The sequence below is a fragment of the Pseudaeromonas sp. HNCC25DJ182 genome (genome assembly GCF_055413365.1).
In genome coordinates, this window is sequence record NZ_JBVAYG010000001.1 from 288358 (window position 1) to 345768 (window position 57411).

Below are 57411 nucleotides of genomic sequence, written 5' to 3' on the forward strand. Positions count from 1 at the left end.
CTGTGTCCCAATGCGACCCCCTGACCATGGACAGCGGCCTGGATCACCATGCTGGAGTGGCTGAAGATTGGCCCTTGGCTAACATTGGGGATTTCTACCCCAACCTCTTTTAGCCAATTATGCCAATCACGCCGTGAGCCATCATGAAGCAGGGTTTGCCACTCCAGATCGGCCGGTTGTCGTAATGGACGCCCGCTCGCTAACAGCAGCGGCGAGCAGACTGGCATCAAAAACTCGGTATGCAACTTATAGCAACGCAGACCGGGCCAGTGACCGCGCCCATAGTAAATAGCCACATCCACGTCATCACTGAGCGAGCCCTCATCCATATCCACCGCTTTAATCCGGACATCGATTTCTGGATGTCGCTCACTGAACCGGACCAGGCGCGGAACCAGCCACTGGATGGCAAAACTCGGCTGCAGGGTGACCGTCAGGGAACCTTTGGCACTACGCGCAACGAGTTTGTCCGTGGCATCGACAATGGCACCAAAAATATCCTTGATATCCAGAAAATAGCTCTGTCCCTCTTCGGTCAGCAACAGGGTTCTATTTCGACGCCGGAACAGCTTGATGCCCAAAAAATCCTCCAGACCCTTGATCTGGTGGCTGATGGCCGCTTGGGTCACGAACAGCTCTTCGGCTGCACGAGTAAAGCTCAGATGGCGAGCAGCAGCTTCAAATGCCTTGAGCGCATTGAGTGGCGGGAGACGACGGGACATGGGCTCTTCGCATAACTTTTCCTAATGCGCGGAATTATAGGGTGCCCCATTGCCCCACTCCAGATAAATCGGGAAACGGCCAGGAATAAACCACACAAGGACCCGGATCGGGGCCATATAACCCCGAACATTGTCCCAAAACCCTGTAATGAACTGCAGATTCGAACAAGGACGCTGCATCATGATGCGAGCCGGTCGGGTGATCACCTTGAGTAACGTACGGATCCTGTCTTCACAAGAAGCAACGGGCCCGCGACAAGAATGGGGAAAATGAGCAGCAGAGTGGTGTAAGGCGCAGCTAATCGCCGCATAAACAGAGCAACTGTTTCGTCACTCTTGCACCAATCATCGAGATGAACTCTCTAAGGAGCGCCCGGGATGCCGTGAGCAACCCGGGCCATGAAACGAGTCGATCAGCGAGCAGCCAAGACCTGCAGCAAACTCATTGCCACTGCTTCGGACGAAGCTGGATTCTGCCCCGTGATCAAGGTGCCATCAGTCACCACAAACGGCAGCCAATCCGCGCCTTTTAAATACTCGCCGCCATTAGCCTTGAGCATATCTTCGACCAGAAATGGCACCACATCCGTCAGCTCGACCGCCGCCTCTTCGGTGTTGGTAAAACCGGTCACGCGTTTGCCGGACACCAACGGTTGTCCATCAGCAGCCTGGGTATGACGGAAGACTCCGGGAGCATGGCAAACCGCGGCCACAGGTTTTTGCGCCGAGGAAAACTGTTCAATCAAGGCAATCGACAGCGGATCTTCGGCCAGATCCCACAGCGGACCATGCCCCCCCGGATAGAAAACAGCGTCATAATCGGCGGAGTTAACCTCAGCCAGGCGCCGCGTACTCGCGAGCAATGCCTGTCCTTCAGCATCCTGTTTAAATCTATGGGTCGCCTCGGTCTGGAACGCAGGATCATCGCTCTTTGGATCCAGGGGCGGTTGTCCGCCGAGTGGGGAAGCCAAGGTAACCGTCGCACCAGCATCCTTGAAAACATAATAGGGGGCCGCAAACTCTTCTAACCAGAACCCTGTTTTCAAGCCGGTATTCCCCAAATCCTCATGCGAGGTCAAGACCATCAGAATATTCATCAATTTATTCCTCTATATCGAATGCAGAATTGTCCAGACCCCGGTCTCGCGCTGACGGTTGGCTCTGGCCTACAACAGACAAGCTCAACTTACCTGCCCCATGACCGAGACTTTACTCACCATTAGACCGGTCGTCTAGTGGTGTTTGCAAAAATAACCGTCCTGCCAGCGAAACAAGCATCTCGGCCGTTATCTGAGGAGAGCTTAGTGATGCAGATCACGCTTCAGCGTGTCTCAATTGAGTTTTTTTGCTATACGTTTTCAAAGCTTTGAAAACGAATTCATAATAAAAACAATGGCTTTCACACAAATTTAACTTGATTGGTCAAATATGTCTCACTAGGATGATTTGTGAGGGCAGTCACAAAACAGTGAAACCTCAAACACTCACTCAAGGAGCAATACCATGAAAAATATTCTGAAGAACGTCTCTGAGCTGCTGAATGGTAAGTCCGACACAACACGTCTGGCACCGGCAACTCGCCAATACTTCTTCCGTTACGAGCGTTAATAAATCGCCAGCACCAGTCCATCTGCGACATGAGGATATGACCATGAAAAACATCATCAAGAACGTCACCGAGCGGTTAAACAGCAAGTCTGATGCACCACGTCTGGCGCCAGCCACCCGTCAATACCATTTCGGGTATGTTCGCTAACGAGTCACCAGGCCTCATCCAGTGCATCACTCGGATGAGAGATAACTGATACAGGGTCGCCCAACGAGGTGACAACACCCAACAATTCCGCACCATATTTTCCCGATCAGGGTCAAACGCTGACCCACAGTTCATCCATCACCCAACCTGCCCTGGCACCAAGATCACACCAGTGCCAAATAACACCAAGGCCGCATTTCAACACCAACAATTTATTGGTTACCGGATCGGACCCAATGCCATGCAATCCCATCGATAGAGCAAAATACGACTTCGACTCCACTCATCGCCCCTCAGATGCACGCTGCCAGTAGCCGTTCATCCTTCCTTGGTCGTGGTAAGGCCCAAGCTTACCGGCTCCGAATCATATAGCCGCCCATCGCGTGACACAGATCACAATATTTAATGTGTCGATTGGATCTCAATGAATGCGTTTTCAAGTGCTATGAAAACGAATTCATAATAAAAACAATGAGATTAACAAAAAATTAACTTGATCCTGTGTCCAGAGATCCATAGGATTATTCGTGAGCTGGATCACATATTTATCGAGCTCATATTTAACCCGAACCAAGGAGTTTCAGATGAAAAATATCTTCAAGAATGTAACCGGACTGCTCAGCAGCAAAGAAAATGATGATCGCTATTCCACTCCGGCGACCCGTCAGTACTTCTTCCGCTACGAGCGTTAATACCCCTCCCTCCATCCCATGCGGATGTCCAGGGAGTTCCCTCCCACATAACAATCCCAATACCGGAAAATGCAGTACGAAACACCCAGTACTTGAGCAACAAAAAAGCCCCGGCATGCCGGGGCTTCTTTTGATGGCTATCGGGTAACCGATGTAACTTAGCCGCGGGTATCCAGCTCGGCAAAGCCCTTGACCAGCTCGTCAATCGCCTTCATCTGCTGCAAGAAGGGTTCTAGCTTGGCCAATGGCAAGGCACTCGGGCCATCGCAACGGGCAGCATCCGGATTCGGGTGCGATTCAATAAACAAGCCCCCCAGTCCGACGGCCATACCGGCGCGCGCCAGTTCGACGACCTGCTCACGGCGGCCACCGGATGCCGCACCCAGTGGATCCCGGCACTGCAAGGCATGAGTCACATCAAAGATCACTGGAGAACCCTGGCTAGCCTGCTTCATCACCCCAAAGCCCAGCATGTCCACCACCAGGTTGTCGTAGCCGAAATTGACGCCCCGTTCGCACAGGATCACCCGGTCATTGCCACACTCGGCGAACTTCTCGACAATATTCTTGATCTGACCCGGACTCAGGAACTGGGGCTTTTTGACATTGATAGCATTGCCAGTCCGCGCCAGAGCCTCGACCAGATCGGTTTGCCGCGCCAGAAATGCCGGCAACTGCAGTACATCCACCACTTCGGAGACGGGTTTTGCCTGCCAGGTTTCATGCACATCGGTGATCAGGGATACACCAAAGGTCTGCTTCAGCTCTTGAAAGATTTTCAACCCTTCTTCAAGCCCTGGCCCACGGTAGGAGTGCACGGAAGAACGGTTGGCTTTGTCCCAGCTCGCCTTGAAGATCAGCGGGATGCCCAGTTTTTCAGTCACCTTGACGTAGGTTTCGCACATGGACATAGCCAGGTCACGAGACTCCAGCACATTCATGCCACCAAACAGCACGAAGGGTTTGTCGTTGGCGATCTCGATCCCATTCACATTCACGACTTTTTGCATCATCTTGCTCCGACTAAGGTCCGACTACTGCCCGACTCATGGCTAATGTAAGGTGGGCGCCCGGGTGTTGAGGCGCGCCAGCTGTTCTTTGAGCAACTCCGCCACCGGATCGGAGGGGCATTGCTCGATAAAAAAAGAAAGGTCATCCGCGGCCAGAGCATCACACTCCAGCTGTTCATACAGCAGGCCACGATCACGGATTTCATAAGGGTCATCCGGATCAAGACAGAGCAACAGTTCACTGCAACGCAGTGCCAGCAGTGGTTGTTCCGCCTGCACCGTCGAGCCCTTGGCCACATTAAGTAATCTGCCCATGATCTCGCGCTGATCCGCTGCTTGCAGATGCTTGCCCTGCAACCGGGCCAGATCCCCCAAGCTACCGCGCAAGCGTAATTCGAGCTGGTTGCGATCCAGAAATTCGCCGCTGCAGGGATCCAGAATTTGCGCTTGCTTACCCGAGCCCAAACGCACCATGAAATGCCCGGGGAAACAGATGCCTGCCACCGGGATCGCCAGAGCCTGCGCCAGATGGATCAACAAAATCCCCAGCGTCACCGGGATTCCAGTCCGTTTGAGTAACACCTGTTCTAACAGGCAGTTTTCGGGCTGGAAGAAGTGCTCCCAATCACCATGGAAGCCCTGCTCCTGAAAAAATGCCAACCGTAACTGCTCGATCCGCTCAGCCTCTGAAGTCGCGTCGACCCGTGGCAACACCGCCTGCCGCAATTCCGCCAATGCCCGCAACCCAGCGAGCAAGATCGGCTGATCTTGCAGATCTTCAGACACCATCAACGCCAGTAGCGCCAGATCCAGCTGTTCAAAATCAGTTTCCGGGGTCAGATTTTTCAAGCGACGCCCTCCCACTGTCCCAGAGTCACCCGCTCCTGATCACCATAATCACGAACCGTGGCAACCGAGCTAAAGCCACGCTGCAGCAACAGATCCCGTACTGCTTGTCCCTGCTGCCATCCGTGCTCCAGAAGTAGCCAACCACCGGACAACAAATGTTCCGGTGCCTGCGTCACTATATGCTGCAGATCGGCAAGCCCTGCACTCGCAGCAACCAGTGCTGAACGAGGTTCAAAGCGGACATCGCCCTGCTCCAGATGAGGGTCTTGCTCATCGATATAGGGGGGGTTGGAGACAATCAGCGTGAAACGCTCCTCCAGGACTGGTTCAAACCAGCTGCCGCAGCGCACCTCGATAGTGAGTGCTAACCGGGTGGCATTGTCGCGCGCCAGCTCGCAGGCAGCGGCGATACGGTCGACCGCCCACACCTCCACGCCAGGACGTTCGGACTTCAAGGCCAGGGCAATGGCACCCGTGCCGGTGCCCAGATCCAGCACTCGCACGCCAGTGGCATCCACGGGCACGCGGGCCAGGGCCTGTTCCACCAACACTTCGGTATCGGGTCGCGGGATCAGGGTAGCCGCGGAGACCTGTAACGGCAGTGACCAGAATTCGCGCTCGCCCAGCAGATGGGCGATGGGCTCACCGGTTTCCCGTCGTTCCGCCAGCCTCAACAACCGCTCACACTGCTCGTCGGTGAGCGTGCGCTCCGGCCAAGTCCGCAGCCAGGTCCGGGAACAGGCCAGCACGGCACAGAGCAGGCAATCGGCGTCAGCAGCAGGCGAGTCGCTCGCCGCAAACCGCTCGATCAGCACCTGACGCGCCTCGGCGATCTGCATCAGTAGTTGTCCGACAAGGCGGCCAACTGATCAGCCTGGTATTCGTGCAATATCGGTTGCACCAAAGTATCCAGATCCCCTTCCATCACCTCGTTGAGGCGATAAACGGTCAGATTGATCCGGTGATCGGTAACCCGACCCTGAGGATAGTTGTAGGTGCGGATCCGATCCGAGCGATCGCCGGTACTCAACAGGCTGCGACGGGTATTCGCCTCTTCGGCGCGACGTTTATCTTCTTCCAGCTGCACCAGGCGAGCGGTCAGCACCGCCATCGCCTTGGCGCGGTTCTTGTGCTGGGAGCGCTCATCCTGACACTCCACCACTAAACCGGAGGGTAAGTGCGTCAAACGCACTGCGGAATCCGTTTTGTTGATGTGCTGACCACCGGCACCGGAAGCGCGGAAGGTGTCAACCCGCAGATCAGCCGGATTGATCTCCGGCGCCTGAGACTCGGGAACCTCGGGTAACACCATCACGGTACAGGCCGAGGTATGAATACGGCCTTGGGATTCGGTTTCCGGCACTCGCTGCACCCGATGTCCACCGGACTCGAATTTCATGATGCCATAGACACCCTGACCATCGACCTTGACAATGACTTCCTTGAAACCGCCATGCTCACCCTCATTGGCATTGACGATCTCGGTACGCCAGCCTTTGCGCTCGGCAAAACGGGAGTAGAGGCGAAACAGGTCACCGGCGAAGATAGCCGCTTCATCACCACCGGTTCCGGCGCGAATTTCCAGATAGCAATTGTTGTCGTCCTTGGGATCTTTCGGCAGCAACAGAATTTGTAGCTCCTGCTCGATCTGCTCCACTGCCGCTTTCGCGTCGGCGAGCTCCTCCTGGGCCATGGCGCGCATCTCGGCATCATCCCCATCCAGCATCTCGAGAACCGCCTGTAAGTCAGCACTCACCTGCTGGAAACGCAGGAAACCACTGACAACATCCGCCAGCTGGGAATATTCCTTGTTCAGGTTGCGAAAGCGTTCCTGATCGCTGATTACACTCGGCTCCCCCATCAGGGCCTGCACTTCTTCATAACGTTCCAGCAAGCCTTCAAGCTTTCTGATCACCGATTCTTTCATACTATTTCCGCTAAAGAGGCCTGGGCAACGGGTGCCCGAAACCGAAAGTCATGGGTTGTCGATGCCGAGACTCTGGCTAAGAATTGCCAGCGTTTCCCGATCACCACTCTCACCGGCCTGGCGTAGAGCCTCGGTCGGCGAATGAATAAGTTTATTGGTCAGCCGATGAGCCAGCTCGGCTATGACCTGCTGTGCATCCTGGCCTTGAGTCAGTAACTGTTGAGCGCGTAGCAGTTCATCCTGCTGGAGCTGCTGTGCCTGTTGGCGGTAGGAGCGGATCAGCTCGATAGTTGGCAGCCCCTGATACCAGGCCATAAAACTGGCTTTTTCGTCTCCGATCAGCAGTTCCGCCTGACGAGCGGCCTGCTGACGGGCGGACTGGTTCTCCGCCACTATGCCTTGCAAGTCATCGACCGTATAAAGATAGGCATCCGCCAGAGTGCCGACTTCCTCTTCAATATCACGCGGCACCGCCAAATCGATCAGCAACATCGGCTTGTGACGACGCTGTTTGAGCACCCGCTCCATCAAACCTTTACCCAACAGAGGTAAAGGGCTTGCCGTGGAGGTCACCACCATATCCACCGAAGGTAATACCGTCGGGATCTCGTCCAGTGTGATCACATCGGCTTGCCATTCGCTGGCCAACGTCTGGGCGCGCGCCAGGGTGCGGTTGGCCACCGTCATATGGCTGATCTGTTGAGCTTGTAAATGGCGCCCGGCCAACTCGATCGTTTCACCGGCGCCAATCAATAGCACCCGCGTCTTACTGAGATCGGCAAAGATCTGCTTAGCCAGGGTAATCGCCACAAAAGCAACCGATACGCCGTTGGCACCAATCTCGGTCTCTGAGCGCACCCGCTTGGCGACAGAAAAGCTGCGCTGGAACAGGCGCCCTAACAGAGATTTCAAGGCACCACTCTGCCGGGCCTGTTCAAATGACTGCTTGAGTTGCCCCAGGATCTGCGGCTCTCCCAAGACGAGGGAATCCAGTCCACAAGCAACTCGCATCAGGTGACGAACGGCCTCGCCTTCTTGATGCTGATACAAACAGGTGTCCAGCTCGCTTCGATTCACCCGGCAAAACTGAGCCCACCACTGGGGCAGAGTCGCCTGGGCCGCCGCATCTATTTCTACATAGATTTCGGTCCGGTTGCAGGTCGACAATATGCACGATTCGCGTACCCCCTCCAGATGCTGTAATCCCTCCAGCGCCTGTGGCAGATTATCCGGCCCAAAGGCCAGCCGCTCTCGTAACGAAAGAGGGGCTGTCTTGTGGTTGAGACCGAGTACAAAAAGCGGCATGCAGGGAAGGACTCTGGCTAAGGGGCCCTTATTTTACGCAAAAAGGGCAAGGCTTTGAAAGCAATGGGGCTGCGCCTATACTGTTGGCCTCGCAATCCTGGAGTCAATATGTCCTCTTTTCGTCTAATCTGGCTGCTTTTTGTACTCTTGTTGAGTGGCTGCTCCACCCTCAGCGGACCGGAACACTACAATGATGCCGTCTGGCGTGGTCAGCGCGAAGCCCTGGAACAACTCACGCATTGGCGCCTGTCCGGTAAACTGGCGATCCTGACCCCTGGACAAAAGGGATCCGCTCGTCTGAATTGGCAACAGCGTGGTGAAGACTATGATCTGATCCTGACCACCCTCATCGGCACCACCTTGCTGGAATTACACCAGCATCAGGGCCAGGTCGAGATCATCGATGATCAGGGCATCCGCCACCGGGATCAGGACAGCGATGCACTCGTCTATCGCCTGACCGGCTGGCACATTCCGGTCTCGCAACTCCCGACCTGGATCAAGGGATTGCCCGGCCAGGCCGACTTCACCCTGGGCAACGATGGCCGCATCACCAACTTGCATGATCAGCAATGGCAACTGAGTTACCAAGACTACGCCCGTAACCGCCTCTGGCTGCTCCCTACCGGTCTGACACTGGAAGGGCCCGATACCCGGATCAAGCTGGTGATCCACGAATGGCAAATCGAACAATGAACCCTGTCTGCTGGCCGGCACCGGCCAAACTAAACCTGTTTTTACATATCAACGGCCGTCGTCCGGATGGCTACCACGAGCTGCAAACCCTGTTTGTGATCCTCGATCAGGGGGATGAACTGCAGATCCAGGTCGATGACAGCGATCAGATCACCCTGGTTCCCGAGGTTCCAGGCGTTCCCCAGGAGCAGAACCTGATCTACCGGGCCGCCATGCTTCTCAAAGCCTGTAGTGATCGTCCCCTCGGGGCTCACATCCACCTCGATAAAAAATTGCCGATGGGTGGCGGGTTGGGTGGAGGCTCATCCGATGCGGCAACCACGCTCGTGGCGTTGAACCAGATGTGGCAACTCGGGCTATCAGAAGACGAATTAGCACAAATGGGACGCACACTGGGCGCGGATGTGCCAGTATTTGTCCGTGGCCGCACCGCTTTTGCTGAAGGGGTGGGTGAACAGCTGATGCCGGTGGAGATCCCGTCGAAGTGGTATCTGGTGGTTCACCCGCAGGTGCACGTCTCTACCGCCTTGATTTTTCAAGACCCTGAGCTCAAACGTGACACGCCCAAGCGCAGTTGGGCTGAACTGAGAGCTGGATCATGGAAAAACGATTGCGAAGAGCTGGTGAAAAAGGCCTACCCCGAGGTTGCCAAGGCATTGAGCTGGTTGTTAGAATACGCGCCGTCAAGAATGACGGGCACCGGCGCCTGTCTCTTCGCGGAGTTTGAAGATGAAGCGTCGGCTCGTAAGCTCTTGGCAAATATGCCAAATTGGCTGCAGGGGTTTGTCGGAAGAGGGGTAACCCTATCACCGCTGCAGACGGTTTTGCAACAGGTTTGTGCAGGGAATCAAACACAAGTTTGAATCTCCAGTTGGACTCACTGGACCCCACAACCGCCTCCCCCCACAGGACGCAACCCAGAGGTTTATACCGTGCCTGACATGAAGCTGTTTACCGGTAACGCCACACCGGAACTGGCCCAGAAGATTGCAGATCGTCTCTTCATCAAACTCGGCAATGCCGCTGTCGGTCGTTTTAGCGATGGTGAGATCAGCGTACAGATCAACGAGAATGTACGGGGTGGTGACATCTTCATCATCCAATCCACCTGCGCACCAACCAATGACAACCTGATGGAACTGATTGTCATGGTCGATGCTCTGCGCCGTGCTTCAGCCGGTCGTATCACAGCAGTCATCCCCTACTTTGGTTATGCCCGTCAGGATCGTCGTGTACGCTCCTCCCGTGTGCCTATTACCGCCAAAGTGGTCGCTGACTTCCTGTCGAGCGTCGGGGTTGACCGTGTCCTGACCGTTGACCTGCACGCCGAACAGATCCAGGGCTTCTTCGATGTGCCGGTCGACAACGTATTCGGTAGTCCAGTGCTGCTCGAAGATATGCTGGCTAAAAACCTCGAAGACCCCGTGGTTGTCTCTCCAGACATCGGCGGCGTAGTGCGGGCTCGTGCCATTGCCAAGCTGCTGGACGATACCGATATCGCCATCATCGACAAGCGTCGTCCACGTGCCAACGTCTCTCAGGTCATGCATCTGATCGGTGACGTCAAGGATCGGGATTGCGTCATCGTCGACGACATGATCGATACCGGCGGCACCCTGTGCAAGGCAGCCGAAGCCCTGAAGGAACGTGGTGCCAAGCGTGTATTCGCTTATGCCACTCACGCCGTGTTCTCCGGTATAGCCGCCAAGAACATCAGCGAGTCCGTGATCGACGAAGTGATCATCACCGACTCCATTCCGCTCTCTGACGAGATGAAGGCTATCGGCAAGGTCAAAATGTTGACCCTGGCTCCTATGCTGGCAGAAGCCATTCGTCGCATCAGCAACGAAGAATCTATTTCTGCGATGTTCGAGCATTGATGGACGGTCTGTACCGTTGATCAACAAAGGCCCCGCATGCGGGGCCTTGTCATTTTTGCGACGGCGGCTCCCATCCGCCATGATGTCCCAGATCCATCATCCAGGCATCCCAGGGCGGCACCACACCGCCCCATTCCGCCACCAGAAAGTCCACCATCTTGCGCACCTTGGCAGGCAAAAAACGTCGGCTGGGAAACAAGGCCGACAGGGTCAGGGTGGGCATCCGGTACTCGGTCAAGAGCGGAACCAAACGCCCAGTGGCGATCGACTCGCCCACCATGAAACTCGGCTGCCGGGTGATCCCCATCCCCTGCTGCGCCGCCGCTAACAGGATATCGCCATTGTCCGCGCACAAGGCTCCCTTGACGTTGACCATATGCAGCTCACCCTCTTCGCAGTAGAACTGCCATTGCATGGGTTCCGGCACCCCGGTGTAGACGAGGCAACTGTGGTTGACCAGATCGGCGGGAGTCTGGGGAACACCGGCTCGGGCTAGATATTCCGGCGAGGCGCTGATGATGGTGTGAATGGTGGCCAGCCGTCGCGCCACCAAGCTACCATCCAGCTCCCGGCTGATGCGCAGCACCAGATCCAGTCCATCCTCGATCAGATCCAGTTTTCGATCCGAGGCGAGAATTTCGACATTTAATCCCGGATACATGGCACAGAAACGGGGGATCAGCGGAGCCAGATGCCGGGTCGAGAACGGGATCGAAACGCTCAATCGTAAGCAGCCGGTGGGCTGCTGGTTGTCCTGTACGAGCGAAGACTCCGCATCGCTGATATCTTCGAGAATATGCTGGATCCGCTGGTGATACTGACTCCCCGCCTCGGTGAGATGCAGCTTGCGCGTGGTTCGCTGCAACAACCGAGTCCCCAGATGCTCTTCCAGATCGTTGAGATGGCGGGAAACGGCCGTCGTGGACAACCCCATCTTGTCGGCCGCCCGTACAAAGCTGCCAAACTCCACCACCCGACTGAAGACCGTCATTGCGAGCAACTTGTCCATGACCCCTCCAATAATCCCTAATTTCGGGATAGATAATAACAAATATAGCCATTTATCCCATTTATGAATGAGACGATAATCCTTCTCAACAGCTCATAGGGAGACACAGTGAGCGACAAATCCCGGCGTTTTGCTGGCACGAAGCTGGTAAAGAGCCTGATGAGAGAGACAGATCATGAACATTCGTACCCTGATGACCACTTCCCTGGTAACCCTGCTGCTGGTGGGCGGCGCCCAAGCCAAAGAAAGCGACAACTACCTGAAAATTCAAAGTGCAGAGCAAGCCATTACCAGCGTACCGGCAACAAAAATGGTAGCGGACACGGCCAACGATAACACCAGCAATCGCTGGATCCGCCGTGAATCGGACCGCATCTAGTCAAACACATCGCGTTGACATGCAAAGGGGGGAGCCAATGGCTCCCCCCTTTTGTTGGTCGATACCACGCCCCCTAGTGGCGTAGTCCAATCCCCCGGGTCACCAGGTAATGGGCAATGCCATACAGCACCAGGATAAACCCTATGATGATACCCAGCGCCAGACTCATGGGCACGTCGCTGAGCCCCAAGAATCCGTAGCGAAACGCATTGACCATGTAAATGATCGGATTGCCGTGGGAGAGCCACTGCCAGAAGGGAGGCAACAGCTGAATGGAGTAGAACACGCCTCCCAGATAAGTCAGCGGCGTCAGCACGAAGGTCGGAATAATGCTGACATCATCGAAACTCTTGGCAAACACCGCATTAATCAATCCCCCGAGGGAGAACAGGATGGCCGTCAGCACCAGAGTGACGACAACAGCCAGCGGATCATGGACCTGCAAGGGAACGAAAAACAGCGACACCGCGGTGACAATAGCCCCGACACAGATCCCACGGGCGACCCCTCCGGCTACAAATCCCCAAATAATGAGATAGTTAGGAACGGGAGCGACCAGGATTTCCTCGATATTGCGCTGAAATTTGGCGCTATAAAATGAGGAAGCCACATTGGCGTAAGAGTTGGTAATCACCGACATCATGATGAGGCCCGGGACGATGAACTCCATATAGCTGACACCGTGCATCTGGCCAATACGGCTGCCAATCAAATTGCCGAAAATGACAAAATAGAGGCTCATGGTGATGGCAGGAGGTACCAGGGTCTGAACCCAAATCCGGGTGAAACGGGAAATCTCTTTAATCAGGATGCTCTTGAACGCAATCCAGTAGACAGCCGGGTTCATTGACGCCCCTCCTCGACCAGTTTCACAAACAACTCCTCCAGGCGATTGGCCTTGTTACGCATGCTCAATACCTTGATGTTCTGATCAGTCAGCGCGGTGAACAGCGGATTCAACCCCTGACTCTTGGCAATTTCGACCTCGATACTGGTGTCATTGACATGCTGCCAGGTAAAGCCATCCAGCTGGATCCGCGAAGCACAGCAATCCAGATCCAGAATAAAGGTCTCGACATCCAGTTTGGCCAGCAGCTCGCGCATGGTGGTATTTTCTACAATCCGGCCACGATCGATGATGCCGATATTGCGGCACAACATCTCGGCTTCTTCCAGATAGTGGGTCGTCAAGATGATGGTGACACCTTGTTCATTCAGCTGCTGCAGGAATTGCCACATAGAACGCCGGATTTCGATATCTACACCTGCGGTTGGCTCATCCAGGATCAGCAACTTGGGCTCATGCATTAAGGCGCGGGCAATCATCAGGCGTCGTTTCATGCCACCGGAAAGAGTCCGGGCCTGTTTGTCCCGTTTATCCCACAGATCCAGTTGCTTGAGATACTTTTCCGCCCGCTCGTGAGCCAGCGTCCGGGGCACGCCATAAAAGCCGGCCTGATTAACCACAATCTGCAGCACCTTCTCGAACTGGCTAAAGTTGAACTCCTGCGGCACCAGACCGATCTGTGATTTAGCCAGTTCCAGCTGGGTGTCAATGTCGTAACCGAAAACCCGAACGCTGCCGGCGCTCTTGTTGACCAGTGAGCTGATGATGCCGATGGTGGTGGACTTACCTGCGCCGTTCGGCCCGAGCAACGCATAAAAATCGCCCTGTTCGACGATTAAATCGATCCCCTTGAGCGCCTCGACGCCCCCTTTATAAGTCTTGTGAAGACCCTGTATCGTCAGCGCCTGCATCTGGCTCACGCTCCCCTGGAAATGGTGTGGTGAAAGGAATAATCGACCATTATAGCGGTCCATCCCTCAATAAAGCACAGACAAAAAAGGCGGCTTTATAGCCACCTTTCTAAGTTTGTTGCTCAACCGAAGCTCAGGTCTGTTATTTCAGCGGCACAACCTTGCCGATAAAACGCAAATTGCGATACTTCTGGGCATAGTCGATGCCGCAACCCACGACAAACTCGTCGGGAATCGCAAATCCGACCCACTCCACGGGGACTTGCACCTCGCGACGCGACGGCTTATCAAGCAAGGTACAGATCGCCAGTGATTTCGGCTCGCGCAGGCTCATGATGTCGCGCACCTTGTTCAGGGTATAGCCGGTATCGATGATATCCTCGACAATCAATACATCCTTGCCTTTGATCTCGTCATCCAGATCCTTAAGGATCCGCACTTCCCGCGAGCTGTTCATGCTGTTGCCATAACTGGAGGCAGTCATGAAATCCAAAGAGACCGGCACATCGATGTGTCGGCACAGATCCGCCAGAAACACACAAGAACCGCGCAACAGCCCCACCAGCACCAATTCGTCAGTCCCCTGGTAGCGGGCTGTGATGGCTTGTCCCAATTCAGATATCCGCTGTTGTACCTCTTGTTCAGAGATCAAAACGTCGACCCTGTGTTTCATGACTTGCTCCTGACTACTTTTGCTTCGGAATATTGTTGAAAATGGTTAAGATGGTCACGGATTTTATCACCAATCCCCAAGATTGGCTCGACAAAGTCCGGGATAAAAAGGGAGCGCACTGCCAGTTATAGGCAGGCTCTACAATAACAATTACAAGAGACACTAGTAGTTATGCAACATGCCACGGAACCACGTCGTCGCACCCGGCTCAGTCCAGATGCGCGTAGTCGACAATTGATGGATCATGCCATCGCCGTCTTTGCTCAACGGGGTATCGGTCGTGCTGGACACGCTGAAATCGCCGAACGGGCTAATGTTTCGGTCGCCACCGTATTCAACTATTTCCGCACCCGGGAAGAGTTGGTCGATGCGGTATTGGGCGAAGTTGAATCCTATCTCTACAATCTGGCACGCCAATCCCATAACCCGGATCTCAGCGCTCTGGCTTGTATCGAGCAGTTTATCGAACGCTATGTCGATGCCGCTTATGAGAAGGGTGACTACAATCTGATTGCTCTGGAGTGGGGAGCCTCCATCCGTGATGATGTCTGGCCACGATTCACGCTATTTTGTGAACGCATGCTGGAAATCACCACAGGCACTCTGCAGCGCGGCGAAAAAAATGGTGAATTCAAGCTTCATATGGACACTCAGTCGTTAGCTCAGCTGCTGAACAGCTTGTGCTTTCCGGCCAGCCAGATGATCTTCAAGACACCGCAACCACCCAAAGAGCAGGTCAAGGAGTTCATGCTGCGCGCCAGCCAGCTGGCTCTGGGGCTTCACTAACCCCAGACTCCTCTTGTGTAACAGCGCCAGAACCGGTTATTTATCCGATTCTGGCTGGTTTTCCTGCCACTGCAAACCCGAACCGACTCAAACCACGTCCGACCCAAGCCCGGCGACCCCGACTTGCCCCCAACGCTGTCCAATCGGCAACTCGATACCCAGATGATCCAGTACCCGCGCCACCATAAAATCCACCAGATCCGTCAACTCTTTTGGTTGGTGATAGAAACCGGGAGATGCCGGCATGATCACTACCCCCAGCTGGCTGAGCTTGAGCATGTTTTCCAAATGAATCGTCGAATAGGGAGTCTCCCGGGGCATCAGGATCAACTGTCCTCGCTCCTTGATCACCACATCCGCCGCCCGCTCAATCAGGTTATCCGAGGCGCCATGGGCAATGGCGCTCACAGTCCCCATAGAGCAGGGAGCGATCACCATTTGCTTTGGCGCCGCCGAGCCCGAGGCGACTGGAGAGAACCAGTCGAAACGCGAACTCAGACGCACACGCCCTTCAGGAGCCTGGAAGCGGCTCTCCAGCCAACGGGCGCAGGCATCCGCCTCGGCGGGCCACTCCTCGGATAATTCCGTAGCGATCACCACCCGGGCGGCATCAGACAGCAACAGATAGACCTGATAATCAGCGCGCAGCAAACACTCCAGCAGCCGGACTCCATAGCCAGCTCCCGAGGCTCCAGTCAGAGCCAGTGTAATCGTCTTGCGCGACAATGAGTGGCTCATAGCACCACCTGCTCATGATGGACATGGCTAGTCTGAAGGCGCTCCAGCAACTTGCCATGAATACCGCCAAAGCTGCCATTACTCATCACCAGGATCTGATCCCCCGATTTAGCCTCGGCCGCCAGATGATCCACCAGTGCCGCCAGATCATGAAACACGCGGGTCGGTACCGGAGCCTCCGCAGCAACCTTGCCAATATCCCAGCCCAGATCGCTTGGGGCAAACAGATAGGCTTTGTCGGCTCGAGCCAGACAGGCCGACAGCTCTTTTTGATGTACTCCCAACTTCATGGTATTGGAGCGCGGCTCCAGCACCGCCAGGATGCGCGCCTGACCAACTTTGGCCCGCAACCCGCCGAGCGTGGTTTCAATGGCAGTCGGATGGTGGGCAAAATCATCGTACACCTTGATACCAGCCACCTCCCCCTTGAGCTCCATGCGGCGTTTGGGCATCACAAAGCGGCTCATGGCAGCCACCGCATCGACCGGCAAAACTCCGGCATGGCGCGCCGCGGCTATGGCCATCAAGGCATTATGCACGTTGTGCTGACCCAGACCGCACCAGTTAAGCTCACCCACCCGAGCACCATCCAGCCAGACCTCGAATCGTGAGCCATCCGCCGCCAGTAATTTGGCCTGCCAATGAGCACCATCACCATCCACGCGCTCGACCTCACTCCAGCACCCCATCTTCAAGACCGCATCCAGGGTCCCACAGTGTGCCGGAGTCAGCAGGCGACCAGTCCCCGGCACGGTGCGTACCAGATGGTGAAATTGCCGCTGGATCGCCGCCAGATCTGGGAAGATATCCGCATGATCGTACTCTAGGTTGTTGAGGATCAGAGTGCGCGGCCGGTAATGGACAAACTTGGAACGCTTATCGAAGAAGGCGCAGTCGTACTCATCCGCCTCGATGACAAAAAATGGCGATTCACCCAATCGTGCCGAAACCGGGAAGTTCCCCGGTACCCCCCCGATAAGGAAACCAGGATTCAAGCCGACATCTTCCAGGATCCAGGCCAGCATGCTGGCGGTGCTGGTCTTGCCATGGGTTCCGGCAACCGCCAACACCCAGCGCTGCTGCAGCACATGATCCCGCAGCCACTCCGGGCCAGAGGTATAGGGCAGATTGCGATCCAGCACATACTCAACACAGGGGTTACCACGGCTCATGGCGTTACCGATGATGACCAGATCAGGCGCAGGTTCGAGTTGGGCCGGATCATAGCCCTGAATCAAGGTGATACCCTGCTCCTCCAGTTGCGTGCTCATCGGAGGATAGACATTGGCATCGGACCCGGTCACCCGATGCCCTAACTGCTTGGCTATGGCAGCAATCCCGCCCATGAAGGTGCCACAAATCCCCAGAACATGAATATGCATCGACTGCGTCCCCGAATGCGAAAGATAGGAGTATTGACGCCGCATTCTAGCAACGGAGCCCCCCTTTGGGCAGTGATGGGATGCGGCTGAACGAAGAATATGCCGCCGAGGTAGCCATTTAATCGCTGCTGGCTATAATACGGGCTCACTCGTTATCAACGCTTGTAGAAAGGAAATGCCATGAGCCTGAACCTGGTTCCCGCCGGCAAAGAACTGCCGGAAGATATCTATGTTGTCATCGAAATCCCGCAAAATGCTGACCCGATCAAGTACGAGATCGACAAGGAATCCGGCGCCGTATTCGTTGACCGTTTCATGGCGACTCCGATGTTCTACCCATGCAACTATGGCTACATCAACAACACCCTGTCTCTGGATGGAGATCCGGTTGATGTGCTGGTCCCGACTCCGTATCCGCTGGTTCCAGGCGCAGTCATCCGCTGCCGTCCGGTGGGCGTATTGAAGATGAGCGACGAAGCCGGTCAGGATGCCAAGCTGGTTGCCGTTCCCCACTCCAAGCTGACCAAGATGTATGATCACATTCAAGATGTGAACGACATCCCTGAACTGCTGAAGGGCCAAATCAAGCATTTCTTCGAGCGCTACAAAGAACTCGAAGCAGGCAAGTGGGTCAAGGTTGAAGGCTGGGGCGACAAGGCTGAAGCGATTGCCGAGATCGAAGCCTCCGTTGTGCGTTACAACGAAAGCAAGTAACAGACAAGATCTGCCTCTGTGAAGAGGGGATATAGAATAAACGCCACGTCTTCGCGTGGCGTTTTTTTTTACAGAATAACGAAATGAGTTACCCCAGCGGGATATGTCCCGGCTCGGCGGCCACACGTTGCAGCCACTCCTGAATAGCCGGGTAACGGGCCAAATCAAATCCACCCTCTGATGCGGCGTGGGTATAGGCATAGAGGGCAATATCCGCCACCGTATACCGCTCGGCCACCAGATAATCATGACGGCGTAGGTGTTGCTCCAGTACATCCAGCGCCAGATACCCCTTCGTCCACAGTGCAGGCAATTCAGCTTCACGCCCAGGAAAGAAACGCCGGATGGCGCGAGCCACGGCGATATAGGGTTCATGACTATATTGCTCGAAGAACATCCATTGCAGCACCTGAGCCCGGGCAAAACGATCAACCGGCCACAACGCCGAGCCTTCCGCCAGGTAACACAGGATCGCATTGGACTCTGGCAGGGTGCGGCCATCATCCAGCACCAGCAACGGCACCTTACCCGCCGGATTCAACGCCAGATACTCCGGAGTGTGGGTCGCCCCTTGTCGGGTATCTGTTTCTTGCCAGCGATACGCCAAGCCCAATTGAGTCAACAATAATTTGACCTTGTAGCAGTTCCCTGACTCCGCCATCCCATAGACCTGATACATACCACCTCCTTGTTAACAATATGGTTACAATACTGAGTTCAGATCCCCTTGCCCAGATAAAACTCAGTTTTGAAGGCCGCGTCTGGGCCAATAGTTGCCATGATGAAACGGTTGCGGCATCCGCCACTGGTAAGCCTCACTCAACAAGGCGACAATCGGCTTATGATTCGTGCCGATCGCTAAACCCGGCCCCAGGAAGCTGTATTCCATGAATAGACTCATCTCAATCCGAAATCTGTGCTGCACGGGGATCGGGCTTCTCCTGCTACTCCTCGCCGGATGCCGCGTCCAGGTCTCGGTGGGGGATCCTGTGCCTCCGGTCGATCCGGACCCGGACCATTACCACCCCCCGGTAGACACCAGCTGGCACCTGCAGTTGCAAGGAACTCCCCGCCTGGATGTTGCAGCCAGACTTTACGAACTCGATCTATTTGATACCTCGAGCCAGACCATAGCAGCGCTACACGCCCAGCAGCGCAGACTGCTTTGCTATTTCTCTGCAGGGAGCCTGGAGGAGTGGCGCGCGGATGCCGGCAGTTTCCCATCGTCAGTACAAGGCGAGCCTCTGGCGGATTGGCCCGGTGAAGTCTGGTTGGATATTCGCGACAGCAAAGTCCGTGAATTGATGCGAAAGCGCCTGCAGCTAGCTCGAAATAAAGGCTGTGACGGCGTCGATCCGGATAATGTGGATGGCTATCTGCAGAATAGCGGTTTTGCCCTCTCGGCCGCAGATCAACTGGATTACAACCGTTTCCTCGCCCGTGAAGCTCATGCTATGGGTCTTGCCATCGCGCTGAAAAATGACCTGCAGCAGATCACCTCTCTCGTCGACAGCTTCGATCTGGCAATCAATGAACAGTGCCATGCCTTTCAGGAATGCCACTACCTAGCCCCATTTATCCAGGCCGGTAAGCCGGTGTTGAATATCGAGTATGCGGATCGCTTTATGGCCGATGAGCGGAGTCAGCAGCAGCTCTGTGACGAAGCAGCAAGCCAGGGGTTGCAGACTCAAGTACTAACCCCGGCGCTTGATGGTACGGTCCGATTGCGCTGTTTTTAGCGCATCCCTGTGAACGGTATGACCATTCATCACACCGGATCCCCGGCGTGGACGGCAAATGGCTAACAAACAAAACGGCAACGCCAGTCACCGGAAGGAATAGCTGCCAGCCCACTGCATTCCATACGGTAGTGGTAATAGAAAGCCTCGCCCCAGGGGGTCAGCATCATCTCGCGGGTATATTCATGCGGCACTTCTTCAAGGGCATCCAGTTTGGCCATGGTTGGGCCATCGGCCACATAGATCTCACCCAGTACCGATTGCTGACCCGAGATGATGCCCGGGTATTCACCCAGATCAATGAGGTAAAAGTTGGGCGGGCTCCACCACTGCCCGAGATAGGCACTCTCCCTGAGCAGCCGATGATTCGACTCCCCTCGCCGCAAGGTGCCATAGACCCAAATCAGTGACATCCCTTATCTCCTCCACTTGCTTCATTCCCGTCGACCAATTGTGAAAAATCCGGACTGCCTCTAGAATCCCGTCCACTTGAGCAACCCGCTCTGTTGATTATAGGAAGTTTTTGTCATGCGCTGCTGCCTGATCCTGCTCGCGTTGCTGCCATCGCTCTGTCTTGCGCACAACCTCAAAGAAACGCAATTACTCCCCTCCGTTTCCATCGTCGACCAGGGGGAATTACAACTCCATGGCAAGAATTTTGCCTACCAAAACTGGAGCAGTGGCCAACTGAGTGGAAAAATCCGTCTGATTCAGCATATCGCCGGACGCAGCAGTGCCAAGGCGCTCAATGCACCGCTGATCGAGGCCATCAAAGCCGCTCGATTGCCCCAAGACAAGTACCAGACCACCACCATTATCAATCTGGATGATGCCCTGTTCGGAACCGGCAGTTTCGTGGTGAGCAGCGTAGAAAAGAGCAAACAGGAGTTTCCCTGGTCTTCCTTTGTGCTCGATGCTGACGGTCTCGTGCAACAAAAATGGGGATTAGCAACCGGCAGTTCGGCCATCATCCTTCTCAACCCACAAGGGCAGATCCTGTTCGTCAAGGATGGTCAGCTGACCGGTGCAGAGATGAACCAAGTCCTGGCGCTGATCCACAGCCAACTCTAAGCGCAAGCCACCAAATGACAAAACCCCGGTGTTAGGCCGGGGTCATGGATGTATCGGGTCAGCAAATAGTCAGAACACGAAATGACCTAACACGATCAAAATGGAGAGATAGGCAAGTAACAGGCACCACAACATGGGACTGGGTGTGCTCTTTTTCACGACATGGCACCTCCATGGATTACAACATCGCGTTAACAATATCACAACCATTTCTCAGGCCCCATAGCTGAGTGTCGATAGCCTCACATTTTTGCGGTGTTTTTTAGAGCAAAAACCCATCCGAGTCAGCTCAGGATGGGTTCAAGTCGCCATATGACGCTTAATTTGTACCCGGTAGCACGTAAACATTCAGCCCTGAGGCAAGATGCCACGAGCTTGCAACTGAGCCAGCAAGATGGCAACGCCCTGCTCGATACCCTGCCCGTGGTTCACCAGGTGGATATCTGCCTGCTCGGGGGCTTCATAGGGATCATCAATGCCGGTGAAATGCTTGATTTCCCCAGCCCGCGCCTTCTTGTAGAGCCCCTTGGGATCTCGTTGCTCACACTCACTCAGGGGAGTATCCACAAACACTTCGATGAACTCCCCTTCCGACAGACGTGCGCGAATCGCCGCCCGCTCGGCCCGATAGGGCGAGACAAACGCAGCCAGGACCACTAAACCGGCATCCACCATCAGCTTGGCCACCTCGCCGACCCGGCGCAGATTCTCCTGCCGATCGGCGGTCGCAAAGCCTAAGTCCGAACACAGGCCATGACGCACGTTATCCCCATCCAGCAAATAGGTATGGATACCCCGTTGCATGAGATCGGCTTCCAAGGCACCAGCCAGAGTCGATTTGCCGGAGCCGGAGAGGCCGGTAAACCATAACAGTGCCGGCTTATGGCCCTTCTGCGCCGAACGAGCCGCCTTATCGATAAAGTGCTGATGCCAGACGATGTTGTCGGTGGTCACTTGCGTTGTCATGTACACCTCTTATCAACCCCATCACGGCCCACACGGGCCGCGAAGGGGGATCCAACGGGACGTTACAGCTGGCTGATATCCAGCGCCTGCCAATGGGGGAAGTGCTTGCGCACCAGTGCGTTAAATTCCAGCTCGAACTCGCTGAAGGCCTGCTTGGTTTCCACGGTATCGGCCAAGGCCTCCACCACCATGCCTGCCCCTATGGTGACATTGCTCAGGCGGTCGATGACGATGAAGCTACCGGTATCCCGTACTTGTGTGTAGGGATCGACGCCCACGGCACTGGTCAAATCCAGTTCGACCAGACCAATCTCGTTGAGCTTAAGCTCGGAGGCCGCGTGCTGCTCCAGGGTATTCACATCGATGCGATGACGGATACTGGAGAATAACCCTTGTGTCTTTTTGGTTGCCAGCTTGATGTCGTACAAACGCCCCGTGGTGAGCGGTGATTCGGCCATCCACACTACATGGGCCAACACCCGCTTGCTGACTGCGGTCGGCGCATCGGGCGCCACCAGCAGATCGCCGCGGCTGATGTCGATCTCGTCTTTCAGGGTCACGGTAATGGCCTGACCGGCCTGGGCCTGATCCAGATCGCCATCAAAGGTGACGATGCGCTCGACCACGCTCTGTTTTCCCGAGGGCAGCACCTTCAGGGTATCACCCGGCTTCAAGATACCAGCGGCCAGGGTGCCCATATAGCCACGGAAGTTGAGATCCGGGCGGCTGACCAGTTGCACCGGCAGACGCGCAGGCAACTCATTGTTATGGGCGCCCACTTCGGCATTTTCCAGCAGGCTCAGCAGAGGCTCTCCCTGATACCAGGGGGAGCGATCGCTCAAAGTCACCAGGTTGTCGCCGTCTACAGCCGACAGCGGCACCACCTTGATATCGATAGCCGGCAGCGCGGCGGCAAAAGCCAGGTACTCGGCTTTGATGCGCTGGAAGGTCGCTTCATCGAAATCCACCAGATCCATCTTGTTGATGGCCACAATAAACTGGCGGATCCCCAGCAGGCTGGCGATAAAGCTGTGACGACGGGTCTGCTCCAGCACCCCCTTGCGGGCATCGATGAGGATGATGGCCAAGTCACAGGTGGAGGCACCGGTGGCCATGTTGCGGGTGTACTGCTCATGGCCCGGGGTATCGGCAATGATGAACTTGCGCTTGGTGGTGGAGAAGTAGCGATAGGCCACATCTATGGTGATGCCCTGCTCCCGCTCGGCCTGCAAGCCATCCACCAGCAGGGCGAAGTCCAGCTTCTCGCCCCGTGTGCCCACCTTCTGGCTATCGGAATGCAGGCTCTTGAGTTGATCCTCGTACACCTGACGGGAGTCATGCAGCAGACGGCCGATCAGGGTACTCTTGCCGTCATCCACGCTGCCGCAGGTCAGAAACCGTAGCAGACTCTTGTGCTGTTGTTGTTGCAGATACTCTTCGATGCTTCCGCTTTGTTTGATCTCTTCGGCAATGGCACTGTTCATCATCTTCTTCCTTTCAAATTCTGCTCTGGTGACTATCTATGCCTTGGGGACTAGAAGTAGCCCTGACGCTTCTTCAGCTCCATGGAGCCAGCCCCGTCATTGTCGATCACTCGCCCCTGACGCTCGGAGCTGGTGGAGACCAGCATCTCCCCGATGATCTCCGGCAAGGTGGTGGCATGGGACTCGATAGCCCCGGTCAGCGGATAGCAACCCAGAGTCCGGAAACGCACCCACTCCTGCTTGGGCACTTCGCCCTCGGCCAGCGGCATACGATCGTCATCCACCATGATGGTGACGCCATCGCGTTCCACCACAGGGCGTGGTTTGGCGAAATAAAGCGGCACGATCTCGATGTTTTCCAGGTAGATGTATTGCCAGATATCCAGCTCAGTCCAGTTAGAGAGCGGGAAGACACGGATGCTTTCGCCCTTGTTGACCTGACCGTTGTACAGACGCCACAGCTCGGGGCGCTGGTTTTTGGGATCCCAGGCGTGGTTCTTGTCACGGAAGGAGTAAACCCGCTCCTTGGCCCGGGACTTCTCTTCATCACGACGCGCGCCGCCAAAGGCGGCATCAAAACCATACTGGTTCAGCGCCTGCTTCAAGCCTTCGGTCTTCATGATGTCGGTGTGCTTGGCACTGCCGTGGACAAAGGGGTTGATCCCCATGGCCAGCCCGTCCGGATTCTTATGGACGATCAGATCCATGTCGTACTTCTTCACGGTCGCATCGCGAAACTCGATCATCTCGCGGAACTTCCAGTTGGTATCGACATGCAGCAACGGAAAGGGCAACTTGCCCGGATAGAACGCCTTGCGAGCCAGATGCAGCATCACCGAGGAGTCCTTACCGATGGAGTAGAGCATTACCGGATTTTCAAACTCGGCCGCGACCTCACGGATGATGTGAATGCTCTCGGCTTCCAGTTGCTTTAAATGGGTCAGTCTTGCTGCATCCAATGGTTGTGTCATGCCTTGCGACTCCTCTTGCATTCAATCCTGCGCAAACCGTGCGCTTAAATTCCGCGATGATGGCTCTAGGCCAGATTCACCAGATGTTCCGAACCGCTAGCCCCCAGGGCACTACCCTGCTGACCGCTAAACCAACTCAGGCTATCGGCCAGCGCCGCCACCTCACCCACCACGATGAGTGATGGACTGCGTGCGCCCTGGGCCAATTCAGCCAAATTCTGTAACTCGCCCCGGATCACCCGCTGCTCGGGGGTAGTACCCCGTTCGATCAACGCCACCGGTGTATCAGGAGACCGCCCATGGGCCAGTAATTTTTGCTGGATCACCGGCGAAGAAATCAGCCCCATATAGATCACCAGGGTCTGATTGCTGGCCGCCAGGGCTGGCCAATCGGCCTCCTGACCATCCTTCTGACAATGTCCGGTGATAAACACCGCACTCTGGGCATGAGCCCTGTGGGTCAGCGGAATACCGGCATAGGCGGTAGCCCCCGCCGCTGCTGTGATACCCGGTACCACCGAGAAGGGGATCCCCGCCGCCTTGGCGGCTTCGAGCTCTTCGGCACCGCGACCAAACATGAAGGGGTCACCACCTTTGAGGCGCACCACACGCTTGCCTGCACGTGCATGCTCCAGCAATAACTCATTGATTTCGTGTTGTGGCACGCTATGCGCCCCAGCCTTCTTGCCGACGCTGATCCGTTCGGCATCGCGGCGAATAAGGTTCAGCACCTCCGGCGATACCAGCTGGTCATAGAGCACCACCTCGGCCTGCTGGATCTGCTGCAACCCCTTGAGTGTCAACAAACCTGCATCACCGGGACCTGCCCCCACCAGCACGATTTCACCACCCTGCTGCTCGGTATGGGCTAACTCGTTCGCCAGCCAGGCGCGACCACCGGCTTCGTCACCACTTTGCAACAAGGCTGCCAGTCGGGAGGAGGCAAAAGCCCGCTCCCAGTAACGACGTCGCTCGCTGATGGAATCAAAGGCGGCTTTGACCTTGCCACGCAACTCGCCGGACAGGCGAGCAAGAGTTCCCAGATGGCTGGGCAACAGAGCTTCGAGTCGTTCGCGCAACAATCGGGCCAGTACCGGAGCAGCCCCGCCACTGGAGACCGCCACCATGATAGGAGAGCGGTCGATAATAGAAGGAAAGATAAAGCTGGAACGGGCCGGATCATCCACCACGTTGACCCACAGACCCGCGGCCTCGGCGGCGGCAGCCACTGCCGCATTCACGGCCTCGTCATCGGTGGCGGCAATCACCAACCGCTGACCCGCCAATTGTTCAGCGCTAAACTCGGCGGCCAGATGATATAGAGCAGCTGCATCAGCCAGCTCCTGTAATTCTTCATGCAAGCAGGGAGCAACGATGGTGAGCCTGGCTCCGGCATCCAGTAACAGACGAGCCTTCCGCAACGCCACATCACCGCCACCCACCAGCAAGATGGGACGCTCGGCGACCTTGGCAAACAGGGGTAAGTACTCCATCGTCTTCTCTCCTACGCATTTTCAGTGTGAATATAAGGTTCGCAGTTAAGCGCATAAAATAATAAAAACGCACTTTTTATACTTATTGGTTATTAAGAACGTCCACTTCGTCCCATCCTCGTACTGAACCAACCAGAAATGACGACAAAAAATCAGAATGATGGCTATTTTCTCTAGACAAACCACAACGTCATGAAGCGGAAAGGGAGTAGGATCGAGCCTCGATAAGCTCCCCTTTCACAGATGAGGAACAACCTATGCTGCCAGATGGCAATCTGATCGGGATCATAGTGGTGGTCGCCGCCGTGGTCATCTTCATTCAGGCCGGTGTCAAGATAGTACCACAGGGCTATAACTGGACGGTCGAGCGCTTCGGCCGCTACACCGGCACTCTGCAACCCGGGTTCAATATCCTGATCCCCTTTGTCGACAAAGTGGGGCGCCGCATCAATATGATGGAGCAGGTGATGGATATCCCGCCTCAGGAGGTGATCAGCCGCGACAACGCCAATGTCACCATAGATGCGGTGAGCTTCGTACAGGTGATTGAAGCGCACAAGGCAGCCTACGAGGTGAGCGATCTGATGCAGGCCATCCGCAACCTGACCATGACCAATATCCGGACCGTGCTCGGTGCCATGGAGCTGGATCAGATGCTCTCCCAGCGCGATACCATCAACGAAAAACTGCTGATGACCATGGATGCCGCCACCAGCCCGTGGGGTGTCAAGTTCACCCGCATTGAAATCCGCGACGTCAAACCGCCTCTGGATTTGATCGAAGCGATGAACGCCCAGATGAAGGCCGAGCGGCAGAAACGCGCCGAGATCCTCGAAGCCGAAGGGGTTCGGCAGTCCCGGATCCTCAAGGCCGAGGGCGAAAAGCAATCGCAGATCCTCAAGGCCGAAGGCGAGCGTCAGGCTGCGTTCCTCGCCGCAGAAGCCCGGGAGCGTCAGGCGGAAGCCGAAGCCAAGGCAACCGAGATGGTCTCCGAAGCGATCGCCAAAGGCAGTAGCCAGGCGATCAACTACTTCGTGGCGCAAAAATATACCGAAGCGCTGACCCGCATTGGTGACAGCCCGAATAGCAAGATCATCATGATGCCGCTGGAAGCCAGCTCCCTCATCGGTGCCATTGGCGGTATCAGCGAACTGTTCAAGTCGGCGACGAATGACAAACCGAGCCAGGCCACGCCCCCGGCCGCCCCCCATGAGGAGACTGCAGGATGGCGTTCCTGACCGAGTTGAACTGGCTTCACTGGCTGATCCTGGGCGGTGCCCTGCTCATCCTCGAGCTGCTGGGCGGAGCTGGTTACTTGCTATGGCTAGGTCTGGCCGCGCTTAGTGTAGCGGGTCTGGTCGCCTTGTTGCCCCTGGGATGGGTCGGTCAGTGGCTGCTGTTTTCGCTGCTGGCGCTGCTGTTTACCGGCGGCTGGTGGTACTGGCAACGACAACGATTGCAAGGCAAGCACCATGATCCGGCCAGTCAGCTCAATCAGCGCCCCCAACAATGGCTGGGGCAAGAGGCAATCCTGCAACAGGACGTGGTGAATGGCTTAAGTCGGGTCCGACTCGGTGACAGCGTCTGGCCGGTTCGTTGCAAGCAACATCTGGTTGCCGGTGCGGCTGTACGGGTAACGGCGGTGGATGGCATCACTTTGATTGTCGAAGCCCTCGAGCCTCAGGACTAAACTAAGCGACGTGTTTCTTTGCGCATCCCCTCGGTAGTCCACTGCCGAGGGGACAGCCGCTCAATGCATCAACTGCCCTGCTCCACCAATGCCAGACGAATACCCAGCAACACGAACATGCCGCCAACAGAACGATTCAGCCAGTGACTCCAACTCTGGCTCTGCCGTAGCCGGTGACCGGCCTTGGCACTGAACCACGCCAGTACCGCACACCAGAGCATGGAATTCACATCGAAGAGCGCACCCAGAAAAATAAACGCCAGCATCTTGCTCGGGGCGTCATGACTAATGAATTGGGGAACAAAAGCCAGGAAAAACAGCGCCACCTTGGGATTCAGCACATTGGTGATAAAACCCTGACGAAAGATGCGCCACAGCGGCAGAGATAGCTCGCTCGAGGGCGCAGCCTGGGTTTGCACCTTGGCCCGCAACAGGCCAATCCCCAGCCATAGCAGGTAAGCCGCCCCGACCAGTTTCACCACCAGAAATGCCATGGCCGAGGCAGCCAGCAGAGCGGCCAAACCAAGCGCAGCAGCTAGGACATGGACAAAAACGCCACACCCAATCCCCAGACTGGCCACCATACCCGCGCGCCAACCCTGTTGCAGGCTGCGTGCCGCGATGTAGATATTATCCGGCCCCGGGGTCACATTTAGAACAAACCCAGAGACGACGAATAACCAGAGATCATGAGTACCAAACATGGGGCCATTCCTGTGACTGAACATTCCTGAAAATCAGTGCAACAAATTACCGCTGGCAGGGCAAGCGGATCCACACACATCTGGTGGGTGGATTTCGGGGGTCGAATACTGCTGCTGTGTGTCAGGACTCACACTAGGACCTGAGTCCGACGCCTAATCTGGACATCAATCAACCGGATTGTCGTCGGTTGATGTCGCCGCATGCCCACACCACGATTGGCGCAACGAATCAAGTCCGAGGGTAGTCGTTACGGCACACTGTTCCTCGACCTCTGCCATCGGCATCGCCGATCTGTTCATGACCAAGGAGACCTGCATGACTCGACGCACGCTTATTCAATGGCGGCAACTCCCCCTGTTGCTACTGGGTATCACCCTCTCATTCACAACTCAGGCCGAACTCTATGCCGGGCAGCAGTGGCTGAACCATGTGAAACAGGATCTGGCGCCCTTCTGGTATGAGGCTGCGGCCACGGTAACCGACGGCGCATTCCCCAGCTTTCTGTGTAACGATGCTTCGGCGCCAAGCACCGAGCAGTTGCTTTCGGCAACCGCAACTCTGTGCCCGGAGCTGGCTCAGGCACCCGATTGGATCAAGGAGGGCTTCCCCTATCAGTGGACACGGATGGTCTCCCGCCAGACGTTTGCCTACGGCGTCATCTTCCATATGACGGGCGACCCCAAGGCACTAGAGCTGGCCCGACAAGGGGTGGACTTCATCCGCCACAAAGCGCTATTGCCCAACGGGGATGTGATCGGAAAATTCAAGCATGGTCAGCCAGCCGATGAGCCCGAGGATCGCACCAGTCAGGATCTGGCCTATGCCCAACTCGGCATGGCGTTCTACTACTACCTGACCCGGGACCCGGCCGTATTGGCCGACATCGAAAAAGTGCACAACTACATCTTCACTCACTATCGGGATGAAAAGCAGCAACGCCTGACCTGGTATCCCACCAGCCGCCACACCACTCAGCAGGTCGAGCTGGTGGCCCAGCTCGATCAGCTCAACGCCTACATGGTGCTGCTCACGCCGCTACTCCCCGCCAAGGAGCAGCAACGCTGGAGCGAGCAAATGGGCTGGCTCAGCACCGCCATAGTCCGCGACTTCTATTATCCGCAAGAACAACGATTTTTTGGTTATATCCATGATGACTCAGGCCGTGCGGCTGATGCCCGCCACGCCGATTTTGGTCATACCATCAAGAGCTTCTGGATGCTCTATCTGGTGGCGAGGCAGCGACATGACATACTGCTCCAGCAGTTTGCCGAAGGCGGGATCTACAACATTCTCAAGCGCGCCTACCGCCAGGATCTGCTGAAAAATATCCCGCTGCCAGAAGCCGTCGATCCCCAGCATGCCAACGATGTGGTGGGTTGGTGGGGCAATGGCGATGGTCGGGATGGCACTGCCTGGTGGGAATATGCCGAGCTGGATCAGGCCGCTGCCACCCTGGGTCTGCAGCAGGCCATGCCACGCCAATACCTCTATCTGACCTGGCCAAGCTGGTTCAGCGCCTTTGTCGATCAGGAACATGGCGAAGTCTGGGGCTGGATTGGAGACCGGGGCAGTGCCAAGGTCCATCTGTGGAAGAATGGCTATCACTCCCTGGAACATGCCCTGATTGGTTATTTGACCGGGAACAGCTTTCAGCATCAGGCCATGACCCTCTACTTTGCAACGCCCATCCAGATTGCACCGTCGCAACCCATCTATTACTACCGTGGTGACATTACGGATGCCAAGGCTGTCGGCTCCTCACCCTCCGGCATGCCGCTGTGGCAAGCCACCATAAAACAACTGCACTAGAGGGAAACAGGGGCCCTTACCGGCCCCCTACTGTTGAAATACACGACGCAACAGATCCACCTGGTTGCCTCGCGTCAAACCAGCCGACGGAGGATCCCGCAACAATAAAAAAGGAGCGCTGAGGCGCTCCTTCTCGTTTGGCAGCATCAAGACTCCGGCTGTCACACCGCAGCATAGCTTGTACTAAACCTTGAATTGACGGACTCGACTGGCCAACTGCTGGGCCAATTCACTAAGATCATTACCGGTCTGCATCACGGTGCCAGAAAGCGCGGCACCCTCTTCGGTCAAACTATTGAGCTCGGACACACTGCGATTGACCTCATCCATCACAGCCCCCTGCTGCTCGGTTGCCGATGCAATCTGGAAATTCATATCCAAGACCTGAGTCACCAGTTGCTGGATCTCGGTCAGGGAATCCCGGCTCTTATCCACCATGCCCAAGGTTTCTCCCATTTGCTGACTGCCGCGATCCATGGCCTGCACTGCGCTTTGCACTCCCTGTTTCAGCGACGCAATCATCTGCTGGATATCCTCGGTCGAGCGCTGGGTTCGGCTCGCCAGGGTCCGTACTTCATCGGCAACAACAGCAAATCCGCGGCCTTGTTCACCGGCACGAGCCGCCTCGATCGCCGCATTCAACGCCAACAGGTTGGTCTGCTCGGCAATCCCGCGGATCACATCCAGTACCGAGGTAATTTTTTCAGATTCATCCGCCAGTTGGGCCACCATCTTGGCGGCATCCTGAATACTGCCGGATAACTGACGATTCATTTCAACGTTGCGATTCAGCAACTCCATCCCCTGAGTCGCGCTGCTCTGGGCGTGGTGGGTTTGATCAGAGGTCTGCTGGGCGTGGCGCGATATATCATGCACCGCTTGATTGATTTCATTGAATGCCGTGACCAGGGATGCCAGCTGGACTCGCTGACTCTCGCTGATATGGTCCACCTGCATCGAAATCTGCCGTAAACCGCCGGTACTCTCTTCCAGACAGTTCACGTCACCGAGCAGCTCCCGAATCAAGCTCTGCAGCTGATCCAGAAAACGGTTGAAACCACGGGATAACTTGCCCAGCTCATCCTTAGAGGTCACCGGCAAGCGACTGACCAGATCGCCCTCACCACGACTAATGTCTTCAACCTTCTCATAGACCGCCAGAATCGCATCCACAATCAGCTTAGGACCGAAGTAGATCAGTAATACCCCGATGACGAGCGAGAAGGCAAGCAAAGCCAGGGTCCAGAATTGACTACTATCCGCCATCTCATCGGATGCCTGATGCAATGTCACCGCAAGCTTTTCATCCAGCTCACCAGCCAGATTGTATTGTTCACGCAGGGTGGAAAACTTGTCTCCCAGCTCGTGATGCAACCTCATGGCGTCTTCGAGGTTTCCTTGTTCCGCCAGCTTGAAGACCTGCTCAGCTCCCGCCTGCCAGCTGCTGAATAGTTGAGGAAACTGCTGTAGTTGTCCGGTCACCTCAGGATAATCCGCCATCAAGGTTAGAAATTTTTCCATCCGCTCTTTGGCTTGTTGAACATTTTCGGCAAAATCCTGCTTGTACCCCGCCGCCTTGTCGCCCTTGCCTTGCGCCAACAGAAAATCTTGTTGTGCCGTCAAAGCTTGGTACAAATCCCGATCCGCGTTTATCACCACGCCCTGTCCGGGCATCAAGGTGCCAGCAAATAATTGGGTATTGCCTTGTAATCGATCCAGCGCAAAGTAGTTGATCCCACCGATGGCGAGGATGAACAGGGTTAACAGCACCAGACCAAATGCCGCCTTGATGCGAATACTCATAGCGTTAAACAACATACCTCATCCCCTTTACTATCCGCTGACCCGATGAAACTGGCGCCACAAAACGACCATTGACGTCCATCATCCTGTTTTTACTCACACAACTGCCTTTACTATAGTTCAGCCGAACCAGATGGCAGGGCTGACGCACGCTATTTCTGACGCAAGACCTGCTCAATATTGATACCCAGTGTCAAGACTCCCACAGGAAGGGATACTCCTGATTGCCAGAGCGGATAACTGACATGCGTTAGAAAACGATGGCTAGAGTCATCGAAGCGGATGACTCCGACGTTCCCTCCCGCCGTATCAATCCAACTGATGCTCCGCTGCGAGTTGTGTGGTTTTGCTGCCAAGGCAAAAGTCTGGGTAAACTTTTCCTCATCCCCTTGCCAGTAGTCCGAGGTTATTTGTGCACTGGCAACCAATAAACCTTGGGCATCGGTAATAAACACCTCGGTATAACGGTCATCCTGAGCGCCCAACCAACTGTTCAGACGCTGAGAGAGTGAATTATGCAACACCTCGGACATCCACGCGGGCAGCGGTTGTTGCGCCGCGATGACACGCTGCCACTCGCCATCCAACTGCTGAAAAACCGATGGGCTCCAGGCGCCATGCTGAGCATTGGCCGCTTGTACTCGGGTCAGCACATCGGATGAACTTCGTAGCGTCGCTGAATCCTGCTGTGACAAGTGGCGCAAGACGGCAGCCTCCTCCTGACTCAGGCGTAGGTTGCCGATATTGCAGAGAGAAATCGCAGCATTGAAGCGATGGATAAAGTCGGGGGTTTGCTGCAAAAAATGGTTTGAAAAATAAACCCCCAACGGTGCATAGCGCTCAAATTGTCTGGCTAACGGTTGGTTGAGCCCCATCTGCTGCTCAAGCGCTTGCATCATGACCTGGCGATCCACCAACAGGGTGTCGATACGGCGAATACTCAATAACCGCAGCAGACTGGAGAGTTGGTTCACCGATTGTGCAATCGGGATCTGGTGCTCCTGCAACCATCCTTCCTGGTTACTCCCTCGTAAGACTCCGATACGTACCGTAGAGGGAAAGCCAGGGCGTTGAAACAAGTGGCTGTCAAAGGCAAACCAGAACCACTTTTCCAGCATTAAGGGAGCCGAGAGCCGGGCATAAGGCTCCATCTCCGGCAACTGCATCACACTGAAGAAGCCATCGGACTGACCGCTGCGTAAATTATTCTTTGCCCGCTTCCAGGGGACTATGTTGGTGGTGTATGTCATCTGCAACTGCTGCAAGGCACATTGCAAGACTTCGACCGCACTGCCCTTGAGTTGGCCATCGATCATCACCTGATAGGGAGGCACCAGTGTCGTGTCCAGATGTAATCCCGACTCATCCGCTCTCGATGCAGTGAATAAACAGCACAGTAACAGCCAGATACAACGCACAGACTTCTCCCGTCAGTCATCTGTATTTATTCTGGGTCAAGCCCTTGCATTGTCCAGGCAATCCCAACGGAATAGCACGGACTCCATTCATCCGCGACGCGCTTGCGATTTAGCCGTCGTCCGTAATTGCTGGTGCCAGGTTATCTGTCGATAGGCGACATAATATTTCAGTATGTTCCGGACATAGCGCACCGGCTCAGCCCCTAGCTCGCGGGCGACGACCACCTCGACCTGACCAAACCAGCGATTGGGATCCCGTCCCTGCTCACGAGCCTTTTGCCGCATACGCGCAATTGCCGTCGGACCGGCATTGTAGGCAGCCAACGAAAACAGGGTCTGATTCATCTCATCAATCTCGGGCGCCGCGAAATACTTGTCGTGCATCTGGCGCATATATTTGACCCCGGCATGGATATTGGGCTCCAGCTGCCGGATATCGCCGACTTGCATCGCATCCCCAGTCGGTGGCATCAATTGCATGACGCCGATGGCGCCACGAGCCGAACGTTGTTGCTGATCCAGCCGCGACTCCTGATACCCCTGCGCCAACAACATCAGATGATCGAAGCGATAATCCAGCCCATAACGTCGAAACAGCTCATGGATGGGTTTAACCTTTTGCCACTCGCTGATGCCATGTACCGGCCCCTGACGAGCAATCCGTTGCTGATATTCAGCAAACTTCAGCGCCATCAGGTGCTGTTTTTTCGCACTCTGCTGGAATCCGGCCAGCAACGCCGCCAACTGGGGGCTCTGGGGACGAATGGCCCAGCCGATCTGTGCCTGCTGCCGCAACACAAGCTCAGGATAGATGCGGATTTGTGGGTAGACCGACTGCCACAAACGAGCCTTCCAATCATCCATGATAGAAAAATCGATGAGACCGGCATTCAGCATCTCCAGCAGATCCTCATCCTCCAGCGCTTCGGGAACTATCAAGGCTTCCGCCCGTGGTCGTCCCGCCTTGATCAAGCGACTATTGAGTTTTTCGATGCTGCTGAAATAGCTACTGGAGCGACGAACCGCCAGCATACGCGTTGCCAGATCCCGCTCATCCTGAAGCCGGGGAGCAGCAGCAGATGCCACCAGCACTTCATTCTGGTAATGGCCAAGCTGAGGTACGAAATCGACTTCACTTTGACGCTGGGGCGTCACCGTCAGGTTACCAATCGCCACATCGCCCACCCCCTCCACCACACCGGAGATCAGCTGGTCACGCTCGACGGGGATCGCCAGCACCGAAATCGGATGACGCCCGGTTTTCAGCGTCTTGTTCAGATAAAGTTCCAGCTCTGCCAACACATCGGCGCTGATGCCACGCGTACGGCCATTATCGTTGTAGAAGAAGGTCCGACTGTAAGGTACCAGAACCCGTAGAATCCGCCGCTTGCGGATTTCGGGCCAGTCGCCAAACAATGGCTGAGCTACGCGGTCCCAATAGGCTGGAATGGATTCAGCCCTCCGGGTCACATCAGGATCGAGTGCCGACTCGCCAAGCGCAGACTCGGTAGCCCCGGCTACGGCCTCGGCAAACGCCTCCTCCTCTGGAGTAGTAGCCCCAGGCTTGAGCAACCACCACAGTCCGGCGCCCAGCAACAGAACAACCAGCAACACCACCCACCGCTTACGCCACATTGACAGCAACTCCATTTGCCACGCCTCACTCATCAAAGCCTCAGGATAGAGTGCTTACCAGAGGTAACCGATGCCCACACCACCCGACCATTGATCCCGATCCCCGCGTTCGCTGACAATCGGACTGTTCGCCGCATCCCCCAGCAGGTGCTGGCAGAAGATGCCGCTCCCCAACATCCAGCGCTCCGAGACCCGCCACATCACGGCAGGCCAGAGATAGACCTGACGCAGGCCGGAACCCGCCTCGAACTGAGGCAGGCCACTGACGGCTGCATCCGCGCCATTGATACTGAATGACTGTTGCATATAGTCATCATCAGACCAACTAAAGCCAGTTCCCAACCCCACGAACAGGGTATAACTCAAGGGCACCCAGACGCTGGCAAACGGGCTGAGACTGCTGCCTTCGGTCTGACCCAGCACACTTTTGGTCGCCATCACACCCGCGCGGACCCGATAGGGGATCCCGGTCGTCTGCAGATAGTGCCAGCCCACATAACCACCAGCCTCCAAACCCATGCCGATCTCTGGCAGGGTCGCCACCACAGGATCCGTTACATCACTGCGACCCAGGCGGACATTCAGCACCGGGCCCGCTTCCCAATGCTCATCCGTGATGAGATTGGCATCGGCATAGGGACCATACCATTCGACAAAACGCCCGCCATCCAGGCTGACCCGGGCCCCCGGCACCGCACCCGCCATGCTGTCACTGGCTCCGTACCACTCGGTGGTGACCCCGGCGCCGACGCCGAAGAAATTCGGTACCACATCATCCAGTGACATCCCTATCGCGACCACTGGCTGACTCGCCCCAGATAAGCAGGCCAAACCGATGGCCAGTATGCGCATCGTCCTTTGCATCTCAAACTCCTGTCGTTGCGTGATCGTCCTTGTTCGCCACTCCTAGCTGCCATTGACCCGCGATGGCGGAGGCTGCTTTGACTCTCGTCAATCTACCCGATCCGCCCCCTATCCGTCCGATACCGATTCAGGATCTGTGATGATGAAATTCTCAGCCCGATGATTTCTTCGCTGCTGGCCCATTTCTATCCTGTTCGAACGAAAAAAAAGGCCTCGATAGAGGCCTTAAAGGGATTCAGAGTTGGTATTGCTGCGCCAGCCGTCGCTTCTGAACGTATAACGCCAACAATTCCGTCTGGCTCTTGCCGGCATTGTCATAAAACAGGGCGCCCCCCTCCTGCAGCGCCGCAAACCGCGAGCGAATACACTGCTCGACAAAATCCAGCCGCTGCAGAGTAAAACGCGAACAGCTCTTGCCGTGTAGGTCATCTTCAATATCCAGGACCTGGGAGCGAAAGTTTTCCACTTCGAACAGGCTCGCCAAGGCCTGAGGATCCTGCAACGCCTGTTGCCAGCGGTTGATGAAAGAGGCTACCCAGGCTAACACCGTTGAACTGGCGCCCTGGGACTGCAACCAGGCCAGTTTCTGCTGATAGATCTCGAGGGCCACCACCTTCAATTCGCGGTATAGGGCCAGTTGTGCGGCGTTATCCATGGTCTGGCGATGCCGTAGCAGCCAGCCGAAAAAATTGCGGGTCTCGAACCGCTCACAGGCATGAAACAGCGGATCACTCTGGCCATTGCTGTTGAAATCGACCAAGGGATCAAATGGGTACATATAGCCAAAATCGAACAAGCCGATCTGGCCCTGATCCTCGATAATATTCCCCGGACACAGATCCCACTCCATCAACCCCGCCTCCTCACAGGCCACGACAGTGCTCAGGATCTGGCGAAAAATATCCGCATTGAAGTGATCGAGCGGTCGCCCAGGCAACCAGGGCGAGAGAATGATCCCCAAGCGATAATCGGCATACAGGGTAGGAACTATGTGGGTCAGGCGCCTCGTCCAGACCGGATCCGCTTTCAGACGGGTAAAGTCGGCGCGGCGCTGGACCTCGTTCAAAAACGAAGTCTCGCCATCAATGTTACGCACCAGAGACTCTGGCCGCCGCTGTTTCAGGGTGTAATGCACACCATCAACACAGAGATGCAGCACCTGCGCCGTCAGGCCGCCGCCAAAGTGTTCCAGAACCAGCGGCGAATCCACAGGCAGTCGAGCAAGTTCGGCGGGCGTCAACGGGCAGTTAGCACTATCACCCACGATCAGGTTCTGATCACTGGCGACAAAGGCCAGTTGTGCTTGTTGGCGGGCATGGACATGAGCATTCATGGTAAAGATCCTTCCGGGTAATGATGGGACAACGAGGAGCGGGATGACTTCCATTTCATCTGCCCACCTTCATTCTGGTCGTTCACGACGGGAGGTGTATCCGCCACCGTGATGGAAGCTGAGGGTGGAAACGGGGCCTGACGCATTGAGTCCAATCCTTGAGGCGTTAAGATAGCCGTTATCCGTTTCACTCCCGGTCATAGACCGCTACCCGAGTCCGTCATGATGATGCAGCACCCAGAGCCGTCCCCGTCCCTCGCCCCCGTCGCCGTCACTCGGGCTGCCCCCCGTTTGTCGACGTTGCTGCATGCCTTAGAGCATCACACCCTGGTCTGTGCCTGTGCTCCTCATGGTTACGATCAGGCCAGTCTGTGCCGGGATCTGACGGCTCTATGGCCACACCCGGTAACATTATGGCCGCAGTTGCCGCAAGACGAGGCGCTGCTGCTGGCCGAACTCGATGCTCTGCCCACCGAGCAACAACAGACGCTGGCCACCTGGCTGCTCCATCATCCCGAACAACCCGCGCTACTGGTCTCGGCTCCCTGCTCTGCTCTGGAAGGACAACTCAGAGCCGCCGGATTAACCCCGTCACGATTGGACGCCAGCCATCTGAACTGGGGTAAACCCGAGCTGGCGATGTGGCTGCCGAGCCAGGGGATCGCCATCGCCGAAGCGGACTCCTGGTTACCGCTCCTGGGCGAATGGCCACTGGCCTGGCAGCTCTGGCAACAAGCCCGCGCTTGCGCTGGCAATACCGCAGCCTTGCTGGAACGTTGGGGGCTGGAGTACCTGACGCAAACCCTGAACCAGCTGCCTGCTCCGCTGCCCGAGGCGCTGGCGTTGCAGGCCGACTATCCGCAACTGGATGAGGCCCGCGTGTTACTGCTGGCCGGTTGCAGCCGCGGGCAGTGGCAGCCGCTACGCTGCAAACTGCTCAATGCTGGCTGGTTGCTGGAAGAGGCTCATGGTGATCGCTGGCAGCCCTGGATTGCCCAGCTACTCAGGGTCTGGCGCGAACAACCCCACCTCGATTGGGAACCGCTCAGTCAGTTACTGGCCGATCTCCCGTTAAGCGAAATCATCGAGCTGTTACCGGCCGAGCCCTTGCCGCAACTGGAGCTGTCTTTGCTCTCTCGCATCGGGCTGAGCTGTCTGGAGCAGAGCCATGGTCCCTGGTTGGCCTCCCGCCTGGCAGCCCTGCCCCGCCTCTGGCTGCAACAGCAACCGGGACTCTGTCTGTTGCAAGCTTGGCTGGAAATGGAAGTCTCACGGCGTTCGGATCGCGCCGAAGAGCTGCTCAACCGTCTGATGGCGCACCCCTTACCCGAAGCCGAAGCCCGTAGCGCCCGACTGCTCAAGGCAATGGTCAGCTTCAACTTTGATCATCTGCAATGCGCCATCACCCAGTTGGCCGAACTGGATGATCTGCCGCAATCCTTGCAAGCGCCCTATCAGCTGACCCAGGCCAGTTGTCTGCTCTACACCGGCCAACTGAGCCGGGCGCGCGCCATGCTGGAATTGCTGGTGAGCTGGGCCGATTGCCAGCGACAATTTCACCTCAAACTGGTGGGCTGGTATCGCCTGGCCCAACTCCATTTCTATCAAGGGGATTGGCAGCAGAGCGGTAAAGTCTTGCAACTGGGGTTGGAGTTTGCCGAGCAGCAGGCGCTGATCGAGGATCCGAGCCTCGAATCCTATTACCGCTTACAGGCCGAGCTGGCGCTCTATCAGGGACAACCGGATCAGGCCGATTACTGGTTACAGCAAGGCAAAACCATGAGCGCTGGGCTCGGTGATTACTGGCAACTGCCCTATCTAGCCCACCGTTGCTTGACCCTGATCTGGCGCGGAGACATGGCCGAGCTCCCCGGTCGACTGGAGCAACTGGAGCAACAACGATTCAGTCAGCAATATTGCCGACTGTGGCGATTCCGGGTCGGATATACCCTGGCTTTGGGTTATCAACAGCGGGATGACCAGGCGGCGCTGGAGCGGCTGGCATTACGCAGTCCCTGGCATACCCAGGTGGATGATCTCTATGATCTGCTGGATAACTTGCTCTATGGCTGGTTGGCTCAATTACGCGGCACTCCCAAACCACGCCGGGAGTTACAGCAACTGCAGACGTTGGCCGAAGAGTGGCAGGTGGTTTGGTTAGCCCAGCAATTCCAGCTCCTGCAGCTGCTACAAGGTAATGGCTCACTGGAGTCTTGGCAGCAGCTATTGAGCTGGCTGGCGGGGCGAGCGGCCTTTATCCCTCTGTTGTTGGCAGGTCCCAAGGTGGTCGCTCCGCTGCAGGATCTGGCGCGCTGGCCACAGATCCGCCCCAGTCTGCTGAGCTTTATCCAGCAGACCCTGGATCTGCTGACCCGCCCCTTGCGGGATCCACAAGCACATTCTGGCGAGGATGATCTCAGCCCCCGGCAATGGCAGATCCTGCGGTTGATCGCTCAAGGGCTGAGCAATGAACAGATGGCACAACAGCTGTTTGTAGCCCCCTCGACCATCAAGACCCATATCAATCATCTGTATGCCAAACTCGGGGTGCGCACCCGAGCCGAAGCGCAAGCGGTTGCCCGGCAGCGCCTGGTCGGGAAATAGCAGCGACGGTTCATCAATCAGCCTGCAGTCCGAATTCCACCGCCTCCACGATATCGGAACGATCCCGTTTATGGCCCGCAATGACTTGGGCCATAAGCGGATTATGGCTTGGGTTGGTAGGCAGCAAATGCCCGGCTATAACGCACCTTGAAGCCATCATCGGTCTTGGTCAGGGTATAAATCGGCAGATTATGCTCATTGGCAAAGATCAGCGCCTTATCGGCTCCCATGACCATCAAACCGGTATCCAGTGCATCGGTATAGAGGGCGCTAGGGGCTATCACGGTCACCGATACCAGTTTGTGCGTCAGCGGCTTGCCGGTGGCCGGATCGATAATATGGGAAAAGCGCTGGCCATCGAGCTCGTAGTAGTTGCGATAGCTGCCGGCGGTGCTGATGCCGTTATCCCCGGGCGTCAACACGTTCTGTACCTGTCCCAGCTCGTCACCGGGTTTCTCGACCGCAATGCGCCACAACTCACCCTGGCCGTTGTGCCCCTTGAGCCGCAAGGCTCCGGCAATCTCGACCATGTAATTCTTGATGCCACGGCCATCCAGCCAGGCCGCGACCTGATCGGCGGCATAGCCTTCGCCCAGAGTCGAGAGATCCACATACAGATCCGGAATATCCTTGCGTACCGTCGCTTTGTCGCTGCCGATCTCGACATGCAATTTATCCAGGCCGGTCCGCAACCGGGCGGCGGCAATCTGTTCCTCACTCGGGATCTTGGTCGGACGCTTATCCGGACCGAAGCCCCACAGATTCACCAGCGGCCCGACCGTAATATCCATGGCGCCGCCAGTCATCTTGCCTACTCGCAGGCCTTCGATCAGCACATCGGCCAGATCCTGGGAGATCTCGACCGGCGTGGTGGCTTGATGCTGGTTGAAACGGGAGAGCTCGGAGTCCGGCTTGTAGGTCGACAACTGGTGATCGATTCGCTGCAGGATCTGCTCGACCTCATGCTGCAGTTGCGGCTCGCCGCCCGGGTAGTCGCCAACCACCTTGACCGCATAGTGGGTCCCCATGGTCGGGCCACTGACTTTCAACTCCGGTAACGCCGAAGAGGGAGCCTCCTTGCAGCCAGCCAGCAACAACAGGCCGCCGAGGATCAGACTACGCACACATACTTGATGAAGGTTCACATTATTCTCCTTATGGGAGTAAGCAGCATCGAAGACGGTGCTGCTCACTCGTTGAGCCTTGTGGCCAGCACATCGCCGCGACACGGTGCGGGATGCCGAGCAAGGAAGGGGCCAATCAGTATCTGGGCCTCAGATCGCCTATCAGCAGGCATTCCACCCGTCCTGACAGCAGTTTTCGGCTGGTTGAGGCCAGCGATGACGACCGATTTGCCGTAAAGACGACAGGTAGCAATCCGACATTCTGCCCCTGAACTCAGGGCTTACCGACACAGGAGGGGGTGCGCGGTGCCGCTCCCTGTTGCTCCCATTCTGTCGGGGTATAGGTATGCAGAGCCAGAGCATGGATGATACCGGCCAGCTCGGTGGCCAGAACCTGATTCACCGCGCGATGACGCGCCAGCAGCCGTTGCCCCTCGAAGGCTGAACTGACCAGAATAACTTTAAAGTGACTCTCGGAGCCCGGCTCGACACGATGCATATGGCTTTCGTTGAGCACCTCCAGATGGTCCGGGGTAAAAGCCTGCTGCAATTTTTGCGCTATCTGCTGCTGCATCGACATGGCAAAACTCCTGATAACGATGATGGGATTATGATGATCTAAAACCAAGTCCGGATCCGGACGCCCAGCACCATACCCAGAGCCATGGTCGGACTCAAGAGCGGATCGACGTACAACAGGCTGCGATCACAGGGCGGATGGGTCAGTAGAGATAGCGAAATGTCAGATTAATGCGTTCCGCACAGCAGCGCCGAGTCTTGGGCAACGCATGTTGCCAATGGTGCTGCAGGGCACCGGCCATCACCAGTAGATCGCCATGCTGCAACAGGAACTCCCGTTTCTCGCCACTTTGTCGATGGCGAAGCACAAAACGGCGACTCTGCCCCAGACTCAGAGAGGCGATCACCGGATTCACCCCCAGCTCTGCCTCATCATCGGCATGCCAGCCCATGCCATCCTGGCCATCCCGATAGCGGTTGAGTAACAGGCTGTTGAAGGGGCTTCCGGCCGCCTGCTCGCACGCCTGACGGATCGGCAACAAACAGGCCGGCAGATCCTGAGCCTGCAAGGTCAAGCCCGAATAGCGGTAATCCCGCGCGCCAAACCAGGCAATGAGTCGAGGCTGCCAGTGCCAACGTCCGAATAGCCGGATCTGCTCATGACGCCACGCAATTTCGGCCAGCAAGCACTGCTGCAAGGCACTGGCCTCTGGCGCACGCAAAAAACCCGGCCACCACAGCACCTCACCGTCCGGCAGCGACAACCACTCCCCGCCACCCGAGACCACGGGGGGAGCGGAAAAGGGTTGCAGATGATCTGTCGTCATAAACCTACTCCATTGCTTGTACCGAAGGGATCGGTTCGCCTCTCTTCTGGTTCACCCCCGCCTCTGGATGCCAGATCTGGAGAGATGCCGCACCAGAACGACGAGGCAAAACCAGGAACATTGGTGGATCCAGACCAAGCAGGTAGAATAGCGCCCGTTATTCCATTCTGTCTGTAATGAGTGAGTCATGAACCAAGTTGAATTGGCCGGGAGACACCTGAGACTGGAGCGCTATCCGGTCAGCCAGGATGCCAACCTGCAAGCCTGGGAAGCCGCTGATGAATATCTGCTCCAGGAGCTGGCGCCCTGGCTCGGCGACTCACCCTCGACGCCGGTGCTGATCTTCAACGACGGCTTTGGTGCCTTGAGCTGTGCCCTGCATCATTGCCACCCCATCAGTATCAGCGACTCCTTCCTGAGCCAGGAAGCGACGCGCCGCAATCTGCAGGCCAACGGGCTGGCCGCTGAGTCAATCACACTATTAGGCTCCCTCGACCCGCTACCTGCCGCCCCGGCGCTGGCGGTGATCAAGATCCCCAAAACGCTGGCACTGCTGGAGCAGCAGTTGCTGGCTTTGCGCCAGGTGGTGACCCCGCAAACACGGATCCTGGCTGCGGGCAAGACGCGGGAAATCCATAACTCCACCCTGGCACTGTTTGAACAGATCCTGGGGCCCACCAAGACCTCGTTAGCCTGGAAAAAATCCCGACTGATCCACACCCAAGTGACGGAGCGCCCGGCCTTGGCCAATCCCTACCCCACAGTATGGGAACTGGATGACAGCGGCTATCGCATTCATAACCATGCCAACGTCTTCTCCCGTGGCAGTCTGGATATCGGCGCTCGCTTCTTTATGGCTCATCTGCCCTGCGAATTGAGTGGCACCATTGCCGATCTGGGTTGTGGTAACGGCGTGATCGGCTTGAGAGCCCTGATGAATAATCCGGATGCCCGGCTGCTGTTTCTCGACGAATCCCATATGGCCATCGCCTCCAGCCGGTTGAATGTCGAGAGCAATCGTCCGGCCGATCTGGCTCGCTGCGAATTTTTGCTGGGCAATAGCCTGGAACAAGTCGCCACGGGCTCCTTGCAGGCCGTGTTGTGCAATCCACCATTTCATCAGCAACAAACCATCACGGACCTTCTAGCCTGGCAGATGTTCCGGGATGCCGAGCGTTGCCTGGTTTCCGGCGGCGAGCTATGGATTGTCGGTAACCGTCATCTGGGTTATCACATCAAGCTGCAACGTTTATTTGGCAAGGTCGACTGTATTGCCTCTAACCAAAAGTTTGTTATTTTACGCGCAACCAAATCTTAGGAGTTCACATGAAAAGCATACTGTTTGTCCTGCTCGCTCTGACTCTCGGTGGCTGCGCCACCACGTGGCCGGAAAGTGCCAGTCTGAACCCGCAAATCAATGATCAGCCGGATAACATCTACAGCGGCAATACCATTGCCATCGACAATCAGGACACCCGCCTGGGTAGCCAGATCATCAAGATCAAAATCAAGAAGGATCCGGAAGTTCTGATCCCGAACAACATCACCCCGGGTGCCGTAATGGCCGACCGCCTGGGTAAAGGGCTAGCCGCCCAAGGCGCCCAGATCTCCGCACAAGGCGACACCCACCTGACGCTGATCGTCGATGAGATGCAATCAGAAATCACCAAGCCCGGTCTGGTCTACAAGAGCCGGGTCAGCCTGAAAATCAAGCTGAAGGCTGAACGCAATGGCGCTTCCATCACCAAGGAGTATCGCAAGTCGGCGATGAAAGAGAGTGCAACTCAGCCAGATATCGGCGATATCGAACTGCAGCTGAACGAACACATCTCCTCCTTGCTCAACGAAATGCTGCAAGACAGCCAACTGCGCAACTACATCAAGGGAAGTAGCTACTGATGAAACACTGGTTACTGACCCTGTTGCTGCTCCCGGCTCTGGCCTGTGCTGCAACCAAAACCCCGGCACCGGCTCATCCGGCAGCACACAATCCCATCGTATTGATGGAAACCAGTTATGGCACTTTGACCATCGAGCTGGATGCCGCCAAGGCCCCCAAGTCAGTGGCCAACTTCCTGAGCTATGTGCAGGATGGCAGCTACGATGGGTCGCTGTTTCATCGGGTGATCCCGGGATTTGTGGCGCAAGGCGGCGGCTATGATGCCAACTTCCAGATGCTGGCGACCAAGGCACCAGTCATCAACGAGGCCCGCAATGGCCTCTCCAACCAGCGCGGCACTATCGCCATGGCCCGCACCCAGGATCCGGACAGCGCGACCCGCCAGTTCTACTTCAACCTGCAGGACAACCTGTCACTGGATGCAGGCATGAGCGATGGCTATACGGTGTTTGGTCATGTGACCCAGGGGATGGAGGTGCTGGATAAAATTGCCCAGCAACCAACCGGGGATGAAGGGAAACTCGGGGCTAGCGATGTGCCGGTTGAGCCAATCTTTATCAAGCACGTCAGCCTGAAGAAATAATCCACAGGCCAAGGGCTCAGACAAAAAACCGCCATCTCTGGCGGTTTTTTTATATCGGCAACCACATCAAGTCTGAGGCAGATCTTCACGCCACGGCGCGACCTTGAGTAGCAACAGCATCCCGGGAACTGCCAATGCGGTGCAGATCCAGAAAAAACCACTCCAGCCAAACTCGGCCACCAGATAGCCGGTACTGGCATTGAAGAAGGTGCGCGGCACCGCCGCCAGCGAAGTAAACAGTGCAAATTGGGTCGCGGTATAGCGAGGATCCGTAGTCCGGGCGATGAAAGCCGTAAACGCGGCAGTCCCCAATCCAACCCCCAACGCCTCAAAGCCAATCACCAGCCCTAAAGCTACCGGATCCGGACCTGCACCGGTCAACCAGACAAAACCCAGGATCGATACCAATTGCACCACCCCGAACAACCACAGGGCGCGGTTGATGCCCAATTTGATCATCCATAAGCCACCGAGCAGCCCACCGATGACACTAGCCCAGAGGCCGACATTTTTCGCGATGATGCCAATCTCGGTCTTGGAGAAGCCCATCTCCATATAAAACGGTGTGGCCAGCGCCGTGGCCATACTGTCACCCAGCTTGTAGAAGAAGATAAAGGCCAGGATCAGCAAGGCGCTACGCCAGCCCTGACGACTGATAAATTCATGGAAGGGTTCAACCACCGCCTCACGCAAAGTTTTAGGAACCCGAGCCAGCTGGGGTTCACGGACCCACATCGTCAGCAGCAATCCCGGCAGCATAAACAGGGCCGTGATCAGGAAAACCTGGGACCAAGGCAAATGATCCGCCAGGATCAGCGACAGCGAGCCCGGAACCAGCCCGGCGATGCGATAGGCGTTGACATGCACCGCATTTCCCAGACCCAGCACCTCATCATCGAGAATTTCCCGGCGAAACGCATCCAGCACTATATCTTGGCTGGCACTGAAGAACGCCACCCCGAGCGCCAGATAGGCGATGCTCCAGGTATCCAGCTGGGGAGTGAAACAACCAAAACCGGCAATGGCCAGCAGCAAGCCCAACTGGGTGACCAGCATCCAGCCGCGCCGCCGTCCCATTCCCAGTACCGGAAAGCGGTCAATCAGCGGTGACCAGATGAACTTCCACGTATAGGGAAACTGGATCAAGGCAAAAAAGCCGATGGTCTTGATATCCACCCCTTCGCTCTTCAACCAGGCAGGGACCAGATTGATGAGCAGATACAGAGGCAAACCAGAGCTAAAACCGGTGAAGACACAGATCAGCATGCGGCGGGAGAACAGAAGCTCTGCCCAGGATTTATCACTCATGGGAACATTCAAATTGACGGTGGAAAGAGTGGCTTACCATACCGCAAGCCCTCATGTTGTGCCAACTCGAGTCCCGGAGAATCCCCGCAGACACGGCTCGGCTGCACGGGTGTGCTCCACATGACAATTCCTGGCGAGCTCCACGGTTCTCGGCGCGCCGTAGCGGCACAACGAAGTGTGGACGAAAACGTTTATTTAATAGCCACTTTTCGGCTTTCCTCTCGTTATGCTGGAAAAAAATGCAAAAATCGCACGGTTCGCCAACGATTTTCCGGGGCTACGGCTTCTCATGAGAGGTGGCGCACAATAAAATGCCGACGCGCTTTCGGTTCAATAAAAATGAGCGCTACGGAATCCAACAAGAACGTTACGAGACGAGAGAAACAAAATGGCCAAATTCAACGCTACCCTGCTGGCGATCACTGTGGCTGCTGCCATGGCGACCCCGGCGTTCGCCGCCGATTACAGCGACGGCAACATCCACAAGAATGATTACAAGTGGATGCAGTTCAACCTGATGCACACCATCGATCAACTGCCCTACACCGAATCCAAGGGTGGCTATGACGACACCTATATGGAAATGGAGTTTGGTGGTCGTTCTGGTCTGTTTGATCTGTACGGTTACGTTGACGTCTTCGACGTGTTTAACAACCGTCACGATGACAAGCATCAAGGCGACAACCTGTACATGAAGTTTGCACCGCGCCTGTCACTGGATGCCCTGACCGGCAAGGATCTCTCCTTCGGCCCGGTTCAGGAGCTGTATATCGCCAACCTGAACAGTATCGGCGGTCCGGATGGTCTGTTCGAATCCTTTATCGGTCTGGGTAGCGATGTGCAAGTACCTTGGTTCGGTAAAGTCGGCATGAACCTGTATGCCCGTCATGTTCAGGAAGGTGCTACCACTGGCTGGAATGGCTATCAGTACTCCATGAACTGGTTCAAGCCGTTCTACTCCTTCTCCAACGGTAGTTTCGTCGCCTATCAAGGTTACCTGGACTACATGTTTGGCGCCAAGGACACCTCCGCTGACGGTACCGGCTTCTTCCACGGTATCTACTGGCATTCCGACCGCTACGCTGTTGGTTATGGTCTGAAGTACTTCAACGATGTCTATGGTCTGCAAAACGGCGTTTATGGCCTGAAGACCACCGGCTTCGGTCACTACTTCGATGTGACCTACAAGTTCTAATCGCCCCGTGGTGATAACAAAAAACCGGAGCAGATGCTCCGGTTTTTTTATTTCAGGCACCCAGCCGGGGGCTTAATCGCGGAAGTTGGTGAACTGGAAGGGTTGTCCCAGGTCGGCACCACGAACCAGCGCCATCACCTCTTGCAAGTCATCCCGCTTCTTACCGGTGACCCGAACTTCATCGCCCTGAATGGCAGCCTGGACCTTGATCTTGGAGTCCTTGATCAGCTTGACCAGCTTCTTGGCCATGTCGCTTTCAATGCCTTCCTTAATCGTGACTTCCAGGAAATAGCGACGACCTGAATGTTCCGGCTCGCCAATATCCAGACAACTGGCATCAATATTACGTTTGATCATTTTATCACGCAGAATTTCAACCATCTGCTTGAGCTGGAAATCAGCATCCGCAGCCAGTTTAATCACCTCTTTATTCAATTCGAATGAGGCTTCCACACCACGAAAATCGAAACGGGTCTGCAGCTCGCGATTGGCATTCTCCACCGCATTCTGCACCTCGTTCATGGCTACTTCAGAGACGATGTCAAAAGAGGGCATGATAGGTTCCTGTGTTCATATAAAGTCCCGTAATCTATCAGAAAAAAGCACAACACTGAATGGGTCTCTCTGTTAGAATCCTGCAAAGGACACCATTCGGAACCATAATTCCTGACCGCAAGGATCCGGCGCCAGGCCGTCCCCCCACCGAGTAGCATCGGGGGCAGCCGAAACAGTGGGACCGTACCGATTCTATGCCTAATATGGAAGAGGATGACTTCGCCGATACGTGCGTGCGAAGCCGATTGGCGATGACAATCACGGGAGAAGGAAGATGAAGCACTGGACCCTGCTCGGCTGCGGAGCACTGGGAGGCGTCATGGCCGGATTACTGGCACAAGCCGGACATCAGGTCAGCCTGTTGCGTACCTTTCCTCCCCAGCAGGTGCCCAAAGAGGTAAAACACCCCTTGCTGCTGAGCTGGTGGGATCTGGAAGGCCAGCGTCATGAATTCACCCCCGATTTCTTGCAAACCAAAGATGCCGCCAACATCAGCCTGCTTCTGGTTACCACCAAGGTGTACCAGGTGCAGGTTGCGATGGAGCCTCTCATCGGCCAATTGCCGGAGGCCACACCGATACTACTGTTGCATAACGGCATGGGCACCGAGGCCTGGGTCAAGCGCGCCTTCCCTGCTAATCCGCTGCTGATCGGCATCACCAGTAATGGCGCCTTGCGTCTGAGCGCCGAAGAGTTTCGTCATACTGGCCGTGGTGAAACCTGGTTCGGAGCTGGCAATGCCGCAGGGAACGCCTGGCGCGGTGTGGTGGATGTGCTGGCACAAGCTCTGCCCCATGCAGCCTGGAGTGATGAGATCCGCATGAAGCAATGGGAGAAGTTGGTCATCAACGCCATCATCAATCCGCTGACAGCATTGAGCGGCGAAACCAATGGCTCTCTGCTCACCCGTCAGGAAGAGGTGGAAGCGCTCTGTCATGAGCTGATGCCCCTGTTGTTGCGTGAAGGGTTCAACCTGCCCGAGGAAGCCTGGGTCGCCCGGGTGATGGACGTCGCCACAGCCACAGCGTCAAACTACTCTTCCATGCAGCAGGACTTAGCCGCCGGACGCCCGACCGAAATCGACTATATCACCGGCTTTATCTTGCGCGAGGCTCAACCGCTGGGCTTGCACATGCCGTTACACCAGCAGTTGTATGATGCCATCAGCCATCGAAGCCCTGCCGCTGCGGGTATCTCAAATTTTTCCATCTGACAGGGCCGATACGGCCAAGGAGTCATTATGTCCCATCACGCGTTAGTGATATTGGCCCCCGGCTGTGAAGAGCTGGAAGCCGTTGCCAGCATAGATACGCTCGTTCGCGGTGGCGTCCAGGTCACGGCAGCGTCCATCTGTCCCCAGGGGCGTTTGCAGATCACCGCCTCCCGCGGCGTCAAGTTGGTCGCCGATGTGCTGCTGGAGTCGGTTGCCGATCAGCCCTTTGATCTCATCCTGCTGCCTGGTGGTCTGCCTGGCGCTGAATACCTGCGCGACAATCCCCTGCTCATCCGTATGCTCAAGGAGCAACGGGCGCGCGGTGGCTGGCGGGCGGCGATTTGTGCCTCGCCAGCGGTCGTGCTAGCACACCATGATCTGATTGGCCCGGCCAAGGTCACCGGCTATCCGGGCACCGAAGGACAATTACCCGCCAGCGGCTTCATCGCCCAGGCGGTTGTGGTGGATGAGGCCGAGCGGCTGATTACCAGCCAGGGACCTGGCACCAGCATGGCCTTTGCCTTGGCTGCGGTGCGGGCTCTCGAAGGGGACACCATCGCCGACAAGGTGGCAGCAGGCATGTTGTTGAAATAGGCAATACCTGGTATCGAGGCGGTGGAGACACGGTTCGGTGCCGACTCCATCGCCAGCAGCTGGTTCAGGCCAACATCTTACTCAGATAGGACTCTCTTTTCCCAACTCTTGTACTATGGTGGCAATGCTCAACAGCAGCGCCGAGCGAATCACCTGATCCTGCCGATCCAGTTGCATCTGGTATAACAGCTTGTCATCGTCGGCGGCCAGAGTCGGTAGTTCGGGGATCCCCAGACTCTGCAAACAATGCAGACGTTTGAGACGGGTAAACAGCGCCTCATCACTGAAGCGGTAATTGCGAATATCGTCGCTCAACCAGTCCCGTAATTTGATACAGAGCTCCAGATCCTGGTAGGTCTCCAGAGAAAACATGCCCAACGCCAACATCAATTTCAGGCGAACGGTCAACTCGGAAAGAGGCCCTTGTCGATTCAACAGCGGTTCAATCGCATATTTGACCGCAAACTCCTCCTGCCGAAACGCACTGCGTAACAGGTGGTCGGCGCCTTCTTCGATCACCGCAACCACTTCGAGAAAAAATCCTCGCGGGTTATCCGCCGGAGCCAGGCGTTCGAAGAGTTCATCTTCTTGGGTTACATAAGTCATAGATTGTTATTTTATTCGGGAAGACCAGTGATGATGGCGGCGGTTGCCATACCAGCCGCCATCCGATTCGGGCTATTCCGGCCCACGCTTTATTTCATCGATTTTTCATATCCTGATACAGGCGCACAATCTGCAGGATCTGCGGCTCATGCAGGCCCAGTCCGGTTACTCGCACCAGTGTACTGGCAACACCTTCATTCTGGATCATCTGTTGTAGCTCAACCGCTTGCGGATCTGTGTCGTTGCGATAGCACAGCGCAGCAGCGATCCCTTCCAGCAAGGCATCATGCTCCAGACCGTATTCCAGAGCCCCCAGCAAGGGTTTGATCAGCCGATCATCGGCACCCAGTTTGCGTAGGGGCTGGCGTCCGACCCGATCGATCTCGTCCACCAGATAGGGATTGGCAAAACGGCCGAGGATCTTCTCGATATAGGCATGATGCAGCTGACGATCAAAGCCATAACGACGGACCAGTACTTCACCACTTTGCTGCATGGCGCGGCGCACCTTCTCCTGAATGACCGCATCGGCAATCGCCTCCCGAATGGTGCGGTAACCCGCCAAGGCACCGAGATAGGCGGTGATGCAGTGGCCGGTATTCAGGGTAAACAGCTTGCGCTCGACGAAGGCAATCAGATTGCCAGTCAGCTCCATGCCCGTCACCGCCGGGACTTGTCCCTTAAACTGGGTTTGATCGACGATCCACTCACTAAAACTTTCAACTGTAACCTCCAGCGGATCATCGTTCGCCGCCGCGGCAGGAGGCACAATCCGATCCACTGCCGAATCGACAAAGCCGACACACTGCTCCAATCGCTCGTGGTAGACCTCCGGCAGACGCGCCAGTACTGCGCTCTTGAGGTGGGAGGTACCACGCACCATGTTTTCACAAGCAATAATGTTCAGCGGGGTCAGATTACCATCGTCAAAACGCAGCTGCAGACCGCTGGCCAAGGTCGCCGCGATCTTGTCCAGGATCATGGGACCTACGGCGGTGGTGATGAGATCCGCCTGGCGGATCCGATCAATCACCTCGCCGCTATTGGCGTTGACCGCCACGATGCGGCTGACCACATCAATCTGGTGCTGGCTGCCGACCACATGCACCTTATATTGTTGAGAGTGGTTGAGCTGATCCACCAGCTCGGTATTGGCATCGGCGAAGGTCAGTTCCGCCTCCGACTCCGCCAGCAACTTACCGATAAAACCGCGACCAATGTTTCCGGCACCAAAATGCAGGGCTTTCATATCTAGATTCCTTGAAGCAAAGAGAGTGACGGGTGTGGCACCCGGGGCACCACACCCCTGTAATCAGGCGGCGCGATGGCCACTCAGCAGATCCAGCACAAACTGCGGATCCCGGGTTGTCGCCAGTTGCTCGATCAACGAGGGATCATCCAGCGCATTGGTCAGGTTGGTAATCACCTGAATGTGCTCGTCATTGCGGGCCGCGATGCCGATGACCAGGCGGGCAACATCATCCTTATCCGCGCCGAACTGCACGCCAGCCGGGTATTGACAGATCACCACACCGGTACGCTTGACCTTGTCTTTTGCTTCAATGGTGCCGTGGGGAACGGCGATCGACTCTCCCAGATAGGTAGACACCAACTGCTCCCGTTGCAGCATGGCGGTAATATATTCCGGCTCGACATAGCCGCCCTTGACCAGCATCTCGCCCGCCACCCGGATCGCGGTTTCTTTGTCCTTGGCCTGCAAGCCCAGGCGAATATTGTCGGCGCTCAGAGTGAACAGCGGCGTCGTGGTCGCCTGGTAGTCATCGTCATTGGCGGCAATGGATAGCGTCTGCTGATACTGATCGTCATTGGCCGCCTTGAGGCTACTGATGAGCCCCTGATAGAGCCCATTATCCAGAAAATTATCCAGGGAAATATGGCGGGCGTGAGGCGCATGGCGACGGGCCCGCTCGGTCAAGTCCCGGTGGGTAATCACCAGATCGGCACTCTCGTCCAGATTATTGATCGCCAGGTTGGTCACCTTGATGGGCAGACCGGCCTCTTGCACTTTTTTGCGCAGCAGGCTGGCGCCCATGGCACTGGATCCCATACCGGCATCACAGGCCACCACGATGCGTTCGATCCCCTGATAGTTCATCGGGCCCGAGGTAACGGAAGTGGTCGCAGAAGATTTGGCCGCAGCCGGAACAGCACCCTTGCTGCCCGCCTTCATCGCTTTCATCTTGCGGGTGGCGCCATCCAGATCATCCTCATGTTGGGAGCTCGGTTGTTGCACACGCAAGAACAGCGCCGCCACCAGGAAAGAAACTGTCGTAGCGGCCAGGATAGCGGCCAGAACACCCAGCAAAGAATCTTTTGGCGTCATCAGCAATACAGCAAAGATGGAGCCCGGAGAGGCCGGTGAAACCAGACCGGCATCAAACAGCGTCAGGGTGAAGACCCCGGTCATACCACCGGCAATCACCGCCAGGATCAGGCGCGGGTTCATCAGAACATACGGGAAGTAAATCTCGTGGATCCCGCCCAGGAAATGGATGATGGAGGCACCGGCAGCGGATTGTTTGGCATTACCACGCCCAAACACCATGTAAGCCAGCAGGATACCGAACCCAGGACCCGGGTTGGCTTCGATCAGGAAGAAAATCGACTTGCCATGCTCGGTCGCCTGCTGGATCCCCAGTGGCGAGAAGATGCCGTGGTTGATGGCGTTATTCAGGAACAGGATCTTTGCCGGTTCGACAAAGATCGAGGTCAATGGCAGCAGGTGATTTTCCACCAGTACGGCCACACCACCAGCCAGCATGCCGGAGAGCAGTTTGACAAAGGGACCTATGAGGTAAAAGGAGAGTATTGCCAGCAACATGCCGATAATACCGGCCGAGAAATTGTTAACCAGCATTTCAAAACCGCTTTTGACCTTGCCATCAATCACCCGGTCAAAACGCTTGATCACCCAGCCGCCCAGGGGGCCAACCATCATGGCACCCATGAACATGGGAATATCGGTCCCGACGATCACCCCCATGGTGGTCACGGCGCCGACGATACCGCCCCGTTCACCACCAACCAGCTTACCGCCGGTATAGCCGATCAACAGTGGCAGCAGGTAGGTAATCATAGGGCCGACCATCTTGGCCAGTGTCTCATTGGGCAACCAACCGGTCGGAATAAATAAGGCGGTCAGAAAGCCCCAGGCGATAAACGCCCCTATATTGGGCATGACCATGTTGGACAGGAAGCGGCCAAAATTCTGTATCTTGACCTTGGTATCTGGTGATAGCATAACAACACCCCGTTTGAAGCTTTGTTGAATGGTTGAGTGGTGGGGAGCCCAAGTTTTGCCGAACCTGGAACTCCTGAACTTCGTGCACCTTGAATGTACCACTCTCCTGAAAACGTTGCCGATAACGGGTTTTTTTTGCGATCTGGGTCACCATACCGCAGGGTTAGCCCCGACAGAGCAGAGATCCAGATCACGAATTCAAGCCTGTGAATTGTAATGAAGGCGTTAAATCAGCACTTTTATGTGACACGCATCACGCCAAACCCCTCCTGCCATGCACCCCGTCAAGGCGATCTGCGTCACGAAATCGACAAATATAGCCAATTGAGCACTATTTGAGCGCCCTCCTTTCGAGTCCGTTTCCATAGGTTTCACTCAGAAGCTGTTTTCAAATGAATCGAAATATCGAATCGTGCACCATTCCCCGGAGGCCTTGCGGAGTTATCCCTGCACCGAAGCATAAAAAAAAGGGGCTCAAAGAGCCCCTTTTTTCCGGGTGACCGGGTCACGCCTTGCGGTATACCTTGACGTTGCTAAAGCCCTTCTCCTTGAGATAGAGCGCTTGCAACTTGCTCATCACACCCTTCTCGCAATACAACAGATAGGTCTTACCCTGATCCAGGTCGCCAAACTGAGTCGCTAGTTTGTAGAAGGGAATATGCAACAGCTCGTGACCCGGTACCTCAAACGGACGCTCGTCATGCTCATCCGGGGAGCGGATATCCAGAATCACCTCATCGGCCGCCAAATCCTGCACCGTTTCGACCTCTTGCACCTGGGCCTGGGCCTCTTCGGCAATGGCGCGGATATCCATCCAACGAGTCTGGGCGATCACCTGATCCAGAATACCGAAATCAAACTTGGCCTCTTCCGCCAGCACCTTATCAAAACGCGCCTTGACCGTGGGCTTGTTGGAGATGACACCACAGTACTCCGGCATGGTTTCGGCAAATTCCAGGGTGCCAATCCGGCGGGCTTCATCGATGATATCCTGCTTGTCGCTGACGATCAGCGGACGCAGGATCAGCGTCTCGGTGACGCGGTCGATGACCGAGAGGTTGGTCAGCGTCTGACTGGAAACCTGACCCAGACTCTCGCCGGTAACCAGCGCCTCTATGCCTAAATCCTCGGCCAGACGGGAGGCTACGCGCATCATCATCCGCTTGAGGATCACCCCCATCAGGCTGTTATCCACCTTCTCCAGAATTTCGGCCACGATCGGCTCGAAGGGGACGGCCAGGAACTTCACCTTGTGCGAGGCGCTGTACTTGTTCCACAGGTAGTAGGAAACCTGCTTCACCCCCACCTCATGGGCGGCACCGCCCAGATTGAAGAAGCAATAGTGCACCCGGCAGCCACGCTTGATGAATTGATAAGAGGCGACGCCGGAGTCAAATCCGCCAGAAATCAGGCTCAGCACGTCTTCCTGGGTCGAGAGCGGATATCCGCCCAACCCTGGATGAATTTCGGTAATCAGGTAGAGCTTGTCATCTTCAATCTCCAGATTGATCTGCAGATCCGGATTTTTCAGCCGCACGCCACCGGTAGCATGATTCTGGTTGAGACCACCGCCCACATAGCGCTCGACCTCGATGGAGGTGAACTCATGCTGGCCATGCCGCTTGACGCGGACGCAGAAGGTTTTACCGGCCAACTGGTCACCATACAGCGCTGCGGTGCGCTCATAGATGTCGTGAACCGAGCTGAAACGGAACTCCTGCACTTCGAGGAAACACTGGATACCCGGTGTGCAACGCAGGATTTCCACCAGTTTATCCCGCATGCCCGGGGCGTCATTGTCACAACTCACCACCAGCTTGTCCCAATCCATGCGGACTCGTACCGAGGGTTCGACACGCCGCAACACATTGCGGATATTCCCCTGCAACACCTTGATCATGCGCTGACGCACGGACTTGCTCTTGATGGTGATTTCGGGGAACAGCTTGATGATAAATTTCATGGACCACGCTCTTGTTAACCGCAACGAGTCGAATAATTCCGACAACATGGCTATCTCGCTCATCCAGGCAAGATAGCCGCAACAGGCCAGCCGCAACACACGCCGACCACAGGCCTGAAGCCCGGGTCGAGAAACCGTACGATGCAGTGGGGGGCGGAATTATAACCAAGCTTGCGGCAACCCCCAAAACTTCCGTGGCCTTTCTCACAAAAAACCATGTACCAGACTCTGCCGGCCCCATATATGGTGGCTGCCACTGTTTCCGGAACGATGGTAAGATGGCGCCGGTTTATCACCCCCACGTCCGAGGATAGCGTCATGGCCGGCAAACGAATTGATACCCTGAGTTTTGATGCCACTCTGGATGAGCTGGAAGGCATAGTGCAGCAGATGGAACAGGGTGAATTGCCATTGGAAGACGCCCTCAAACAATTCGAACGGGGCATTCAGCTGGTTCGGGCCGGTCAGCTCAAGCTGAGTCAGGCTGAACAGAAAGTCCAAATCCTGCTCAGCGAGCAGGAGCAGAGCGAGCTCGTCCCCTTCGAGCCGCAGCAAGGAGAATAAGACGTGAGCCTGGAAGCCTTCTCCCAGCAGTATCGCCAGCGGATTGATGCGCTGCTGCAACGCCATATCGATGAGCTCACCGATGTCGCGCCACATCTCAAGGCCGCCATGCGCCACGGCCTGTTGCTGGGCGGCAAGCGGGTGCGCCCATTTCTGGTCTATGCCACCGGCAATCTGCTCGGGGTTTCTGATGAGCTGCTGGACGGTCCGGCGGCGGCTATCGAATGCATTCACGCCTATTCGCTGATCCATGATGATTTGCCCGCCATGGACGATGATGACCTGCGCCGTGGCCATCCGACCGTGCACAAGGCGTTTGATGAAGCGACGGCCATTTTGGCCGGGGATGCTTTGCAAACCCTGGCATTCAGCATTCTGGCCGATCACCCGCTCCCTGATGTGCTGGCCAAAAACCAGATCCAGATGCTGAGTCAATTGGCCCGCGCCTCCGGCTATGCCGGCATGTGTGGCGGCCAGGCGCTGGATTTGGCAGCCGAGGGGCGTCAGGTCGACCTGACGGCTCTGGAGCAAATCCATCGCCACAAGACCGGGGCGCTGATTGAATGCGCCGTGACACTGGGAGCCTTGTGTCATCACCAGATCCAGCCGGATCAACTCGCCGCCTTGCAGCAATATGCCGCGGCTATCGGTCTGGCCTTCCAGGTTCAGGATGATATTCTGGATATCACCAGTGACACGGCAACCCTGGGCAAACCGCAAGGATCCGATGTCGCACTGGCCAAGAGTACCTATCCGGCCCTGCTGGGTCTTGAGGCGGCCCGTGAGCTGGCCCGCGACCTGCACCGTCAGGCATTAGCGGCGATTGCGCCATTGCCCTACAATACCCACATCCTGCGCGCCTTCGCCGATTATATTGTCGAACGAGCCTACTGATCGCCTATAGAAGTATTTGATGAGTCTCGATATTAGTCATTATCCGCTCCTGGCCCAAGCCAACACTCCGGATGAACTGCGGCAACTGCCGCAGGAGCGTCTGACCGACCTGTGCGATGAATTGCGGCAATACTTGCTGCGTTCGGTGAGCCGCAGCAGCGGTCACCTGGCATCAGGCCTCGGTGTCGTCGAACTGACCGTGGCCCTGCATTATGTTTACCAGACCCCGCACGATCGTCTGGTCTGGGATGTGGGTCACCAGGCTTACCCGCACAAGATCCTGACCGGACGCCGGGAGCAGATGCAGACCATCCGCCAGAAAGATGGCCTGCATCCTTTCCCTTGGCGGGAAGAGAGCGAGTACGACACTCTCAGCGTCGGGCACTCCAGCACCTCCATCGGTGCCGCACTGGGCATGGCGATCGCCGCCAAGAAAGAAGGTC

At 56.2% G+C, this 57411-nt stretch carries 55 protein-coding genes (2 of these 55 cut by a window edge); 21 read left to right on the top strand and 34 right to left on the bottom strand.

The window, feature by feature from the left end:
- From ACZYUB_RS01235 to hemA, 7 genes are all read right to left on the bottom strand, one after another.
- Positions 1–722 carry the 5' portion of a transcriptional regulator GcvA gene (locus tag ACZYUB_RS01235; protein WP_463944874.1) on the bottom strand. The gene continues 202 nt to the left of window position 1, outside the view, so only the first 722 of its 924 coding nucleotides appear in the window; its start codon is at positions 720–722; its stop codon lies beyond the left edge, outside the window.
- Positions 723–1135: 413 nt separating this feature from the next.
- A complete protein-coding gene (locus tag ACZYUB_RS01240; RefSeq protein WP_463944875.1) occupies positions 1136–1819 on the bottom strand; it encodes a type 1 glutamine amidotransferase domain-containing protein in 684 nt (227 codons plus the stop codon).
- 1509 nt (positions 1820–3328) lie between these two features.
- Positions 3329–4183 carry a 3-deoxy-8-phosphooctulonate synthase gene (gene kdsA, locus ACZYUB_RS01245; RefSeq protein WP_463944877.1) on the bottom strand — a complete coding sequence of 285 codons (855 nt, stop codon included), beginning with the start codon at positions 4181–4183 and terminating at the stop codon, positions 3329–3331.
- 39 nt (positions 4184–4222) lie between these two features.
- Entirely contained in the window at positions 4223–5029 is an 807-nt protein-coding gene (locus ACZYUB_RS01250) for a SirB1 family protein (RefSeq protein WP_463944879.1), read from the bottom strand.
- Entirely contained in the window at positions 5026–5868 is an 843-nt protein-coding gene (gene prmC / locus ACZYUB_RS01255) for a peptide chain release factor N(5)-glutamine methyltransferase (RefSeq protein WP_463944880.1), read from the bottom strand. Before prmC ends, ACZYUB_RS01250 begins: the two co-directional genes overlap by 4 nt.
- The gene (gene prfA, locus ACZYUB_RS01260) at positions 5868–6956 is read right to left on the bottom strand and encodes a peptide chain release factor 1 (RefSeq protein WP_463944882.1); all 1089 of its coding nucleotides are present in this window, start codon (positions 6954–6956) and stop codon (positions 5868–5870) included. The genes prmC and prfA overlap by 1 nt, the downstream gene beginning before the upstream one ends.
- Positions 6957–7004: 48 nt before the next feature.
- The gene (hemA, locus tag ACZYUB_RS01265; protein ID WP_463944883.1) at positions 7005–8261 is read right to left on the bottom strand and encodes a glutamyl-tRNA reductase; all 1257 of its coding nucleotides are present in this window, start codon (positions 8259–8261) and stop codon (positions 7005–7007) included.
- A 108-nt stretch (positions 8262–8369) separates the two neighbouring features.
- On the opposite strand from hemA, the gene lolB reads away from it, so the two are divergent.
- The 3 genes from lolB to ACZYUB_RS01280 all read left to right on the top strand — a co-directional run bounded on the left by lolB (position 8370) and on the right by ACZYUB_RS01280 (position 10837).
- Positions 8370–8957: a lipoprotein insertase outer membrane protein LolB gene (gene lolB / locus ACZYUB_RS01270; RefSeq protein WP_463944884.1), complete on the top strand. Its 588-nt coding sequence runs from the start codon at positions 8370–8372 to the stop codon at positions 8955–8957.
- Positions 8954–9820, top strand: coding sequence for a 4-(cytidine 5'-diphospho)-2-C-methyl-D-erythritol kinase (gene ispE / locus ACZYUB_RS01275; protein ID WP_463945065.1), 867 nt, complete (start codon positions 8954–8956; stop codon positions 9818–9820). Before lolB ends, ispE begins: the two co-directional genes overlap by 4 nt.
- A 69-nt stretch (positions 9821–9889) precedes the next feature.
- Positions 9890–10837 (top strand): ribose-phosphate pyrophosphokinase, encoded by a 948-nt coding sequence (locus ACZYUB_RS01280; RefSeq protein WP_463944886.1) that lies wholly within the window; start codon positions 9890–9892, stop codon positions 10835–10837.
- Positions 10838–10886: 49 nt separating this feature from the next.
- Here ACZYUB_RS01280 and ACZYUB_RS01285 read toward each other — a convergent pair whose 3' ends face one another.
- Positions 10887–11846, bottom strand: coding sequence for a LysR family transcriptional regulator (locus ACZYUB_RS01285; protein ID WP_463944888.1), 960 nt, complete (start codon positions 11844–11846; stop codon positions 10887–10889).
- Between the two features lie 175 nt (positions 11847–12021).
- Between ACZYUB_RS01285 and ACZYUB_RS01290 the strand changes: the two genes are divergently transcribed.
- Positions 12022–12225 (top strand): hypothetical protein, encoded by a 204-nt coding sequence (locus tag ACZYUB_RS01290; protein WP_463944890.1) that lies wholly within the window; start codon positions 12022–12024, stop codon positions 12223–12225.
- A gap of 73 nt (positions 12226–12298) precedes the next feature.
- On the opposite strand, the gene ACZYUB_RS01295 is transcribed toward ACZYUB_RS01290, so the two are convergent.
- The 3 genes from ACZYUB_RS01295 to hpt form a co-directional block, all read right to left on the bottom strand.
- Positions 12299–13072, bottom strand: coding sequence for an ABC transporter permease (locus ACZYUB_RS01295; protein WP_463944892.1), 774 nt, complete (start codon positions 13070–13072; stop codon positions 12299–12301).
- Complete coding sequence (locus tag ACZYUB_RS01300) at positions 13069–13983, bottom strand: ABC transporter ATP-binding protein (RefSeq protein ID WP_463945066.1); 915 nt, start codon at positions 13981–13983, stop codon at positions 13069–13071. The genes ACZYUB_RS01295 and ACZYUB_RS01300 overlap by 4 nt, the downstream gene beginning before the upstream one ends.
- A gap of 142 nt (positions 13984–14125) precedes the next feature.
- On the bottom strand, positions 14126–14656 hold the full coding sequence (gene hpt, locus ACZYUB_RS01305; protein ID WP_463944894.1) for a hypoxanthine phosphoribosyltransferase: 531 nt from the start codon (positions 14654–14656) through the stop codon (positions 14126–14128).
- 171 nt (positions 14657–14827) lie between these two features.
- On the opposite strand from hpt, the gene ACZYUB_RS01310 reads away from it, so the two are divergent.
- Complete coding sequence (locus ACZYUB_RS01310) at positions 14828–15442, top strand: TetR/AcrR family transcriptional regulator (RefSeq protein ID WP_463944895.1); 615 nt, start codon at positions 14828–14830, stop codon at positions 15440–15442.
- Between the two features lie 87 nt (positions 15443–15529).
- On the opposite strand, the gene ACZYUB_RS01315 is transcribed toward ACZYUB_RS01310, so the two are convergent.
- Positions 15530–16180 (bottom strand): flavin prenyltransferase UbiX, encoded by a 651-nt coding sequence (locus tag ACZYUB_RS01315; RefSeq protein ID WP_463944897.1) that lies wholly within the window; start codon positions 16178–16180, stop codon positions 15530–15532.
- Positions 16177–17562: a UDP-N-acetylmuramate:L-alanyl-gamma-D-glutamyl-meso-diaminopimelate ligase gene (mpl, locus tag ACZYUB_RS01320; protein ID WP_463944898.1), complete on the bottom strand. Its 1386-nt coding sequence runs from the start codon at positions 17560–17562 to the stop codon at positions 16177–16179. The genes ACZYUB_RS01315 and mpl overlap by 4 nt, the downstream gene beginning before the upstream one ends.
- 180 nt (positions 17563–17742) lie before the next feature.
- Between mpl and ppa the strand changes: the two genes are divergently transcribed.
- Positions 17743–18276, top strand: a complete 534-nt coding sequence (ppa, locus tag ACZYUB_RS01325; RefSeq protein ID WP_460884395.1) for an inorganic diphosphatase — start codon at positions 17743–17745, stop codon at positions 18274–18276.
- An 88-nt stretch (positions 18277–18364) separates the two neighbouring features.
- Here ppa and ACZYUB_RS01330 read toward each other — a convergent pair whose 3' ends face one another.
- Complete coding sequence (locus ACZYUB_RS01330; RefSeq protein ID WP_463944900.1) at positions 18365–18955, bottom strand: glutathione S-transferase family protein; 591 nt, start codon at positions 18953–18955, stop codon at positions 18365–18367.
- A 208-nt stretch (positions 18956–19163) separates the two neighbouring features.
- On the opposite strand from ACZYUB_RS01330, the gene ACZYUB_RS01335 reads away from it, so the two are divergent.
- Positions 19164–20015 carry an endo alpha-1,4 polygalactosaminidase gene (locus ACZYUB_RS01335; protein ID WP_463944902.1) on the top strand — a complete coding sequence of 284 codons (852 nt, stop codon included), beginning with the start codon at positions 19164–19166 and terminating at the stop codon, positions 20013–20015.
- Between the two features lie 62 nt (positions 20016–20077).
- Here the strand turns inward: ACZYUB_RS01335 and ACZYUB_RS01340 are convergent, their stop codons facing one another.
- Positions 20078–20428: a gamma-glutamylcyclotransferase family protein gene (locus ACZYUB_RS01340; RefSeq protein ID WP_463944904.1), complete on the bottom strand. Its 351-nt coding sequence runs from the start codon at positions 20426–20428 to the stop codon at positions 20078–20080.
- A 115-nt stretch (positions 20429–20543) separates the two neighbouring features.
- On the opposite strand from ACZYUB_RS01340, the gene ACZYUB_RS01345 reads away from it, so the two are divergent.
- Positions 20544–21086, top strand: a complete 543-nt coding sequence (locus ACZYUB_RS01345; RefSeq protein WP_463944906.1) for a YtfJ family protein — start codon at positions 20544–20546, stop codon at positions 21084–21086.
- Positions 21087–21434: 348 nt separating this feature from the next.
- On the opposite strand, the gene cysC is transcribed toward ACZYUB_RS01345, so the two are convergent.
- The 4 genes from cysC to cysG all read right to left on the bottom strand — a co-directional run bounded on the left by cysC (position 21435) and on the right by cysG (position 26000).
- Positions 21435–22052: an adenylyl-sulfate kinase gene (gene cysC, locus ACZYUB_RS01350; RefSeq protein ID WP_463944908.1), complete on the bottom strand. Its 618-nt coding sequence runs from the start codon at positions 22050–22052 to the stop codon at positions 21435–21437.
- A 62-nt stretch (positions 22053–22114) separates the two neighbouring features.
- Positions 22115–23536 carry a sulfate adenylyltransferase subunit CysN gene (gene cysN, locus ACZYUB_RS01355; RefSeq protein WP_463945068.1) on the bottom strand — a complete coding sequence of 474 codons (1422 nt, stop codon included), beginning with the start codon at positions 23534–23536 and terminating at the stop codon, positions 22115–22117.
- 50 nt (positions 23537–23586) lie between these two features.
- Entirely contained in the window at positions 23587–24507 is a 921-nt protein-coding gene (gene cysD / locus ACZYUB_RS01360) for a sulfate adenylyltransferase subunit CysD (protein WP_463944909.1), read from the bottom strand.
- Positions 24508–24572: 65 nt separating this feature from the next.
- Positions 24573–26000 carry a siroheme synthase CysG gene (gene cysG / locus ACZYUB_RS01365; RefSeq protein WP_463944910.1) on the bottom strand — a complete coding sequence of 476 codons (1428 nt, stop codon included), beginning with the start codon at positions 25998–26000 and terminating at the stop codon, positions 24573–24575.
- Positions 26001–26257: 257 nt separating this feature from the next.
- Here cysG and ACZYUB_RS01370 point away from each other — a divergent pair, with 257 nt between their 5' ends.
- Positions 26258–27238 carry an SPFH domain-containing protein gene (locus tag ACZYUB_RS01370; RefSeq protein WP_463944911.1) on the top strand — a complete coding sequence of 327 codons (981 nt, stop codon included), beginning with the start codon at positions 26258–26260 and terminating at the stop codon, positions 27236–27238.
- The gene (locus tag ACZYUB_RS01375; RefSeq protein ID WP_463944913.1) at positions 27226–27690 is read left to right on the top strand and encodes an NfeD family protein; all 465 of its coding nucleotides are present in this window, start codon (positions 27226–27228) and stop codon (positions 27688–27690) included. Before ACZYUB_RS01370 ends, ACZYUB_RS01375 begins: the two co-directional genes overlap by 13 nt.
- A gap of 68 nt (positions 27691–27758) precedes the next feature.
- Here the strand turns inward: ACZYUB_RS01375 and ACZYUB_RS01380 are convergent, their stop codons facing one another.
- A complete protein-coding gene (locus ACZYUB_RS01380) occupies positions 27759–28394 on the bottom strand; it encodes a LysE family translocator (RefSeq protein ID WP_463944914.1) in 636 nt (211 codons plus the stop codon).
- A gap of 316 nt (positions 28395–28710) precedes the next feature.
- On the opposite strand from ACZYUB_RS01380, the gene ACZYUB_RS01385 reads away from it, so the two are divergent.
- Positions 28711–30204, top strand: a complete 1494-nt coding sequence (locus ACZYUB_RS01385; RefSeq protein WP_463944915.1) for an AGE family epimerase/isomerase — start codon at positions 28711–28713, stop codon at positions 30202–30204.
- A gap of 183 nt (positions 30205–30387) precedes the next feature.
- On the opposite strand, the gene ACZYUB_RS01390 is transcribed toward ACZYUB_RS01385, so the two are convergent.
- The 5 genes from ACZYUB_RS01390 to ACZYUB_RS01410 form a co-directional block, all read right to left on the bottom strand.
- Complete coding sequence (locus ACZYUB_RS01390; protein ID WP_463944917.1) at positions 30388–32022, bottom strand: methyl-accepting chemotaxis protein; 1635 nt, start codon at positions 32020–32022, stop codon at positions 30388–30390.
- Between the two features lie 137 nt (positions 32023–32159).
- Positions 32160–33425 (bottom strand): hypothetical protein, encoded by a 1266-nt coding sequence (locus ACZYUB_RS01395; RefSeq protein WP_463944919.1) that lies wholly within the window; start codon positions 33423–33425, stop codon positions 32160–32162.
- A gap of 87 nt (positions 33426–33512) precedes the next feature.
- Positions 33513–35075 carry an MltF family protein gene (locus ACZYUB_RS01400; protein WP_463944920.1) on the bottom strand — a complete coding sequence of 521 codons (1563 nt, stop codon included), beginning with the start codon at positions 35073–35075 and terminating at the stop codon, positions 33513–33515.
- Positions 35076–35114: 39 nt separating this feature from the next.
- Positions 35115–35924 (bottom strand): MipA/OmpV family protein, encoded by an 810-nt coding sequence (locus ACZYUB_RS01405; protein ID WP_463944921.1) that lies wholly within the window; start codon positions 35922–35924, stop codon positions 35115–35117.
- Positions 35925–36159: 235 nt separating this feature from the next.
- Positions 36160–37257 (bottom strand): protein kinase family protein, encoded by a 1098-nt coding sequence (locus ACZYUB_RS01410; RefSeq protein ID WP_463944922.1) that lies wholly within the window; start codon positions 37255–37257, stop codon positions 36160–36162.
- Positions 37258–37479: 222 nt separating this feature from the next.
- Between ACZYUB_RS01410 and ACZYUB_RS01415 the strand changes: the two genes are divergently transcribed.
- On the top strand, positions 37480–39861 hold the full coding sequence (locus ACZYUB_RS01415; RefSeq protein ID WP_463944924.1) for a helix-turn-helix transcriptional regulator: 2382 nt from the start codon (positions 37480–37482) through the stop codon (positions 39859–39861).
- Positions 39862–39962: 101 nt separating this feature from the next.
- Here the strand turns inward: ACZYUB_RS01415 and ACZYUB_RS01420 are convergent, their stop codons facing one another.
- The 3 genes from ACZYUB_RS01420 to ACZYUB_RS01430 all read right to left on the bottom strand — a co-directional run bounded on the left by ACZYUB_RS01420 (position 39963) and on the right by ACZYUB_RS01430 (position 42331).
- Positions 39963–41006 (bottom strand): FAD:protein FMN transferase, encoded by a 1044-nt coding sequence (locus tag ACZYUB_RS01420; protein ID WP_463944926.1) that lies wholly within the window; start codon positions 41004–41006, stop codon positions 39963–39965.
- Between the two features lie 253 nt (positions 41007–41259).
- Complete coding sequence (locus ACZYUB_RS01425; protein WP_463944928.1) at positions 41260–41565, bottom strand: BolA family protein; 306 nt, start codon at positions 41563–41565, stop codon at positions 41260–41262.
- Positions 41566–41707: 142 nt separating this feature from the next.
- Positions 41708–42331 carry an alpha-ketoglutarate-dependent dioxygenase AlkB family protein gene (locus ACZYUB_RS01430; protein ID WP_463944929.1) on the bottom strand — a complete coding sequence of 208 codons (624 nt, stop codon included), beginning with the start codon at positions 42329–42331 and terminating at the stop codon, positions 41708–41710.
- A gap of 187 nt (positions 42332–42518) precedes the next feature.
- Between ACZYUB_RS01430 and rlmG the strand changes: the two genes are divergently transcribed.
- The 3 genes from rlmG to ACZYUB_RS01445 are packed head-to-tail and all read left to right on the top strand — an operon-like array spanning position 42519 to position 44814.
- Positions 42519–43649, top strand: a complete 1131-nt coding sequence (rlmG, locus tag ACZYUB_RS01435) for a 23S rRNA (guanine(1835)-N(2))-methyltransferase RlmG (RefSeq protein ID WP_463944930.1) — start codon at positions 42519–42521, stop codon at positions 43647–43649.
- 8 nt (positions 43650–43657) lie between these two features.
- A complete protein-coding gene (locus ACZYUB_RS01440; RefSeq protein WP_463944931.1) occupies positions 43658–44230 on the top strand; it encodes a YajG family lipoprotein in 573 nt (190 codons plus the stop codon).
- Positions 44227–44814 carry a peptidylprolyl isomerase gene (locus ACZYUB_RS01445; protein WP_463945070.1) on the top strand — a complete coding sequence of 196 codons (588 nt, stop codon included), beginning with the start codon at positions 44227–44229 and terminating at the stop codon, positions 44812–44814. The genes ACZYUB_RS01440 and ACZYUB_RS01445 overlap by 4 nt, the downstream gene beginning before the upstream one ends.
- A gap of 66 nt (positions 44815–44880) precedes the next feature.
- Here the strand turns inward: ACZYUB_RS01445 and ACZYUB_RS01450 are convergent, their stop codons facing one another.
- The gene (locus ACZYUB_RS01450; RefSeq protein ID WP_463944932.1) at positions 44881–46122 is read right to left on the bottom strand and encodes an AmpG family muropeptide MFS transporter; all 1242 of its coding nucleotides are present in this window, start codon (positions 46120–46122) and stop codon (positions 44881–44883) included.
- Positions 46123–46510: 388 nt separating this feature from the next.
- Here ACZYUB_RS01450 and ACZYUB_RS01455 point away from each other — a divergent pair, with 388 nt between their 5' ends.
- On the top strand, positions 46511–47317 hold the full coding sequence (locus tag ACZYUB_RS01455; protein WP_463944934.1) for a nucleoside-specific channel-forming Tsx family protein: 807 nt from the start codon (positions 46511–46513) through the stop codon (positions 47315–47317).
- A 72-nt stretch (positions 47318–47389) separates the two neighbouring features.
- On the opposite strand, the gene ACZYUB_RS01460 is transcribed toward ACZYUB_RS01455, so the two are convergent.
- Positions 47390–47872, bottom strand: a complete 483-nt coding sequence (locus ACZYUB_RS01460; protein WP_463944936.1) for a YajQ family cyclic di-GMP-binding protein — start codon at positions 47870–47872, stop codon at positions 47390–47392.
- Between the two features lie 274 nt (positions 47873–48146).
- Here ACZYUB_RS01460 and ACZYUB_RS01465 point away from each other — a divergent pair, with 274 nt between their 5' ends.
- Both ACZYUB_RS01465 and ACZYUB_RS01470 read left to right on the top strand, forming a co-directional pair.
- The gene (locus ACZYUB_RS01465) at positions 48147–49085 is read left to right on the top strand and encodes a ketopantoate reductase family protein (RefSeq protein WP_463944937.1); all 939 of its coding nucleotides are present in this window, start codon (positions 48147–48149) and stop codon (positions 49083–49085) included.
- A 27-nt stretch (positions 49086–49112) separates the two neighbouring features.
- On the top strand, positions 49113–49679 hold the full coding sequence (locus ACZYUB_RS01470) for a DJ-1 family glyoxalase III (protein WP_463944938.1): 567 nt from the start codon (positions 49113–49115) through the stop codon (positions 49677–49679).
- A gap of 81 nt (positions 49680–49760) precedes the next feature.
- On the opposite strand, the gene ACZYUB_RS01475 is transcribed toward ACZYUB_RS01470, so the two are convergent.
- The 4 genes from ACZYUB_RS01475 to thiI all read right to left on the bottom strand — a co-directional run bounded on the left by ACZYUB_RS01475 (position 49761) and on the right by thiI (position 55510).
- Positions 49761–50285 carry an MltR family transcriptional regulator gene (locus ACZYUB_RS01475; RefSeq protein WP_463944939.1) on the bottom strand — a complete coding sequence of 175 codons (525 nt, stop codon included), beginning with the start codon at positions 50283–50285 and terminating at the stop codon, positions 49761–49763.
- Between the two features lie 94 nt (positions 50286–50379).
- On the bottom strand, positions 50380–51534 hold the full coding sequence (locus ACZYUB_RS01480; protein ID WP_463944940.1) for a mannitol-1-phosphate 5-dehydrogenase: 1155 nt from the start codon (positions 51532–51534) through the stop codon (positions 50380–50382).
- Between the two features lie 63 nt (positions 51535–51597).
- Positions 51598–53547, bottom strand: a complete 1950-nt coding sequence (locus ACZYUB_RS01485) for a PTS mannitol transporter subunit IICBA (RefSeq protein ID WP_463944942.1) — start codon at positions 53545–53547, stop codon at positions 51598–51600.
- A gap of 505 nt (positions 53548–54052) precedes the next feature.
- Entirely contained in the window at positions 54053–55510 is a 1458-nt protein-coding gene (gene thiI / locus ACZYUB_RS01490; protein ID WP_463944943.1) for a tRNA uracil 4-sulfurtransferase ThiI, read from the bottom strand.
- A 318-nt stretch (positions 55511–55828) separates the two neighbouring features.
- Between thiI and xseB the strand changes: the two genes are divergently transcribed.
- The 3 genes in view from xseB to dxs are tightly spaced (at most 19 nt apart) and all read left to right on the top strand, a layout consistent with a single transcriptional unit that may run on beyond the window.
- Positions 55829–56074, top strand: a complete 246-nt coding sequence (xseB, locus tag ACZYUB_RS01495) for an exodeoxyribonuclease VII small subunit (protein ID WP_463944944.1) — start codon at positions 55829–55831, stop codon at positions 56072–56074.
- Positions 56075–56077: 3 nt separating this feature from the next.
- Positions 56078–56968 carry a (2E,6E)-farnesyl diphosphate synthase gene (gene ispA / locus ACZYUB_RS01500; protein WP_463944945.1) on the top strand — a complete coding sequence of 297 codons (891 nt, stop codon included), beginning with the start codon at positions 56078–56080 and terminating at the stop codon, positions 56966–56968.
- Between the two features lie 19 nt (positions 56969–56987).
- On the top strand, positions 56988–57411 hold the 5' portion of the coding sequence (dxs, locus tag ACZYUB_RS01505; RefSeq protein ID WP_463944947.1) for a 1-deoxy-D-xylulose-5-phosphate synthase. 1442 nt of this gene lie beyond the right edge of the window; 424 of the gene's 1866 nt are visible here — the first part of the coding sequence; it begins with the start codon at positions 56988–56990; its stop codon lies off the right edge, out of view.

Coding starts and splice junctions, on each gene's coding strand:
- ACZYUB_RS01240 (WP_463944875.1), bottom strand. CDS start 1,819: ATGAATATTCTGATGGTCTTGACCTCGCATGAGGATTTGGGGAATACC.
- kdsA (WP_463944877.1), bottom strand. CDS start 4,183: ATGATGCAAAAAGTCGTGAATGTGAATGGGATCGAGATCGCCAACGAC.
- prmC (WP_463944880.1), bottom strand. CDS start 5,868: ATGCAGATCGCCGAGGCGCGTCAGGTGCTGATCGAGCGGTTTGCGGCG.
- prfA (WP_463944882.1), bottom strand. CDS start 6,956: ATGAAAGAATCGGTGATCAGAAAGCTTGAAGGCTTGCTGGAACGTTAT.
- hemA (WP_463944883.1), bottom strand. CDS start 8,261: ATGCCGCTTTTTGTACTCGGTCTCAACCACAAGACAGCCCCTCTTTCG.
- lolB (WP_463944884.1), top strand. CDS start 8,370: ATGTCCTCTTTTCGTCTAATCTGGCTGCTTTTTGTACTCTTGTTGAGT.
- ispE (WP_463945065.1), top strand. CDS start 8,954: ATGAACCCTGTCTGCTGGCCGGCACCGGCCAAACTAAACCTGTTTTTA.
- ACZYUB_RS01285 (WP_463944888.1), bottom strand. CDS start 11,846: ATGGACAAGTTGCTCGCAATGACGGTCTTCAGTCGGGTGGTGGAGTTT.
- ACZYUB_RS01290 (WP_463944890.1), top strand. CDS start 12,022: ATGAACATTCGTACCCTGATGACCACTTCCCTGGTAACCCTGCTGCTG.
- ACZYUB_RS01295 (WP_463944892.1), bottom strand. CDS start 13,072: ATGAACCCGGCTGTCTACTGGATTGCGTTCAAGAGCATCCTGATTAAA.
- ACZYUB_RS01300 (WP_463945066.1), bottom strand. CDS start 13,983: ATGCAGGCGCTGACGATACAGGGTCTTCACAAGACTTATAAAGGGGGC.
- hpt (WP_463944894.1), bottom strand. CDS start 14,656: ATGAAACACAGGGTCGACGTTTTGATCTCTGAACAAGAGGTACAACAG.
- ACZYUB_RS01310 (WP_463944895.1), top strand. CDS start 14,828: ATGCAACATGCCACGGAACCACGTCGTCGCACCCGGCTCAGTCCAGAT.
- ACZYUB_RS01315 (WP_463944897.1), bottom strand. CDS start 16,180: ATGAGCCACTCATTGTCGCGCAAGACGATTACACTGGCTCTGACTGGA.
- mpl (WP_463944898.1), bottom strand. CDS start 17,562: ATGCATATTCATGTTCTGGGGATTTGTGGCACCTTCATGGGCGGGATT.
- ppa (WP_460884395.1), top strand. CDS start 17,743: ATGAGCCTGAACCTGGTTCCCGCCGGCAAAGAACTGCCGGAAGATATC.
- ACZYUB_RS01330 (WP_463944900.1), bottom strand. CDS start 18,955: ATGTATCAGGTCTATGGGATGGCGGAGTCAGGGAACTGCTACAAGGTC.
- ACZYUB_RS01335 (WP_463944902.1), top strand. CDS start 19,164: ATGAATAGACTCATCTCAATCCGAAATCTGTGCTGCACGGGGATCGGG.
- ACZYUB_RS01340 (WP_463944904.1), bottom strand. CDS start 20,428: ATGTCACTGATTTGGGTCTATGGCACCTTGCGGCGAGGGGAGTCGAAT.
- ACZYUB_RS01345 (WP_463944906.1), top strand. CDS start 20,544: ATGCGCTGCTGCCTGATCCTGCTCGCGTTGCTGCCATCGCTCTGTCTT.
- cysC (WP_463944908.1), bottom strand. CDS start 22,052: ATGACAACGCAAGTGACCACCGACAACATCGTCTGGCATCAGCACTTT.
- cysN (WP_463945068.1), bottom strand. CDS start 23,536: ATGAACAGTGCCATTGCCGAAGAGATCAAACAAAGCGGAAGCATCGAA.
- cysD (WP_463944909.1), bottom strand. CDS start 24,507: ATGACACAACCATTGGATGCAGCAAGACTGACCCATTTAAAGCAACTG.
- cysG (WP_463944910.1), bottom strand. CDS start 26,000: ATGGAGTACTTACCCCTGTTTGCCAAGGTCGCCGAGCGTCCCATCTTG.
- ACZYUB_RS01370 (WP_463944911.1), top strand. CDS start 26,258: ATGCTGCCAGATGGCAATCTGATCGGGATCATAGTGGTGGTCGCCGCC.
- ACZYUB_RS01375 (WP_463944913.1), top strand. CDS start 27,226: ATGGCGTTCCTGACCGAGTTGAACTGGCTTCACTGGCTGATCCTGGGC.
- ACZYUB_RS01380 (WP_463944914.1), bottom strand. CDS start 28,394: ATGTTTGGTACTCATGATCTCTGGTTATTCGTCGTCTCTGGGTTTGTT.
- ACZYUB_RS01385 (WP_463944915.1), top strand. CDS start 28,711: ATGACTCGACGCACGCTTATTCAATGGCGGCAACTCCCCCTGTTGCTA.
- ACZYUB_RS01390 (WP_463944917.1), bottom strand. CDS start 32,022: ATGTTGTTTAACGCTATGAGTATTCGCATCAAGGCGGCATTTGGTCTG.
- ACZYUB_RS01400 (WP_463944920.1), bottom strand. CDS start 35,075: ATGGAGTTGCTGTCAATGTGGCGTAAGCGGTGGGTGGTGTTGCTGGTT.
- ACZYUB_RS01405 (WP_463944921.1), bottom strand. CDS start 35,924: ATGCAAAGGACGATGCGCATACTGGCCATCGGTTTGGCCTGCTTATCT.
- ACZYUB_RS01410 (WP_463944922.1), bottom strand. CDS start 37,257: ATGAATGCTCATGTCCATGCCCGCCAACAAGCACAACTGGCCTTTGTC.
- ACZYUB_RS01415 (WP_463944924.1), top strand. CDS start 37,480: ATGATGATGCAGCACCCAGAGCCGTCCCCGTCCCTCGCCCCCGTCGCC.
- ACZYUB_RS01425 (WP_463944928.1), bottom strand. CDS start 41,565: ATGTCGATGCAGCAGCAGATAGCGCAAAAATTGCAGCAGGCTTTTACC.
- ACZYUB_RS01430 (WP_463944929.1), bottom strand. CDS start 42,331: ATGACGACAGATCATCTGCAACCCTTTTCCGCTCCCCCCGTGGTCTCG.
- rlmG (WP_463944930.1), top strand. CDS start 42,519: ATGAACCAAGTTGAATTGGCCGGGAGACACCTGAGACTGGAGCGCTAT.
- ACZYUB_RS01440 (WP_463944931.1), top strand. CDS start 43,658: ATGAAAAGCATACTGTTTGTCCTGCTCGCTCTGACTCTCGGTGGCTGC.
- ACZYUB_RS01450 (WP_463944932.1), bottom strand. CDS start 46,122: ATGAGTGATAAATCCTGGGCAGAGCTTCTGTTCTCCCGCCGCATGCTG.
- ACZYUB_RS01455 (WP_463944934.1), top strand. CDS start 46,511: ATGGCCAAATTCAACGCTACCCTGCTGGCGATCACTGTGGCTGCTGCC.
- ACZYUB_RS01460 (WP_463944936.1), bottom strand. CDS start 47,872: ATGCCCTCTTTTGACATCGTCTCTGAAGTAGCCATGAACGAGGTGCAG.
- ACZYUB_RS01465 (WP_463944937.1), top strand. CDS start 48,147: ATGAAGCACTGGACCCTGCTCGGCTGCGGAGCACTGGGAGGCGTCATG.
- ACZYUB_RS01470 (WP_463944938.1), top strand. CDS start 49,113: ATGTCCCATCACGCGTTAGTGATATTGGCCCCCGGCTGTGAAGAGCTG.
- ACZYUB_RS01475 (WP_463944939.1), bottom strand. CDS start 50,285: ATGACTTATGTAACCCAAGAAGATGAACTCTTCGAACGCCTGGCTCCG.
- ACZYUB_RS01480 (WP_463944940.1), bottom strand. CDS start 51,534: ATGAAAGCCCTGCATTTTGGTGCCGGAAACATTGGTCGCGGTTTTATC.
- ACZYUB_RS01485 (WP_463944942.1), bottom strand. CDS start 53,547: ATGCTATCACCAGATACCAAGGTCAAGATACAGAATTTTGGCCGCTTC.
- thiI (WP_463944943.1), bottom strand. CDS start 55,510: ATGAAATTTATCATCAAGCTGTTCCCCGAAATCACCATCAAGAGCAAG.
- xseB (WP_463944944.1), top strand. CDS start 55,829: ATGGCCGGCAAACGAATTGATACCCTGAGTTTTGATGCCACTCTGGAT.